Source organism: Actinoallomurus soli (genome assembly GCF_024055715.1).
Taxonomy (GTDB): domain Bacteria; phylum Actinomycetota; class Actinomycetes; order Streptosporangiales; family Streptosporangiaceae; genus Actinoallomurus; species Actinoallomurus soli.
In genome coordinates this window covers 1-56181 of record NZ_JAMXMV010000028.1, presented here as the reverse complement: position 1 = coordinate 56181, position 56181 = coordinate 1, and the positions used below count along the sequence as shown (strand labels likewise).

Genomic DNA, 56181 nt, shown 5'->3' with positions numbered 1-56181 from the left:
TCAGGCGTTGTAGGCGGCGCCCCGTCAGGCGGTCCTCGTCAGGCGTTGTAGGCGGCGGCCGACCGCTGGCGCTGCCGCTGCCGGGTGCCGAGGACGTGCTCGACCAGGGTGATGAGCACCTGCTTGACCGACTCCCGCTCCCGGGCGTCACAGGTGATCACCGGCACGTGCGGGTCGAGGTCGAGCGCGCCCCGGACCGCGTCGATGTCGGGCTGGGCAGCGCCCTCGAAGCGGTTGAGCCCGACGATGAACGGCATGCCGCGGCGCTCGAAGAAGTCGATCGAGGAGAAGCAGTCCGCCAGGCGCCGGGTGTCGGCGAGGACGACCGCGCCGATCGCGCCGACGGCCAGTTCGTCCCACATGAACCAGAACCGCTTCTGCCCCGGCGTACCGAAGACGTAGAGGACGAGCCCGTCGCCGAGCGTGATACGGCCGAAGTCCATCGCCACGGTCGTGGTGGTCTTCTGCTCGACGCCGGAGGTGTCGTCGACGCCGACGCTCTGGGAGGTGAGCATCTCCTCGGTGCGCAGCGTCTGGATCTCGCTGACCGTGTTGACCAGGGTGGTCTTGCCCGCCCCGAATCCACCGGCGACCAGCACCTTGACCGCGAGCTGGGTTCCCATCTGCATTTTCTCAGTACCCGCTTTCACTGGAACGGGCGCCGTGGTGGAGGCGCGAGGAGACGGCGTCCGCGTCCGGGGCCATGGCTGCGGCGAGCCAGGGCAGCCAGTCGGAAGTGCCGGTCGGTACGGCCCGCTGCGGCGTCACTAGCAAATCTCCTCTTCCTGCCTTTGTGCTGATATGTCGCCCGACGTACGCGGGCGGATAACCCGGCCCGTACAGGAGCGCCACCCGGCTCGTCACCCTGACCGCCGTCGCGGCCGGCCGGGCCACATGATCGCTGCGGCGGCACGGAAACCGGACGATCGCCGTGTCAGCCGACATGATCTCACTGAGAGCGAACCAAGATCCACCGATTGGAATACGGATTTGTAACTGCACCGGTCGGTTCGCCGCGGGCCGCCCGGCTCACCGGGTATGCCGCCCCGGCGCGCGAATCCGTGCCGCGGGCAGCGGCGATGTCCCCATCGCATGGCAAAGTGAACGGGTGGAGACGGCACGGGAAGTACTCACGACACTCGCCGGGCGCTACGCCTTCGGAGACCTCGCCGCGTTGTGCGAGGCCGGGGCCGCGGGGCTACGACCGGACATCGCCGCCGAGGTCCGGCTGCTGTGCTCGTTCGGCCAGCGGCTGATCGACCTGGACGCCGAGGACTTCGGCGTGCCGGAGGTGACCGGCGACCCGGTCGTCGACGCCCACAAGGTGCCCGACCACCTGCTCTCCCGCGCCCGGGCCAGCAGGATGCCCCAGTCGGCCAAGGAGCGCACGCGCGGCGCCCTGCGGACGCTGCGCCCGGCGTACGGCCTGCTGCTCGAGGTGATCGAGGCGCGGTGGCGGCGGCGCGAGATGGCCGCCCTGGTCGCCGCCCTGCACATCGCCTCGGAGTACCTCCCGCTGCTGGCCTGGGAACCGGTCCTCGGCCACGCCGGCGACCCGGCGCTGCTGCCGGCGGCGGTCGGCGGCGACGGCAGCAGGTTCGGCATCATGCCGCAGCCGGGCCGGCCCCGCGAGTGCGACCTGACGCGCCCCGAACAGTCCGCCGCCGAGCGCGCGCTGCGGGTGGCCGGTGAGCCCGGCCCCGGATGGCGGGCCTACCTCGACCGCCAGCACAGCACGCTCGCGTCCGCCCTCGGCCGCTGCGCGGGGTCCTGCCGCACCCCCTGCGACGTGATCGGGCGCCTGTCCCCCGACGTGCTGGAGGCCCTGACCGCCCGGTGCCGGCTGGCCCAGGAGTTCGCCGACGGCGCCCTCGTACGGCTGCGCCACGCGGCGCCCGTCGGGCACGGCTTCGGGGTGCCCAGCCCCGAGGAGGTCGAGGAGGCGTGGGCGCGCACCCGCAGGTCGGTCGGCAACCAGCCGCTCGGCCGCGCGGTCACCGAGCCCAGCACCGTCTACTGCCTGCCCGGCCTGCCCGAGCTGTTCTCCGCGGCGGCCGGGCGGCCGATCCTGCCGGACACCCTGCTGCACGACGTCGCGGCGCGCATCGTCGCGATCCTGGAGCGTTGACCGAGGGCCGGGCCGGGTGCGTCAGCCGAGGACCGGGCCGAGGGCGGCCGGCAGGCGCGGGTGGCGGGGGAGGTCGTCGAGCAGCACCGGGTGGCCGGCGGCGTCGGCGAGGGGGATCCGCCAGTTCGGATACTCGTCCGTCGTCCCCGGCTGGTTCTGCGTGCGGCGCTCGCCGACCGCGTCCGCCAGCGAGACGCCGACCAGCCGCGCCGGCGTACGCGCGAGGAACGCGTGCAGCGCCGCCGTCATGTCCGCGGTGTCGAGGCCGAGCGAGGTCAGCAGCTCCTTCCACTCGCCCAGGAAGCGGGCGAGCTCGCCGTACTCGTCGGCCGCCGGGCGGGTGAGCAGGCCGAGGCGCTCGCGCAGGGCGATGTGGTCGCCGTTCAGGAACCCGTCGATGGGCGGCATGTCGTGGGTGCCCACGGTGGCCAGGCACAGCTCACGCCACCGCTCCGGCGGCAGCGGGGCGCCCTTCTCGTCGCGTTCGAACCATGCCATCGACGTGCCGAACACCCCGCGCTCGGCGAACACGTCCCTCATGTACGCCGCGACGGTGCCGAGGTCCTCGCCGACGACGACCGCCCCGGACTCGTGCGCCTCGTACAGCAGCACGCCCAGCAGGTCGCCGTAGGGGTACGAGACGTACGTCCCCTCGGCCGGGGAGGCGCCCCGCGGGACCCACCACAGCCGGAAGACCTGCATCGCGTGGTCGAGCCGGAGCCCGCCCGCGTGCCGCAGGACGTGGCGCAGCATCTCGCGGTACGGCGCGTAGCCCGTCGCCGCGAGCCGCTGCGGGTGCCAGGGCGGCTGCCCCCAGTCCTGGCCGCGCTGGTTGAACTCGTCCGGCGGCGCCCCCACGCTCATCCCCGAGGCGAACAGGTCCTGGTACGCCCACGCGTCCGCCCCGCCGGGGTCGACCCCGACGGCCAGGTCGTGCACGATCCCCAGGGCCATGCCGGCCGTGCGCGCGGCGTCCTGGACGGCGGTGAGCTGCTCGTCGAGCCACCACTGCAGCCTGCGGTGGAACTCCACGCGGCCGGCGCGCCGTTCGCGCTCGGCCGCGACCGCCGCGGACCGGGGGTCGTGCAGCTCCGCCGGCCAGGACGGCCAGTACGACCCGTGCTCCTCCGCCAGCGCGGACCAGGTCGCGAACGCGGTCAGCGCCTCGCCCTCGCGTTCGCGGAACGCGGCGTACGCCGCCGCGCGGTCCGGCGTGAGCGGCACGGCGGCCAGGAGCTCCAGCGCCGCCCGCTTGGCCGTCCAGGCCGCGTCCCGGTCGATCTCGTCGGTGCCCTCCGACCGGGCCCGCTGCGGCCCGGCGAGCTCGTCGATCCGGCGCCGCGTCTCCGGGTCGGCCGCGGCGTACTCGGGGACCTCCTCCGGCCGCAGGTAGAGCGGGCTGGTGTAGCGGCGGCTCATCGGCAGGTACGGCGACGGCCGGACCGGGGGCGCCGGCTCCCCCGCGTGCAGCGGGTTGACGAGGACGAAGCCCGCGCCCAGCTCGCCGCCGCTCCAGGCCGCCAGCTCCCGCAGGTCGGCCAGGTCGCCCACGCCCCAGGACCGGCTCGACCGGACGGAGTAGAGCTGGGCCATCAGGCCCCACTCACGCCCGCCCGGGTCCGGAGCCCGCGACGGCGCGACGAGCAGCGGCGCGACCTCCTCCCGCTCGCCGCGCCGGGCCCGTACGCGATGCCAGCCGAGCGGCGTTCCGGCCGGCAGCCGGTACGCCGTGCGGAATCCCGCGGCCTCCGCCGCCGAGGCGGGCGGCCGCCCCGCCACGGCGGCGGGGACCGGTTCGCCCGGGGCGGGGGCCGGCTCGCCGGGAGCGGAGGCCGGTTCCCCAGGGCCGAGGGGGAGCTCCTCCCCGGTGGCGAGCTCGATCCGGATCTCGGCGTCCTCCGCCGCGAGGAGGGGCTCCCCGGCGAAGACGACGGCGGTGGGCGGGAGCAGCCGGGCACGGCGCTCCCGGTCGATTCGCTTACGCTCCCGGCGTACGGCCTCCGGCGAGGACACGTCCGCGCCCAGCGCGGTGAGCACCGCCCTGATCGTCGTTTCGGGCACGTCGGACGGCCGGCCCCGCCAGTCCGTGTAGGAGGTCTCGACGCCGTACGCGGCGGCCAGCGCGTTCAGGTCCTCGGTGCCCTCTGCCACGGTGTCCTCTCCCACGGTGCCCCCGTCCTCGCCGGTTCTCACGATGCCTACGATGCCCCGTCGTTCAGTCCCAAATCGGGGGATGGCGATGCGCCCACGGCCGGGCCTCCTCCAGCTGCGCCGACAGGGCGATCAGCGTGGCCTCGTCGCCCATCCGGCCGGCGAGCATGACGCCGATCGGCAGGCCGCCGTCGGTCCAGTGCAGGGGGACGTTGACCGCGGGCTGGCCGGTGACGTTGTAGACCGAGGTGAACGGCGTGAAGAGCGTCTGCCGAACGAAGTTCTCCTCGGGTCCGACCTCGTCGAAGTGGCCGACGGGGACGGGCGGCAGGGCGAGGGTCGGCTGCAGGATGACGTCGTAGCGCTCGAGGACCGGCAGCCCGGCCCGTACGGCCAGCTGCAGCGCCGCCTGGGCGCGGAGCAGCTGCGGCGCGCCGATCGCGTTGCCGCGCTCGCGGAGCCACCGGGTGAGCGGGCGCAGCAGCTCCTCCTTCTCGGGCGGAACCGGGGTCATCGTTGCCATGGACGCCCAGAGCACCTCGAAGTGGGGCATCAGCTCCTCCTTCCACGGCGGGTCGATGTCCTCCACCTCATGGCCCAGCTCCGCGAGCAGCTCGCTCGCCTCCTCGTACGCGGCCAGGCAGTCGGGGTGCACCCGGGCGTCGGGGACCGGCGGGACGGCGCTGCGCCCGACGCGCAGGCGGCCCGGCGACCGGTCGGCGGCCTCGAGGAAGGTGCCCTCCGGGGGGGCGGCGTGGTACATGTCGCCTAGAGCGTTCCCGGCCATGACGTCCAGGAGCAGGGCGGCGTCCCGTACGTTCCGGGCGATCGGGCCGCTGCTCGCCAGGCCGACGAGGTCGGGAACGATCGGGCCCGGGCTGATGCGGCCGCGCGTCGGCTTGATCCCGAAGAGGCCGCACACGCTGGCCGGGATCCGGATGGACCCCCCGCCGTCGCTGCCGTGCGCGGCGGGCGCGAGGCCGGCGGCGACCGCCGCGGCGGCGCCCCCGCTGGACCCTCCGGCGGAGCGCTCGAGGTCCCAGGGCGTACGCGCGGGAGGCGCGACGGCGTTTTCGGTGTAACAGGGCAGTCCGAATTCTGGCGTATTGGTCTTCCCCAGGAGAATCGTCCCTGCTCGGCGCAGAAAAGCGACGACGTTGTCGTCGGTGAATGCGGTGAAGTCCGTAAAGGCCGCCGAGCCGAGCGTCGTGCGTACGTCCTTGACCATGTTGAGGTCCTTGACGGGGATCGGCACGCCGAGCAGCGGAGCCTCCTCGCCGGCCATGACCGCCCGCTCCGCCGTCTTGGCCTGGTCACGCGCGAGGTCGTCGGTCACGGTGACGTAGGCGCCGACGCGGTCGGAGAGACGGTCGATGCGGTCGAGGTAGTGCTCGGCGATGTCGACGGGCGAGAGCTCCCCGCCGCGGATCGCGGCGGCCTGCTCCCGAACGCTGAGGTGATGAATATGCGTCACAAGTGAAAACGGTACGCCCACCGAAAGTTGCAGCAGAGCAGTGGGGGATGGGATTTATCTACCCGGGTAACATGCCACTGAACCGCGCGTGCGCGGAGACAAAAGTATCAACCGGACACGACTATGCACTCGGCTCACGCTCTGGTTACGCTTCGCAGCAGGGAAGATCATGTGTGCTGCAGTCCATCGAGCACGGAGTGTCGACATGGCCAGTGTGGAGCGAGGCGAGTCCACTCAGACGTCCACACGCGAGCACCCCGACGAAGAACGTCCGATCGAGCTGCCCGGCGAGGAGGGCTCGGCCGAACGTCCTGACGAGGGACGCCCGCCCAGGCGGCGGAGGGAGCAGGCGGCGATCGGAGGCCGGATCAGCGATCCACAGATCCAACGCTGGATGATCCGGGCGGGCGCGGCCGCCGTGCTGGGCCTGCTGTTCGCGATCATCTTCGAGATCCGGATCGGCCTGGCCGTGGCGGTGCTCACCGTGATCGTCGACGTGGTCCGGCGGTCGCGTCAGCATTCCAGCGTCGAGGCGTGGCGCAAGCCGTCGGTCGCGGAGCGCCGGACCGAACGGCAGTTGCGGGGCATGGAGAAGGCCGGCTACCGCGCCCTGCACGCCCGCGCGGTCCCCCGCGACGAGGAGGGCGTCAGCGACGGGCAGATCGACCATCTCGTCATCGGGCCGACCGGCGTGTACGCCGTCGACTCGGAGAAGTGGGACAAGCGGCTGCCCGTGCGCGCGCTGTCGCACCGCAAGCTGTTCCTCGGGCCGTTCAACAAGAAGGAGCGCCTCGACGAGGCCCGCTGGGAGGCCGACCAGGCGAGCAAGCTGATCAGCGCGGAGCTCGGCTACGAGGTGCCGGTGCAGCCGTCGCTGGCCATCTACGGCCCGGCGATCTCCTGGAAGGTCCTGATGGTGCGCAACGTCGACGTCTACTCCGGTGGGCGGGCCCGTAACTACCTGCGCCGCAGGCCCAAGATCCTCACCGCGGTGGACATCGAGCGGATCTACAACGCCGCCGAGCGCGTCCTGCCCCCGAAGTACCCCGACGCCGACCCGGACTGACCTCCCGTCCCCCGTGCTCAGGGCCCCGATCGGGCGACCCGGATGTCTCGGAAACTGAGACCACCGTCTCATCCGGGCCGCCGACCCCATACGATCGAACCCTGAGCACAAACGATGGGAGAGGCAGATGCCCCCGCTGAGGTCACGAACGGTCACGCATGGCAGGAACATGGCGGGCGCCCGGGCCCTCCTCCGGGCCACCGGCGTAGCGCGCGAGGACTTCGGCAAGCCCATCATCGCGGTCGCCAACAGCTTCACCGAGTTCGTCCCCGGCCACGTCCATCTGCGCGAGGTCGGCCAGGTCGTCGCCGCCGCGGTGAAGGAGGCGGGCGGCGTCCCGCGCGAGTTCAACACGATCGCGGTCGACGACGGCATCGCGATGGGCCACGGCGGCATGCTCTACTCGCTGCCGTCCCGCGAGCTGATCGCCGACGCGGTCGAGTACATGGTCAACGCGCACTGCGCCGACGCGCTGATCTGCGTCTCGAACTGCGACAAGATCACGCCGGGGATGCTGATCGCCGCCATGCGGCTCAACATCCCGACCGTGTTCGTCTCCGGCGGGCCGATGGAGGCGGGCAAGCCCGTCGACGGCACGACCAAGCTCGACCTGATCGATCCGATGATCGCCTCCGCGGACGAGTCGGTCTCCGACGAGACGCTCGCCCAGATGGAGGAGAACGCCTGCCCGACCTGCGGGTCGTGCTCGGGCATGTTCACCGCCAACTCGATGAACTGCCTGACCGAGGCGATCGGCCTGTCCCTCCCCGGCAACGGCACGGTCCTGGCGACGCACGCGGACCGCAAGAAGCTCTTCCAGGATGCCGGGCGCCGCGTCGTGGAGGTCGCGAACCGCTACTACGCCGAGGACGACGAGTCCGTCCTCCCGCTGAACATCGCGACCCGCGACGCCTTCGAGAACGCCATGGCCCTCGACGTGGCGATGGGCGGCTCGACCAACACGATCCTGCACCTGCTCGCCGCGGCCCGCGAGGCCGGCGTCGACTTCGGCCTGAAGGAGATCGACGAGCTCTCCCGCCGGGTGCCCTGCATCTGCAAGGTCGCCCCGGCCACCGCGAAGTACCACATCGAGGACGTCCACCGGGCGGGCGGCATCCCCGCGATCCTCGGCGAGCTCGACCGGGCCGGGCTGCTCAACCGCACGGTCCACACGATCCACAGCGGGTCGCTGGGCGAGTTCCTCGAGGCGCACGACGTCCGCTCCCCCAAGGTCCGGCCCGAGGCCGTGGAGCTGTTCCACGCCGCGCCGGGCGGGGTCCGCACCACGAAGCCGTACAGCCAGGACAACCGCTGGCAGGAGCTCGACCTCGACCGCGAGCAGGGCTGCATCCGCGACGTCGAGCACGCCTACACCAAGGACGGCGGCCTGGCCGTGCTCTACGGCAACCTCGCCGTCGAGGGCGCGGTCGTCAAGACCGCCGGCGTCGAGGAGGCCCTGTGGACCTTCGAGGGTCCGGCGGTCGTCTTCGAGAGCCAGGAGGACGCGGTCGAGGGCATCCTCGGCAACCGGGTCAAGCCCGGTGACGTCGTCGTCATCCGCTACGAGGGCCCCAAGGGCGGCCCGGGCATGCAGGAGATGCTGTACCCCACGTCGTTCCTCAAGGGCCGCGGGCTCGGCAAGGCCTGCGCGCTGATCACCGACGGGCGCTTCTCCGGCGGCACCAGCGGCCTGTCCATCGGCCACGCCTCCCCGGAGGCCGCGGCCGGTGGTGACATCGCCCTGGTGGAGGACGGCGACCGCATCGTCATCGACATCCCGCGCCGCGAGCTTCGCCTCGACGTGCCCGCCGACGAGCTGAAGGCACGCCGCGAACGCCTGCTGAAGGAGCTGGGCTCCTTCCGGCCCCGCGACCGGCACCGCCCGGTCAGCGCCGCGCTGCAGGCGTACGCCGCGATGGCCACGTCCGCCTCCACCGGTGCCGCCCGCGACATCTCCCAGCTCGGCGGCTGACCTCCACGAACGAGACCGCCCCGCCCGGATCATCCGGGCGGGGCGTCGTCGTTCTCGGGGACCGGGCTCAGCCGCGAGTGGCGCCGACGAACTGCATCAGGCCGTACGACCGCTGGCGCAGGCCGGCGAAGCCGCGGCCCCGCAGGGCGTAGCAGAGGTCGTCGGCGCCGAACATCCGGATCCCGGCCAGCCGCCCGAGCACGGAACTGCCCATGCCGATCACGGGCACGTCCGGCCTCCGTGTCGTGAGGAACACGGCCCGCCCGCCGGGCTTGAGCACGCGGGTGATGCCGTCGACCGCCGCCCACGGGTCGTCGAAGAGGTAGAGGCCGCCGAAGCAGCACACCGCGTCGAACGTTCCGTCCCCGAACGGGAGGTCCGCCGCGTCGCCGCGGACGTACGCGACGTCGGCGGCGCCGTTCTCACCGCGGGGGCTGGGCCGCGCCGTGTCGGCCACGGCGCGGTCGAGCATGGTCGCGGCGGCGTCGATGCCCACGACGAGCCCGTGGCCCGTCATCCCGGCCGCCAGCGCGCGGGTGATGTTGCCCGGGCCGCAGGCGACGTCCAGCACGGTGCCGTCCGGGATCGCGGCCAGGTCGAGCCAGTCGCGCGCGAGGGCGTACTCCTCCTCGATGTCCGGGCCGAGCGGGCCCTTGAACACCCCGAACATCACCGGCCGCCACAGATCCTCGTAGATCTTCGGCAGGAAACCGGAGCGCATCAGGCGCTGCGCGAACGTGTCGTGCGGCCGTGCCCCCTCGCCGAGAAGGTCGAGGTAGCCGCGCGACACGTCCGGCTCCGCCGGGGGCCGGTCCAGCAGCGGCAGGACGCGGTCGACGGCGTTCGACCGGACTCCCCCGCTCGCCTCGCTCATGGCCGCGGAGCCTCCTCCCGGATCGTGAGCCCGGTGTGGGCGGCCATGAAGGACAGCGTGTCCACGCTGAGCTCGATCGAACGGCTGACGGCACGGGCGCCGTGCCCGACCTCGGCCTCGTTGCGCAGGAGGATGGGCCCGCCGTCCTCCGCGCAGGCGTGCTGGAGCGCCGCGCACATCTTGCGGGCGTGCAGGGGGTCGACGCGGGTGTCGCTCTCGAACACGGTGAACAGGGTCGCCGGGTAGGCGACGCCCTCCCGCACGTGGTGGTACGGGGAGTAGGCGTACAGCCAGCCGAACTGCTCGGGGTCCTCGGCGGAGCCGTACTCGACGTTCCAGGTCTGGCCGAGACCGAACCGCTCGTACCGCACCATGTCGAGCAGCGGCGCCGAGCAGACGGCCGCGGCGTACAGGTCGGGCCGCTGAGTGATCGCGGCGCCGACGAGCAGCCCGCCGTTGGAGCCGCCGGAGATCGCCAGCCGGTCCGCCGTGGTCCACCCGTCGGCGATCAGCTTCTCGGCGGCGGCGTGGAAGTCGTCGAAGACGTTCTGCTTCTCGCCCAGCATCCCGGCGCGGTGCCACTCCTCGCCCTCTTCGGAGCCGCCGCGCAGGTTGGCGACGACGTACACGCCGCCGGCCTCGACCCAGGCGAGCGTCCCGGCGGAGTAGGCGGGGGTCAGCGGGACGTTGAAGCCGCCGTAGCCGTACAGGATCGTCGGCCGGGGCTCACCCGGCGCCGCGTCGGCGCGGGCGACGATCAGCATGCGGACCTCGGTGCCGTCCTTGGAGGTGTACGTCACCTGGCGCGCCTCGACGTCGGGCACGTCGACGGTGCCGGGCGGGGCCGCCCAGAGCGTCGTCTCACCCGTGACGGCGTCGAAGTGGTACACCGACGACGGCGCCGTGTGGTCGACGTAGGTGAACCACGCCTCGTGGCCGCCCTCGGGGCGTTCGACGATCCCGCCGATCGAGCCGAGACCGGGCACCGGAACCTCGCCGATCCGCTCCCCGGTCGCCAGGTCGTGGATGGTGATCTCGCTGATCGCGTGGCGCGTCCATCCCGCGAGGAGGACCGGCCGGTCGAGTTCGTCGAGGATCGCGAAGTCGACGAGGACCGCCTCGGCGTCCTCGGGGATCAGGTCGCGCCAGGTGCCGGGCGACACGTCGGCCGGGTCGGCGACGCAGAGCCGTCCGCGCGGGGCGTCCAGGTCGGTGAAGGTGTACGCGCGGCCGTCGCGCCCGATGTGCACGCCGGTCTCGGCGTCGATCCCCTCCTGGACCACCCGCAGCTCCGGGGCCTCCGCCTCGGAGGCGCCCAGGTCGGCGATCCACAGGTCGTTGCGGGGGGCGGTCCCCTGGGAGGAGGACAGCGTCAGCCAGCGGCCGTCGCGGCTGACGCTGACGCCGTAGTAATTGGTCTTCTCCCGCCCCTCGCCGAAGATCATCACATCGTCGGTCTCGGGGTCGGCCCCGACCCGGTGCAGGTACACGCGGCGGTGGTACTGGTCCTCCCCCGCCGGGACCTGGTCGGCGGGGAGCCTGCGGACGTAGTAGTACGCCTCGCCGCCCGGCAGCCAGGCGACCGGCGTGTAGCGGCACCGCTCGATCGGCCCCTCGACCGTCTCGCCGGTGGCGACGTCCATCACGTACAGCTTCGACTCCTCGTCGCCGCCGTGGGACAGCTGGTAGGCCAGCAGGCGGCCCTCCTTGTCCGGCTGCCAGGAGTCCAGCGTCGTCGTGTGCGTCGAGTCGAGCGCCATCGGGTCGATCAGTGCCCGCTCCTCGCCGCCGGGGTCGACGGTGTACAGGACGGCGTGCTCCTGCTCCGCGGTGCGGCGCATGAAGAACCGGCGCTCGCCCCGCCACACCGGCGCGCCGACACTGCCGGCGCCGAGCAGCTCACGCACCCGGGTCCGCAGCCGGGTGCGGCCGGGCAGGTCGTCGACCTCGCGGTGGAACAACTCGTCCTGGGCCGTCAGCCACTTCTTGGTGTCGTCGGCGTTCGGATCCTCCAGCCACCGGTAGGGATCGGCGACGCGATGACCGTGGATCTCCTCCACGAGGTCCTGACGATGCGCGGACGGGTACGGCGGTCGGCTCATGAGTCGCACTTTACGAGGTCGCCGGAGCGGCCCGTGCGTGGCGTGGCGCTTTCCCCCCGGTCGCCGTACCGAGAAAGATGTGGGGCGCGTCTTTCCACGTCGATCGGGGGGAACAATGGAAGACACGCACGGCCCGTACAGACCGGCCGCACGAAGAGGCGGGCGCCGCCGTACGGCGCTGGTCGCGGTCCCGGGGCTGGCCGCGGCCGGCCTCGCCGCCACGGTCCTGGCCGGTGGGCCCGCGCACGCGCGCACACCGCAGCCGCCGCGCCCGGCTCCGCAGCAGCACGGGGGCCCGGCGCACCCGGGACACACGGCGCAGCCGTCACCGTCGCCGTCCCAGTCGCCGTCGCGTTCGGCGCAGCCGCCGCGCTCGCCGTCCCAGACGGCCCGGCCGTCGCAGGAGGGATCACGGCACTCTCGGGAGGCGGGGAACGAGCACTGGGCGAAGGGGGCGGAGCTGCACCTCGTGTTCGACCGGCCCGAGGCCGCCGGGGACTCCGGCGTCCTCTGGCGCTGGACGCTCGTGAACGAGGGGGCCGGCACCGCCGACGACGTCGTCGCGACCCAGAAGGTCACCTCCGGCCACAAGATCCTCGGGCTCTCGAAGCCCTGCGCGTCGGACCGCGAGACGGTCGTGTGCCGGTACGACACGATCGGCGCCGGTGACAGGCGCGCCGGCTGGATCAAGACCTCGGGCAGCCTCAAGGGCGGCCCGCTGCGCGTCGACGCGAAGATGACGTGGCGCGACCGGCCGACCGCCGCGGACACCGGCGCCGAGGGGAACCACCACCCGGGCCACTGAGCCGACCGCTCTACCACATGAGCCGCCTTCCGGGCGCGCTTCCAGCGATTACCCCGATTCATGGGGTAGCGAAATCGGCATCTCAACAGCCACACTGATTGCAACTCGGGTATCGTCCGTGAGGAGGTCCTCGTGGCGGGTGCGCTGGTGAGAACGATCGACGAGCCTCATGCGGAGGCGCGCTGGAGCGCGGCCCGGGAGGCGGCCGGCACCTGCGACACAGGGGCCGTCTGATGAGACAGGTCCTCCTGCTCAACGCGACATACGAGCCCCTGACCACCCTCCCGATGCGGCGTGCCGTCTGCCTGGTCCTGCGGGAGAAGGCGGAGATCGTCCACCACGACGCGTCCGGGGCCCGGCTGCATTCCGCCTCCGTCGTGGTCGAGATGCCATCGGTGATCCGGCTGCTGCGCTACGTCCGGATCCCGTACCGACAACGGGTGCCGCTCACCCGGGCGGCGCTCATGCGGCGCGACAACTTCCGGTGCGCCTACTGCGGCCTTCGCGCGGAGACGATCGACCACGTCATCCCGCGCAGTCGCGGCGGCATGCACATCTGGGAGAACTGCGTCGCCTCCTGCATGCCTTGCAACCATCGCAAGGCCGACAAGCTCCTTGAAGAAATCGGCTGGAAGCTGCGTTTCGTCCCGTCCGTTCCGCGCGGGGCGCACTGGCGGCTGATCGGCCTGATCAACGACGGCGACCCTCAGTGGGCGCCCTACGTCTCCGAACCCGCGGCCTGATCGCTCCGAGCGGCGGACGGGGCATGACGGACGCAGCGGTCACGTCGTACGCTGTGGCCGTGCCACGTTACGACTACCGCTGCCGCGTCTGTGGCGCGACGTTCGAGGTGTCCCGCCCGATGGCCGAGGCGTCCGCCCCGGCCGCGTGCCCCGACGGCCACGACGACACGGTGAAGCTGCTGTCCACGGTGGCGGTCACCGGCGGCGCCGCGGCCCCGCCCAGCGGCGGTGGCTGCTGCGGAGGCGGCTGCTGCGGCTGAGCCCGAGCGCGGCGGGTCCTGCGGATCCTCCTCGGCGCCGAGCCGACCGCCCGGGCCGGTCGCCATACGGCCCTCGTCACTCTCGTGCGGCGGCGAGTGCCATCGGTGAGGTGCGAGTCGCCGACAGCGTGCTCCAGGCGCTCGCCGCGCCGGTCACGATGAACGCGCCGGGCACCAGCAGGCCCAGCAGTTCCCACGGCACCGCGACGAGCGGACGGCCGGCGGCCCGTGCGGACGCGGTGCCGAGCCCGGCCAGCGCGCCCGCGGCCACGAGCAGGCCGAGGAACACGCCGATCGCGGTCACCGCCGACGCCTCGATCAGTGCCATCCGCACGACCTGCGGCCGGCTCATGCCGGTGAGCCGCACGACGGCGAACTCCTCCGCGCGCTCAGCACCGGCGATCACCACCGCGTTGACGACCGGGTCCTCGCCTACCTGCGGAGCGGCGCCGGCGGATGAGGCAGGGCGCACCGGTCTTGACGTGAGCGGCGGCGGGGTGGCACCGCCGCCTCTCACGGCCCCCTTCTCCGAGCCGGATGTCCGCCGCGCGGACACGGGCTCGAAGTCGTCAACGCCGCACGGCCCCGGCACGGCCGGCGGCCCCGGATCGCCTGAGCGACCCGTGGCGCGGCCGACGACCCTCGATCACCTGGACGGTCCCGGATCATTCCGGCGTCCCCGGATCACTTGGGCGGCCTCGTGCCGTGGCCGGCGGACACCGCGTACGGGCGGCTTCCCCCCGCCAGGGCACCGCCCGTACGCGGCGCTCACCCCTCCGGGCCCGCGCGTCCGCGCAGGGTGTCGCCGTCCAGGTGTTTCTCGAGGTAGACGGTGACGGTGCCGCCGGTGACCTTGCGGTCGACCTCCCGCCAGGCGAACGCGCGGTACAGCGCGAGCGCAGCGCGCTGGCGTACCGTCGTGTCGGCCCGGAGCACGCGGTAGCCGAGCTCGGCCGCGCGCTGCTGCAGCACGGTGACGAGCACCCTGCCGTAGCCCCGGCCCTGCAGGTCCGGCCGGACCCGCAGGCGCACCATCTCGGCGGTGACGTCGTCGACGCGCCGCAGCCCGCCGAGCGCCGCCACCTCGCCCCGCACCTCTCCGACGAGGAACTCCCCTCGGTCCCGGAGGTAGATCTCGTCGATGCGCGCGAAGTCGTCGTCGTAGTACACGCCGTCGCCCGGGCGCACCCCCACCCGGAACAGGCACTCCTGGTGGAGGGCGAACACCGCCTGGTGGTCACGGGCGGTGTAGCGCCGCAGCCGGAGGCCGGCGAACTCCCACTCGGGGGGCTCGTACGACAGCCGCTGCACGCTCGCCGAGATGCCTCCCGGCAGGCGGGCCACCCGTCAGGCCTGCTTTCGGGTGATGCCCGCCGTGGCCGGAGGACCGGCGAGCGCGTCGCGGAACTCCTGGGCCGCCCGGATGTCTCCGTACTGGGAGACGACCGCGCTGGCGAGCTGACGGGCCCGGTGGATGACGATGTCGGTCCGGTGCGCGGCGGACACCGCGAGGATGGTCTCCTTGGCGGTGCGCAGCGCCTCTTCGGGCTCTCCTTCCTGGAGCCGGCACGACGCCCGGTCGAGCCAGATCAGCGTGCGGTCGAGCTCCTCGGTCGCGGGGTAGAGGGTCAGCGCCTTGCGGAGCGTCTCGTCGGCGTTCCCGTGGTCGCCGAGGTTGGTGTAGGTGTCGCCCATGTGGAAGGCCAGTTGGCGCTCGGTGTAGCCGAAGGCGGTGTCCTTCACCTGGTCCTTCCCGAGCTGGGAGAAGACCGTCTGGCCGCGGGCGAGCGCGCGCTTGGCGCTGGGGACCGCCTCGTTACGGCCCCGCTTGACGAGCATGCCGAGGGCACGGGCCTCGACGATCGGCGCCATGGCGCCGGCGACGCTGGGCACGCGGCCGGCCAGGTCCTGCGCCCGGCGTGCCAGGTGCAGGGCCTCGCGAGGGTCGCCGTAGTACATCGGCACCAGCGACTCGCGCACGCTCACCCAGGCCCGGAGCGCCCGGTCGCCGGTCTCGTCGGCGGCGGTCCGCGCCGTGCGGAAGAACGAGCGGGAGAGCCGGTGGTCGCCGAGATCGATCATGATGACGCCGGACAGGCCGGACAGCTGGGCCGCGATGCGGCACAGGCGCTCCTGCAGTTCGATCGGCTGCCGCTGCTCGCACATGCGGCGGACCTCGCTGAAGTCCAGCAGGACGTCGCAGAGCAGCCGCAGCGGCGGGGTGGACATGTACTGCTGTCCGTACCCCTGGACGGTCTCCTCCCACTGGTCGAGCATGGTCGGCGACACCGAGGCGTTGACCAGGGTGTCGTCCATGCGGCGGCGGATGCCGTCCACCGCCCCCAGGATCTGGCCGTCGAGCACCACGCCTGCTCCGGCCAGGAGTTGCAGGAGAGTTCGCCGAAGCACTATGTCCTCCTCGTCTCCGTCCGTGCCGTCCGCCGGGTCTTCGGCGCGGTAGTGGACCCGGGAGAGGTGCGGACCGGAGGTTCGGTCGAATTTGGTCGCCCATTCGCTGCCGCCCGTGACGACGGCTCGCGGCCCGATCACGCTGTCGGGCTCGCGAGCGCCGGTCTCCTGGGTGCCGGCGGGTGGGCGCTCGTGTCGATGTCCGCAGACGCACGGCCCTTGGAAGCCGAGGTCCGGGGGTTCTACGCGGTAGACGCTGCAGAGGTAGTGCAGGTATTCGGGGCCCGGGCGCTTGTAACCGCTCTCGTACGCCGACAGCAGCGTCTCACCGAGCTTGGGGAGTGGTTTTCCCTCCACCTCGTACAGCGCCCTGACTTGGGCGACGACATCGGACAACGCGATGCCGTGCGCGAGTCGCTGGGCTTTGATCGGACTGGTTCCGAAGATCGGTCCGCATTGATCGTGAATTTCCCGCGCGATGTCCGGTGGCGCGAGGCCCTGGGCCAGCCCTCGGGCGCGGATACGACGTGCCGTATCAGCCTCTTTGCGCGGTGGATCCTTTTTACGGGGATCTGTTACTTCTGTTCCGGGGGGATCTGTCATTCCCGGCCTCCTCGGGGGGAAGAGCCGACCGGATAACTCATGGCCACGGAGATGAAATCTCGCGTACGCAGCGTAACTCTGGCATCGCGATACGCCAACCAGATCAGTCAGAAAGGCGCCTGATACGGCCGCACTCCCCATACCGGAGCGGAAAAAGCTTCATCGCCAGTTGAAGAACCTCTACCCGAGTCGACAGATCTTTGTCCCCGGCCGCCGCGAACGTCCCTTGACCGCTCCCCCAGGGCTTGCGATTCTCGCACCGCGTAACGAGGTGAGTTCATCGTGTGAGCGAGGGAGGCGCGCTCGGTGTTCGACGAACGTCGACTTGGATATCTCGAAGGACTGGTGCGGGAGTTAGGCGAACGCGGCCTGGTGGCCCGCGTGGTCCGCAGCCGTTCCGGCCCGGCGTTCTGCCGGGTCGTCAACCCGGACGCCGCGAGCATGTCGGAGAACGTCACGTGCGCGCCGGCGCCGGACACCCCCGACCAGCGCTCCTGGTACTTCTGGTGGTCCTGGGGCGAGCCGATGCATGCGGTCGACGACCCCTGCGGCGCCGCCGTCAAGGTGGCCCGCGTCCTGGAGGCGCACGGCGCCTAGGGCCCCTCTCGACTCTTCACCGCTACGGACGGTGACCCGAGACGAGGCCCTGTAGATCACCCCGCGGAGCCTGTTGCCAGTGGCGCGGACCGACCGGCTCCGCGGGGCCCAACTCCCGGCGCGCGCCCGCCGGATGGCACCGGGAACGTCCCGGCGTCGCCTACGATCCATCCCGTAGGTTCGCCGGTCCAACGCGGTCGCCCAGCACGGGGACCACCCGGGAGGAAGTCTCGTGTTCGCGCGTCTTGCGATGTCGGTCCTGCCGTCCGTGAGCGGGAAGACGTCGCTCAAAGACGCCTGCAAGACCGACCCGAACTCGATCTCCGAGCACATCACCAAGGGTTGCCAGCTCACCTGGAACCTCACGCACAACGGCGATCTGACCTACTGGTACCACGTCTGGCTCGACGGCAGCAGCCCGATCACCTGGACCGTGAAGCTGATCCTCACGATCGTGATCGCGTACGTCCTGCGCCGCCTCACGCACAAGCTGATCACCAAGATCACGATGCGGATGGCCGAGGGCACGATGCCCGAGCGGCTCCGCGAGAAGACCCGCACGATCTTCGACGGCAGCCCCGTGCTGGTCAGCGAGCGGCGCCGCCAGCGGGCCGAGACGATGGGGTCGGTGCTGCGCAGCATCGCCTCGGTGATCATCCTGGGCGCGGCGACGCTCACCGTGCTGGGGTACCTCGGGCTCAACCTCACGCCGTTCCTGGCCAGCGCCAGCATCATCGGCGTCGCCGTGGCCTTCGGCGCGCAGAACCTCGTCAAGGACTTCCTCACCGGCATGTTCATGCTGCTGGAGGATCAGTACGGCGTCGGCGACGTGATCGACGTCGGCACCGCCAAGGGCACGGTCGAGGCGGTCACCCTGCGCACGACCCGCCTGCGCGACGCCGACGGCGTCGTCTGGTACGTCCCGAACGGGGAGATCAAGCGGGTCGGCAACGAGTCCCAGAACTGGTCCCGCGTCGTCCTCGACGTCCCGGTCGAGTACGACGCCGACCTGGACAAGGTCCGTACGCTCCTGAGCGAGACCGCCTCGGCCCTGGCGGCCGAGCCGCCGTGGGACGAGATCATCCTGGAGGACCCGACCGTCTGGGGCGTTCAGGCGCTGTCCGGCGAGGCGGTCATCGTCCGCGTCGTCTGCAAGACGGCTCCGGGCCAGCAGGGCGACACCGCACGGGAACTGCGCGAACGCGTCAAGAAGACATTCGACTCGGCCGGCGTCCCGATCGCACCGTTCAAGGAGGACACTCCGGCCGCGTAGGCTGGGGCGGTCATGACACAAGAGGTCACTTTCTACGAAGCGGTCGGCGGCGAGGAGACCTTCCGCCGCCTGGTGCACCGGTTCTACCAAGGGGTGGCCGCGGACCCCCTTCTGCGCCCGCTGTATCCCGAGGAGGATCTCGGGCCGGCCGAGGAGCGACTCCGGCTCTTCCTGATGCAGTACTGGGGCGGCCCGCGGACGTACGGCGAGCGGCGCGGCCATCCCCGGCTGCGCATGCGGCACGTGCCGTTCCGGATCGGCCAGGCCGAGCGCGACGCCTGGCTCGGCCACATGCGCGACGCCATCGACGAGCTGGAGCTCCCCGAGCCGCTGGAGACGATGCTCTGGGACTACCTCGTGATGGCCGCGAACAGCCTGATCAACGCGCCCGGCTGACTCACGACCGCGCGCCGGTCGCCGTCGAGGCGGCCGTACGTGCCTGTGCCCGCTCGGCCCGTACGGGGAGCAGCAGGCCCGCGACGACGGGGAACGCCACCGCGATCGCGAAGGCCGTTCCGTAGTCCGACCCGCTGATGAGGGAGCCGAGCACGGGCGGGGTCGCCGCGGCGAGGAGGTTCTGGCCGGTGTTCTGGAAGCCGAGCGCCCGCCCGGCCCAGGCCCGTCCCGCGTACTCCGCGACCGCCGTGAAGGCCAGGCCGTTCGGAGTCACGGTGATCACCGACGCGACGACGAGGATCACGGTGGCGGCACTCCAGCCCGCCAGCGCACCGACGGCCAGGGCCAGCATCACGACGCCGATGCCCAGCGCCAGGAGGCGCATCGGGCGCAGCCTGCTGCCGGCCCGATCGGACCAGTGGCCGACGATCAGGCGGGCCGTGGCTCCGCCGATCTGCGCGGCCGCCAGCAGCCGGCCGGCGGTCCCGGCGTTCCAGCCCTGCGCGTCGACGAGGTAGACGAGCGCGAACGCGGACACCGTGAACTGCGGGACGACGAGCAGCGCGCTCGCCGCATGGATCCGCCACAGGACGGACGTGCGGTACGGCGAGCGGCCGCCGTGGGGCTCGTCGCCCTCCGTACGGGCCGGGTCGCGGACGAGCACGGCCACCAGCAGCGCGGCGGCGAAGCAGCAGCAGGCCAGGAAGACCAGGCCGCCCGCGAGGCCCGCGCCGGCCGCGAGGGGCGGCAGGACGACGGCCGCCAGCCCGACGCCGAGCGGCTGCCCGGTCTGGCGTACGCCCATGGCCAGGCCGCGCTCGTGGGCGGCGAACCAGCCGAGGATGAGCCGCCCGCTGGCCGCGTGGATGGACGCCCCGCCCGCTCCGGCGAGGAGGAAACAGACGCCGAGCGCCACCGGGTCGCGCACGGTGGCGGCGGCCAGCAGCGCGGCGCCGGCGATCGTGAGGCCGGTGGCGAGGATGATCCGCTCACCCCAGCGGTCGGCGGCCACGCCCCACAGCGCGAGCGAGACGAGGAGGCCGGCGACCGGGCAGGAGATCAGCGTCGCGGCCTGGCCGAGGGAGAGACCGGCGTCGGCGCGCAGGGCGGGGATGAGATACGGGAGGCCGTACTGGTACGCGCACCCGGCGATCATGGCGAACAACCCGATCCCGAGGATCGACCACCGTCTGTTCATATGTTGATATTAGCGTACCAAAATATGAGACGCCCTTTGCCGGAGAGGCCGCGGAACGCGACGCGCCACCGGCCTCTCGCGGAGGGCCGGTGGCGCGTCAGGGGAACCCGCGTACGGGGCCGGTGGCTCCTTACAGTGGCGGGCGCTGGGCGAGGATCGGGTCCTCGGCGACCTGCGCCGGGACCGAGAGGGTCCGTGCCTGCTGCGCCGGGGAGACACCGGCCCAGCGGAGCAGGTCCGCGGTCGCCCGCGCGCGCTGCGCGTCGGGCAGCTTGGCGAGCAGGCGGCCGCTGTGGTTCTGGCCCGGCGCGACGTACACGGCGGAGTCGCGGCTGCCCTGGCCGACGCGGAACGGCTCGGCGCCCCACGGGTCGTTCTGGCCGTAGACGAACATCATGTGGGTCGCGTGGGTGCGGACCCAGTGGTCGATGTCCTTCATCGCCGACGGGTCGAACCGCATGGGGATGTCACTCGGCACGTACGTCCGCGGCTGGTAGGTGCTCTCGTAGCGGAGCAGCGGGCGCAGGTGCTTGAACTGCGGCGACGGCCAGCCGAGCTGGGTGCCCGCCTGGTAGTAGTACGGGATGAACGGCTCCAGGCTCTGGTCCGTGTAGGTGAGCGCGCCGGAGATCGTGTCGAAGAAGGAGTAGATCTCGTCGGTCGATGCGGTCGTCGCCGGGACGTCCTTGCACTCCGACTGCAGGTGGTACTGCCAGAACCCCCACTCGAAGTCCATCACCGAGTTCTCGAAGGCCCGGTCGACGGTCTTGATGATGTGCCAGGTGTCGCCGGCCTTCTCGGCGTCGGCGCTCATCCGCGCGAGGATCTCCGGACGCCGCTTGAGCAGTTCGCGCTGGAGGTTCTCCAGGTTCGCGCGGCACGCCGGGTCCGTGCCGACGTTCTTGAAGAACCGGTCGTACGCGCTATCGTCCTTGTTGTTCACGTCGTTGGGGGCGACGTACGCGACCGTGCCGTCCACGTCCGACGGGTAGAAACGCTTGTGGTAGGTGGCGGTCATGCCGCCCTTGCTGGCGCCGGTCGAGATCCACTTGCCGTGGTAGATCGTCTTGAGGGCCTTGATCAGCCGGTGCTCGTCGGTGGCGGCCTGCCAGATCGTGTCCTTGGTCCACACCGCCGGCTCGGGCCGCGACGGGGTGAAGTAGCGGTACTCCACCGAGATCTGGTTGCCGTCCACCAGCGCCGTCGGCTCCGACAGGAACATCGTCTCCGGCGTGTTGTAGCCGCTGGTGTACAGGACCATCGGCCGGTCGTCGGACTTGTGCTCCAGCAGCACACGCTGCTCGAACCAGCCGCGCTCCGGGTGGTGATGGTCGACCGGCTGCCGGTAGTTCAGCCAGAACCAGCGGTAACCCGACAGCGTGGAGGTCTTCTCCTGTACCGTCATGCCGGGTATCGCCTTGAGCCTGGCCAGGACGTCGTCGTCCGCGGCCCGGCCCGGCGCCGCGTGCGCGGTGCCACCGAGACCGCCCAGCCCGGCGGCCAGCAGCAGCGCCAGCACTCCTCGAGAGAGGTTGCGCATTCTTACCCCTTTTGTGTCGGATCGCGAGAACGCAACCGCGACATTACGGGGCAAAGAACAGGCAAACTCGGTCCTACTCTGCCTTCGTTACAGAACTGTCGTCACGCGCCGCACCGACCCGGGATTCACGGCGTCATGAGCCCGGCCTCGTACGCGGCGATCACGAGTTGCGCCCGGTCCCGCGCGTCCAGCTTCATGAGCAGCCTGCTGACATGCGACTTCGCGGTCGCGATCGACAGATGCAGGTGCTCGGCGACCTCCGCGTTGGAGAGCCCGCGGCCGACGAGCCGCAGGACCTCGCGTTCCCGCTCGGTCACGCCCTCCAGGTTCCGATGCGCGGTGACGACGGGTCTCCGGGTGAACTCCTCGATCAGCCGCCGCGTCACGCTCGGCGCCAGCAGCGCCTCTCCGGCGGCGATCACCCGGATCGCGTGCAGCAGATCCGCCGGCGGAGTGTCCTTCAGGAGGAATCCGCTGGCCCCCGCCCGCAGGGCCCCGTAGACGTACCGGTCCAGGTCGAAGGTCGTGAGCATCAGAATCCTGACCGGGACGGGATCGGGACCCGCGAGAACGCGCCGGGTCGCCTCGATCCCGTCCAGCTCCGGCATCTGGATGTCCATGAGCGCCACGTCCGGGCGTACCCGGCGGATGACCTCCACCGCCTCCGTTCCGGTCCCGGCCTCCCCCACCACCGACAGGTCCGCGGCGGTCTCCACCAGCACCCGGAAGCCCGCACGTACCAGCGCCTGATCGTCGGCGACGACCACCCTGGTCATCGGGCGTCCGTCGGGATGCGCACGGCGACGCGGAAACCCCGCAGGGGCAACGGGCCCGCGCTGAAGTCACCGCCGTAGAGGGCGACCCGCTCGCGCACGCCTACCAGGCCGTGGCCGCCGGCGAAGCCGATCGGATCGTCGGCGCCGCCGTATCCATCGGCTCCGAGGCCGTCGTCCGTCACCTCGATCTCCAGGTCTCCTTCGCCGTACGTGACGAGCACGCGACCGTGGTCGGTCTCCGCATGCCTGACCACGTTCGTCAGGGCCTCCTGGACGATGCGGTACGCGGCCAGGTCGACGCCGGGCGGCAGCGCGCGGGCGACCCCGCGGACCTGAAGGCTCACCCGCACCCCCGCGTTCGTCGTCTGCTCGGCGAGCGCGGGCAGGTCGGCGACGCCTCGTACGGGCGGCAGGACCTCCCGGCCGTCTCCGGGCGTCTCATCGCGGAGCACGCCGAGCAGCCCGCGCATCTCCTGGAGCACGGCACGACTCGTCGTCTCGATCGCGGCGAGCGCCTTGGCGGCCTCCTCCGGCCGGGTGGCGATCACGTAGTGCCCGACTCCGGCCTGCACCGCGATGACGCTCATGCTGTGCGCCACGGCGTCGTGGAGTTCGCGCGCGATGCGCAGTCGCTCCTCGCTGATCGCACGCCGGGCCTGCTCGACCTTGACCTGAGCCTGACGCTCGGCCTGTTCGCGCAGTCCCTGGGAGTAGGCGCGGGCCTGGCGCGTCGCGACGCCCACCGTCCACGCCGCGAGCTGGACGACTCCGGTTCCCACGACCTCGCCTGTCATGTCCCACGGGTGATCCGACGACAGAACGGCCGGAGACGCGAAGCAGGCGCCCAGGACGATCGCGACCTCCACGACCGCCAGCGCGACGATCGCCACTCGTGGTGGCCTGGCCACCGCGACCATGTACATCACCAGCGCGAGAGCGACCATCGGGTCCTTGGTGAAGCCGAAGAACGCCGACACCAGACTCGCGGCCAGCGCGACGACCAGGGCGAACAGGGGCCGCCACCGCCGGATCACCACCGTCGCGGCGATGCCCAGGGCCAGGCCCCCGCCGGCCGCGGCCGGCATCCCCAGGTGCGGCCGGGGCACCTGGGCGCTCGAGAACAGCGCAGCCGCGAGCAGAAGCGCGACGAGCGCGTCGATGGCGACCCAGTGCGCGAAGGTGAGCCGGCGGTGGAGCGGAGGCCGTAGGTCCACGTGCCGACGGTAACGCCTCGACGGCCTCCCGGTCGTCCGTCTCCAGGCGGAGCCGTGGGCACCCGTCCCGAGGCGGAGCCGCTCCCGCTGCCGCCGCCCCCGGGCGAGGAAGCGAAAGGGCTCCACCGCCTGACGCGGCCGGACGACCGCCTGCCGCACCGTGGAGGCCACCACGAACTCAGGGGAAGGCATGATCAGAATCTCGAACCTCACCAAGCGGTACGGCGGGACGACCGCCGTCGACGGGCTCACCGTCGAGGTGCTGCCGGGCCGGGTCACCGGATTCCTCGGGCCGAACGGCGCCGGCAAGTCGACGACGCTCCGGCTGATCCTCGGCCTCGACACGCCGACGAGCGGCTCGGCCACCATCGACGGGCGGCCCTTCCGCGGGCTCCGCCGCCCGCTGCTCCGGGTCGGGGCCCTCCTGGACGCCGGCGCGGTCCCGGCCGGGCGCAGCGCGGACCGGCACCTCACCGCGCTCGCCCGCAGCAACGGCATCCCGGTGCGCCGGGTGGCCGACGTCCTCGACGAGGTCGGGTTGACCGCCGTGGCACGAAAACGCGTGGGCGGGTTCTCACTCGGGATGAGACAACGGCTCGGCATCGCGGCCGCGCTCCTCGGCGACCCGGACGTCCTCATCTTCGACGAGCCGGTGAACGGACTCGACCCGGAGGGCATCCACTGGGTCCGTTCGTTCTTCAGGCGGCTCGCCGGCGAGGGCCGTACGGTGCTCGTCTCCAGTCACCTCATGAGCGAGATGGAGCACACCGCCGACCAGCTCATCGTCATCGGCCGGGGACGGCTGATCGCCGACATGAGTGTCACGGAGTTCGTCGAGCGCGGGGCCCGCCGGCACGTCGCGGTACGGACCCCCGACGGCGGCGCGTTCGCCCGTCTCCTCACCGGAGAAGGGGCCTCCGTGGCCGATGGCGGCGACGGGGTGCTGGAGGTCGCCGGGCTCACCGCCGCGCGGATCGGCGACCTGGCACTCGCGCACCGCATCGCGGTGCACGAACTCACCCCGCGGAACGCCACGCTCGAGGAGGCGTTCATGGAGATCACCGCCGACAGCGTCGACCATCACGCCGAGCCGGAGGAGACCACACGATGACGACCATCGACCTTCCGGCCGGCGAGGGCACCCGCGCGGGCCGCGCCCGCGACCTCATCGGCTCCGAATGGACCAAGTTGTGGTCCGTGCGGTCCACCTACTGGGTGCTGCTGTGCGCCGCCGTCACCGCGATCGGCATCGGTGCCGTCGTCGCCGACGCCGACGTCGGCGATTGGCCGAGGATGTCACCGGCGCAGCGCGCGGCATTCGACCCGCTGTCCGATCCGTATATCGGGTTCATGATCGCTCAATTGATCTTCGGTACCCTCGGCGTCCTCTCGATAACCGGCGAGTACTCCAGCGGCCTGATCCGTACGACGTTCGCCGCCGTACCCGCCCGGCGCGCGGTGCTGGCGGCGAAGGCCGCCGTGGTCACGGCGGTGACCGTTCCGGTCGGGGCGGCCATCGCGGCGGCGACGTTCGCCACCGGCCAGGCCGTGCTGTCCCGGCGGCACGTCGGCCTGTCGATCGGTGACCCGGGAGCGCTGCGCTCGATCGGCGCGGCGACGTTCTATCTCCTGGCGGTCGCTCTGGTGGGACTCGGCCTCGGAGTCCTTCTCCGGCACGCCGCGGCCGCGATCGGGGCCCTGGTCACCCTGCTCTTCCTCGCACCGCAACTGATCCACGGAACCGCCCGATGGGTGGTCGACATCGCCGACGCGCTGCCGGGCGACGCGATCCGGCGTCTGGTGTCACTGCACGCGCAGCACGGTGCGCTCTCGGTCCCCCAGGAGTTCGTCGTCATCTCCGTCTACCCGGTCGTGCTGATCGGCGCGGCGATGCTCGTCATCCATCGCCGCGACGCCTGAGATCCGTCATGGCCGCCCGGCGCGCCGCGCCCCACGCCCATGGTCCCGGCGCGCCCCACGCCCATGGCCGCCGGGCGCGCCGCAACGCCGCCCACCTCCGTGGTCGCCTGACGCCGACGACGGCCGGCCGTGCGTCAGGCGGTCACGCCGCGTACTGCCGCAGGAAGGCGGACTCCTCTTCGTCGAACCGGCGGGTCCGGCCCTGCTTCAGGTCGTAGCCGACCATCACCGAGGTCGCCCGCGCGTAGACGTGCTCGTCGTCGCACACCTCGTACGCCAGGCGAAAGGACGCCGCGCGGATCTCCGTCACCCGCGTCTCCACCCGCACCGGCTCGGGCCGCAGCAGCAGGGGCCGCTTGTAGTCGATCTCATGGCGGGCCACCACCAGGCCGTGCAGGGGCCGCCGACGCCCCTCGCGGTCCGGGTCGGTGTAGAACATCGCCACCCGGGCGTCCTCCAGGTACGTCAGGTACCGGCAGTTGTTCACGTGACCCAGCGAGTCGATGTCGCCGAACCGCACGTGGAACTCGTGCACGTGCTTGCGCGGCACGCGGACGTCGCCGGGGTCGAGGGCAGGCTGAGTCATCACTGGTCCATCTCGTGTCATCGGTCGCGCGGTCGGCGTCCAGTCTCCCGGTTCCCATCCCGCCGGACCGCACCCGGGTGCACTCATCGGCTTCGGACGACCGAGGACCGGCGCGGCACGTCGCCCGGTCTTTGGCCGAGAGTGGCACGTCGCCCGATCTTTGAGCCGAGAGTGACACGTCGCCGCGCCCTGAGCCGGGAAAGAAACGGGCCGCGGGACCCGGAGGTCTCGCGGCCCGTCCTCGCCGATGTCTCAGCGGGTCAGCTTGCGGTGGGTGACGCGGTGCGGGCGGGCGGCCTCGGCGCCGAGCCGCTCGATCTTGTTCTTCTCGTAGTCGGCGAAGTTGCCCTCGAACCAGAACCAGTTCGAGCCCTCTTCCCACGCCAGGATGTGCGTGGCGATGCGGTCGAGGAACCACCGGTCGTGCGACGTGATCACGGCGCAGCCGGGGAACTCCAGCAGGGCGTTCTCCAGCGAGCCGAGCGTCTCGACGTCCAGGTCGTTGGTGGGCTCGTCCAGCAGCAGGACGTTGCCGCCCTGCTTGAGGGTGAGCGCGAGGTTGAGGCGGTTGCGCTCACCACCGGAGAGCACGCCGGACGGCTTCTGCTGATCCGGGCCCTTGAAGCCGAACGCCGCGACGTACGCCCGGCTGGGCATCTCGACCTGGCCGACCTTGATGTGGTCGAGCCCGTCGGAGACGACCTGCCAGACGTTCTTCTGCGGGTCGATGCCGCCCCGGCTCTGGTCGACGTAGGAGATCTTGACGGTGTCGCCGACCTTCAGGCTGCCCTCGTCCGGCTTCTCGTCCGCGGTCACGCCGTCGGGCGCGCCCGCGCCGGCCGCATTCACGATCATGCGGAACAGCGTGGTCTTACCGACGCCGTTCGGGCCGATGACGCCGACGATGCCGTTCGGCGGCAGGTTGAAGGACAGGTCCTCCATCAGGAGACGGTCGCCGAACCCCTTCGTCAGGTGCTCCGCGACGATCACCGTGGTGCCCAGGCGCGGGCCCGGCGGGATCTGGATCTCCTCGAAGTCGAGCCTGCGGGTCTTGGCCGCCTCGGCCGCCATCTCCTCGTACCGCTGGAGACGGGCCTTGCTCTTGGTCTGGCGGGCCTTCGGGTTCGAGCGGACCCACTCCAGCTCCTGCTCCAGGCGCTTCTTGCGCTTGGCGTCCTTCTGACCCTCGACCTTGAGGCGCTCGGCCTTCTTCTCCAGGTAGGTGGAGTAGTTGCCCTCGTAGCCGACCAGCCGGCCGCGGTCGACCTCGCAGATCCAGCCGGCGACCCTGTCGAGGAAGTAGCGGTCGTGGGTGACCGCCAGCACGGTGCCGGCGTACTTCTCGAGGTACTGCTCCAGCCACTGCACGCTCTCGGCGTCGAGGTGGTTGGTGGGCTCGTCGAGCAGCAGGAGGTCCGGCGCCTCCAGCAGCAGCTTGCACAGGGCCACGCGGCGCCGCTCACCACCGGACAGCTTGGTGACGTCCGCGTCGGCCGGCGGGCACCGCAGCGCGTCCATCGCCTGCTCGAGCTGGCTGTCGAGATCCCAGGCATTGCGGTGGTCCAGCTGCTCCTGGAGCTTGCCCATCTCCTCGAGCAGCTCGTCGGAGTAGTCGGTCGCCATCTGCTCGGCGATCTCGTTGAACCGGTCGAGCATCGCCTTGGTCTCGGCGACGCCCTCCTCGACGTTGCCGAGGACGGTCTTCTCCTCGTTCAGCGGCGGCTCCTGCTGCAGGATGCCGACGGTGAACCCGGGCATCAGCCGGGCCTCGCCGTTGGAGGGCTGCTCGAGGCCGGCCATCATCCGCAGCAGCGTGGACTTACCGGCGCCGTTGGGGCCGACGACACCGATCTTGGCTCCGGGGAGGAAGCTCAGGGTGACGTCGTCCAGGACCACCTTGTCGCCGTGCGCCTTGCGCACGCGCTGCATCGTGTAGATGTACTCCGGCATGGTGTCAAGACTAGAGCCTCCGAGGGGATGGCCTTGCCGTGATTCGGCGCGGCTCGCCCGGCTTCTTCGTCGCCGGGAGGCAGATCCGGTTGCGGCCGGACTCCTTGGCGCGATATAGCGCCAGATCCGCGGAGGCGAGCAGCTCGATCAGGTCGTGTCCGTGGGTGCGGAACAGGGCCACGCCGATCGAGATCGTCACCGTGATCGTGGCGTCGTCGGCGGGGACGCACATCCGGCCGACCCGGCTGCGGAGCCGCTCGGCCACCCGGCAGGCCTCCAGCATGTCGGCGTTCGGCAGCAGCACCGCGAACTCCTCACCGCCGAACCGGCCCACCACGTCGTACTCCCGCAGCTGCTGAACCAGGGTGCCGGCCACTCCGGCCAGCACCTGATCACCGGTCAGGTGCCCGTACGCGTCGTTGACCCGCTTGAAATGGTCGATGTCGATCAGGAGCAGGGCGAGAGACTCGTCGGTGCGCACCGCGCGGGTGATCTCGGTGTCGGCCTCCAGCTGCCAGGTGGCGGCGTTGAGCAGGCCGGTCTTGGAATCGAGCCGGGCGGCCGCCCGCAACTGGGTGTGCATCAGGCTGCGCTGCAGCAGCATCACGGGAGGCAACGCGATCACGAGCAGCAGCGGGGTCAGCGCACAGGAGATGGTGATCAGAATCCCCACGCAGACCTCGACGAGATCGAGGAGGAGGACCTCGCGGTTGGCCAGCAGCTTCCGCCAGGAGCACTCGCCCTTCGCCATCCGCGCGGCCACCATGACGATCGCCGTGTTGACCACGGTGAAGAGCACGGCGCAAAGGACCACCATCGGGATCATGGCGTCCAGGTTCGACAGCCAGGAGGCGGCGTCCCGGAGCGGGTGCGGAACGACCGCGTGGAACGTCGCCGAGGCGGCGACCCCGGCCAGGCCGTTCGCCGAGGTGACGATCAACCGCCGGTGCAGCAGCGTGCGGCGCACCCGCAACTGCAACAGGACCTGCAGGGGCACGGGCATCAGCAGCGCGTAGATCGGCGGCAGCAGCAGGGCCGCGGGCAGCCACCACGCCGACAGCAGGTCGCGCGCGACACCGGCCGGCATGCCCAGCCGCCGTGACGCCTCGATGCTGATCGCGCCGCAGGCCAGCAGCGCGACGAACACGAGCATCGCCTGCGGCCGCCAGGTCGTGTGCGTGACCGCGAGCCCGATCAGGACGGCGTGCAGCGTGACGACCACGAAGACGTACGGGGCGAGCAGAGGCGGCTGCTCCAGCAACGGCCATCGCCGCGGGGCGGCGGCGACGTCACCGGATCCGTCGCCGGAGGTGTGCAGTGCCGTCATTCATCCCCCTACGGGTCAGACCGTGACCGCCCGTCCGGGCGGCCGCCGCGACGCAGGACGGCGGCTCATGCTCGCTCTTGATCGAATCACGTTCAGTAATAGGATAGTTGCAATGTGTGCGGAGTGGGCAAGAAATTCGGTACCTTCTTAGGACGGCCCGCTGGCCGGCCGCGGCCGCCCGGGCGGGCGCCGCGTCGGCGCCCATCTGACGTGCTCGCGAGCGCCGGCTCCCACGCCGGTGGACGCGCCATCCCGGAAGGAAGGCACAGTGCGCGGCATCTCCTGGATCTGACGACGATCCACCATCCCTTCCCCCACCCACGCGGCCACGCCACGAGGGTGTGTCCGCTTGCGGCCACCTCGCCACCGACCGGCAAGGGCGTCCGGGCCGCTCCTCCATGTGGCCACCCGCCTCAGCCGAGAGCGGTGACGTGCGACGAAAGCGGTGACCGGTGACCCGCGGCAGAGACCGGTGCGAAGAGACCGGAGGCGGGGCGCCGGGGGCCCCGCCTCCGGTGGGTCTTCAGGGGCTACCGTCTCGGGGCCGGCCGGGCGCTCGCGCGCACCCAGGAGACGCCGGAGGGGCGCATCAGGCGACCGCCCGGATCTCGGTCGGCTCGGCGGCCTCGTCGGCGTCGCCGGACCCCTCGGCGACCTGGGTGGTGAACTCCTCGGCACCGTCCGCGCCGGCCGCGAGCCAGCGGTCGGCGAGGTCGTCGGCCTGCCGGCGGTCCTCCGAGAGGTTGATCGAGGAGCGCTGCGAACGCTGCAGGCGGGCGACGCCACGGCTGAGGTCGTGGCCGACCGTGGTCGCCTCGATCTGGGCGGAGAAGCGCATCTGCCCGTCCTTGGCGTACTCCCGGATGCGGAGGCGGCCCGTGACGATGACCGGGTCGCCCCGCTTGAGGTCGCTCTCCTGGAGGTTGGTGGCGAGGGAGCGCCAGCAGGTCACGGTCAGGAACATCGGATCCTCGTCGCGCCACTGGCCGAGGTCGCGGTCGAAACGGCGCGGGGTGCTGCCGATGCGGAGGGACATCAGGGAGGTGCCGCTGGACAGGACCTCGAAGTGGGGCTCGGCGGCCACGAAACCGATGACGGTGATCAGCGCGTCGTTCACGAAGGCTCCTCGGGTGCGTGCGCGGCGGCCCTGCGCCGCCGCCGTCACCCCCACCGTCGAGCATGCGGAACCCCGCCCACCAGCCCCTTCCGTGATCTGTGGATAACTCACCGTGCTCAGAGCCGGCACGGAAGAGACCGCGGAGCCGATCCGGCGTCCGTCCCGCGTGTTCCACCCCGGCTCTTACGGCGGCTCTCAGGGCGCGACGTCGCGGATGGCGTGCCCGGCCTCGTCGCGGAACCGCGCGTACACGGCCAGTTCCTGCTCGACGGGCGCGATGACGAGCTCGCGCGCCGCCGCCGCGACGCCCTCGCGCATCTGCTGCTCCATCCGGTCGCTGTGCTTCACCGACGTCAGCGCGATCATGTTGCGCGCGGTCAGGGCGGTGAGCAGGCCGAGTCCGAGGACGCAGACCAGCACCAGCGCGACGTACGGCGCGAGCCCGCCCTCGCCGAGCAGTCGGACCGGCGCGTGGCCGAGCTTGAGCCCGGCGAAGGCGGCGATGGCGACGAGCCAGACGACGCTGAGAGCGGCGACGACCAGCAGGAGGTACTGCCAGATCCGCACCGCCCACCACGAACCGGGGACCTGGTTGAAGGACGGCACGACGGTGCGCAGGGAGGCGCCGAGCGTCTCGGGAAGCGCGTCGGCGTTGGAGCGACCGGCCTCACGGACCGAGCGCCGCCAGGTGGGCGGCAGGTCACGGACGACGTCCTCGGTGACGTCCTGCAGGGCGTTGTCGACGTGGGCCTGCTGGGCGTTGACGGGCGTCGTGAACGCGGCGCGCAGTTCGTCGCGGAGCTCGACGAGGCGCATCCGGCGCAGCGGGTCGCTGCGGAGCCGGGCGGCGAGACGGGTGAGCGGCCAGCCGACGTAGTCGAGCGCGCGTAGCTGGTACGCGCTCTCCATCGCCTCGGCCACGGCGGGGATCCCGGCGGCGTCCACCAGGGCCTCGACGAGCGCCGCCGCCCGTTTGTCGTCGATGGTGGAGGGCGGCTCGACCGCGCCGAAGGCGCCCTCGAACCGCTGGATGAGCCGGTCCATGTCGGCGATGAGCCGCTGGGTGCGGGCCCGGCGGGCGGCCACGGTGTCCGCGATGACGTCGCGGAAGTCCTCGACGCCGGCCCCCGACTTGGCCGACGTGGTCAGGATGCGCGGGTTGCGCAGCCCTTCGGCCTCCAGCAGCCGCCGCAGGTCCTTGACGCACTCGTCGATCTCCTCGGGCGCGAGGCGGTCGATCTGGTTGAGCACGATCAGGCTGACGCCGTCATGGCCGGCCAGCGGCTCCAGGTAGCGCCGGTGCACGGCGAAGTCGGCGTACTTCTGCGGGTCGAGCACCCAGATGAGCAGGTCGGCGACGCCGACGTACCGGTCGACCTCCGCGACCTGCTCGGACCGGATCGAGTCGTGGTCGGGCAGGTCGAGCAGGATCAGGCCCTGCAGCGATCCGGCGCGCTCCTCGCCGTTCGTCTGGTCGAGCGCGCTGGCCCGGGCGTACCGGTGACGCTTGTCGATCTCCAGCCAGTCCAGCAGCGGGCCGGCGCCGTCGAGGCCCCAGACGCAGGCGTGCGCCGACGAGGTCATCGGGCGGCGCAGTCCCGTCGGGGACAGTTCGAGGCCGCAGACGGCGTTGAACAGCGACGACTTGCCGCTTCCGGTGCCGCCGGCCAGCGCGACGATCGTGTGGTCGCCGGACAGGCGCAGCCGGTCGCCGGCCCGGCCGAGGAGCGCGGCGGCGTCATCCATGAGCTCCTGGTCGACGCGGCCCTCGCCGAGCTCGACGAGCCGGTCGAGAGTGGCGAGGCGGCGGGTCAGCCCTGACACGTCGGACGGCGCCGCCGCCGGGTCCGGCACCGGGCCCTGCCCCGGCGCGGCCGTCCGCTGCGGCGGGGTCTCCTCGGACGTGCCGGAGACGCCGGGGGTGGTCGTCGTCATCGGTCGCGATCCTCCTCGGTCACCGGGCGACCTCGAGGTTGTAAGTGGCCTGGTAGAGCTGGACGGGGGTGGTCTCGTCGGGCACCCCGGCGCCGTCGAGCACCTGCCCGAACCGGATGGCCTCCTCGTCGAACAGCATGCCGATACGGCCGCGCAGGTCCGCCCGCGCCTTGGCGCTCATGCTGCGCAGCGACTCGGCGCCGAACAGCGCCTTGAGCAGCCGCTGCGGCACGGCGCTGGTGCCGCCCTCGACCGCGATGTCGCTGGTGCCGAAGCCGAACAGGCCGACCATCAGCACCAGTGCCAGCGCCTCGTCATCATAGGAGACGAACTTGGCCACCGAACGTTTCGTGACCCCTTCGGTACGGATCAGGTCGGCGATGTGGTCCTGCCAGGCGCTGACGGCGCGGGTGACCCGCCGGGGCAGCTCCACGGAGGCGCGGTTGAGGGTCTCGTCGCGCCCTTCCAGCAGCATGGCGCCGGCCGGGCGGCCCCGCCAGCGGCTCACGACCTCCTCGGCGGAGCGCTCCGCGCCGGCCACGATGAGGGACTCCAGGGCGCTGCGCAGCGCGGCCTTGAGGGCGCGGACCCGCGCGGGGGCGCGCTTGCGGCGGCTGCTGCGGTGGCCCGTCTGGCCGCGGCCCGCATGCAGGGCGCGCTCGAGGTCGCCGGTGCCGGCGAAGTCCTGCCAGCGGGCGAGGACCTCGCCGCGCAGCAGGGAGCCGTTGCGGGTGGCCTCGTCGAGCTCGGCGAGGCCGGTGGCGTAGGCGCCCTCGACGTCCTCGCGGAGCAGCGTGCGCAGCGCGACCTGCTCCTCGACCTTCGCGGCCAGCTCGGGGACGCGGGTGCGGAAGGTGTCGAGCACGCCACCCAGAGTAGACCTGATGACCTCGGCGCGGCCATCCTCGTCCTCACTGATGCCGCTCAGCCACACCTGCACCTCGTCGGCCGCCTCGGACGGCAGCATCCCGCCCGAGACCGTGGTCTCGTGGATCACGAACTGCGCGGCCTGCTCCAGGCCGTTGTCCTTGAGCATCTCGGTGAAGTGGCCGACGACCTCCTCGCCGCCCTCGGGCACGCGGGACAGGACGACGCCGAGGGTGGCGCCGTGGTCGCGGGCGCGGTGCAGCAGGCGCCAGACGAGGGCGTCGGCGTAGCGGGCGGCGGTGGTCACGCAGATCCACACGTCGGCCGCGGCCAGGAACTGCGCCGCGAACTCGTGGTGGTCCTCGAACACCGAGTCGACGTCCGGGCTGTCGAGCAGGGCCAGGCCCTTGGGCAGCACGTCGCTCTTCATGATGACCAGCTGGTCGCCGACCACGGCGTCCGGCGCGGGGCCGGGGACCCGCCCGAAGCCGGGCAGGACGTAGCGCTCGTCGAGCCACCAGTCGGCGTCGTCGGGGTGGCAGACCAGGATCGGGCTGCTCGTCGTGGGCCGCAGGACGCCGGTCGCGCTGACCCGCTCGCCGACGAGCGTGTTGACCAGCGTGGACTTGCCCGCGCCGGTCGACCCGCTGAGCACCACCAGCAGCGGGGCGTCCTTGCGGCGCACCCGGGGCAGGAGGTAGTCGTCGAGCTGGTTCAGCAGGTCCTGCTGGATGGCGCGCGCCTCGTCGACGCCCGGGGCGTCGAGCACGAACCGGAAGGAGGCGATCTGGTCCCGTAGATCGGCCAGGGCCTCGTCGAGGGGAAGGGGTGTCGCCGCGCGTTTGATCGCGCTCTGGTCAGCCGGGGGTGTCACGGAGTCCGCCCCATATCCGCGTTCAGCATGTCGATCTGTCGCGCCACCTGCACGACGTCGCCCACGACGACGATCGCCGGAGGCCGCACGCCGGTGGCCGTCATGTCGTCCACAACCGTCGCGAGCGTCGCCGTGAGGGCGCGCTGGGACTGCAGCGTACCGTTCTGGACGACGGCGACGGGAGTGTCAGGCGATCGACCATAGCGCATCAGCGTGTCGGCGATGACGCTCATGCGCTCCACCGCCATCAGCAGGATGAGCGTGCCCTGAGCGCGGCCGAGCCCCTCCCAGTCGACGGTCGAGGCGGGGTCTCCGGGGGCGACGTGCGCGGACACGACGTGGAACTCCTGCGACACGCCCCGGTGTGTGACGGGCACGCCGACCGCGCCGGGCACGGCGATCGCGCTGGTGATGCCGGGAACGACGGTGACCGGGATCCCCTCCTGCAGGCAGTGCAGGACCTCCTCGCCTCCCCGGCCGAAGACGAACGGGTCGCCGCCCTTCAGGCGCACGACGAAGCGTCCCGCCTTGGCGTGCTCGACGAGCAGCGCGTTGATGCGTTCCTGTGTGACCGAGCGGCCGTACGGGATCTTGGACGCGTCGATGATCTCGACGTCGGCCGGCAGCTCGTCGAGGAGCTCGCGAGGGGCCAGCCGGTCCGTGACGACGACGTCCGCCTGGGCCAGCAGCTGCCGGCCGCGTACGGTGATGAGCCCCGGATCGCCGGGGCCGCCGCCGACGAGCGCCACGCCCACGGGCCGCCGCCGCGAGTGCCGCGCCTCGATCGTGCCGTCGCGCAGCCCGGCGACGATGACGTCGCGCAGCCCGGCCGCGTGGCGCGGGTCGCCGCCGGCGAGCACGCCGACGGTCGTCTCGCCCACCCGGCCGCTCGCCGGGGTCCAGGCCGGGGACAGCTCCGCGTCGTCGGCGCGCACGCACCAGGTGCCCTGGCCCTCCGCCTCCGCGGCGACCGCGGCGTTGACCTCGCCGTCGTCGGTTGCGGCCTGCACCAGCCAGGCGCCGGCGCAGTCGCCCGGCCGGTACGGCCGGCGTTCCCAGGTGATCTCGCCGCGCGCGGCCAGATCGTCCAGCATCGGCGTGGCCTCGGGCGCGATCAGCAGCACGTCGGCACCGGCGGCCAGCAGGGTCGGAACGCGGCGCTGGGCGACGCGCCCGCCACCGATCACGACGACGCGGCGGCCGTCGAAGCGCAGACCGAGAAGGTAGGGCGGCAAGGAAGATCTCCTGGTGAGAACGTGGACGGTCTGGTCCGGCACCAAAGGTACCCGCGCCCGTCAGGCGCGCCCCTGCGCGGCGGCGCCCTCATCGGCCCCGCCGGCCGGGTCCGCGGCGGCGACGCCCGCGGCGTCCTTGTCCGCGACGCCCGCCGAGTCGAACGTGGCGACCTCGTGCAGCACCCGCACGGCGCCGGCCACGAGGGGCAGAGCGAGGAGGGCGCCGGTCCCCTCCCCCAGGCGGAGCTCCAGGTCGACGAGCGGGCGCAGCTCCAGGGACGCGAGGGCGGCGGCGTGACCCGGTTCGGCGGAACGGTGCCCGGCGACGCAGAAGTCGCGGGCGGCCGGGGCGAGCGCGACGGCCACGAGCGCGGCGGCGCCGGCGATCACGCCGTCGAGCACGACGGGGACGCGGTGGGCCGCGGCGCCGAGGACGAACCCGGCGATCGCCGCGTGCTCCAGCCCGCCGACCTGCGCGAGGACCGCCAGCGGACCGGCCGGACCCGCTGCGCCGTCCGGTGCGGACGATTCGGTACGGGCGCGGGCGAGGGCGGCCCGGACGACCTCGACCTTCCGCGCGTGCGTGGCGTCGTCGATGCCCGTGCCGTATCCGGTGACGTCCTCGGCCGCGCGGCCGGTGAAGGCGGCGATGAGGGCTGCCGAGGCGGTCGTGTTGGCGATGCCCATGTCCCCGGTCAGCAGGCAGCGGTGGCCCTGCTCGACGAGGCCGCGGGCGACCTCGATGCCGACCTCGACGGCGCGCCGGGCCTCGTCGGCGGTCATCGCGGGCCCCTGGGTCATGTCGGCGGTGCCGTTCGCGACCTTCCGGGCGAGCAGGCCGGGCGCCTCGGGCAGCTCTCCCTTGACGCCCACGTCGACGACGGTGACCTCGGCCCCGACCTGCCGGGCGAAGGCGTTGACGACGGCGCCGCCCGCGAGGAAGTTGTGCACCATCTGGCCGGTCACCTCCTGCGGCCAGGGGGTGACGCCCTGGGCGTGCACGCCGTGGTCCGCGGCGAACACCGCGACGGCGGCGGGCGCGGGCAGCGGGGGCGGGCACACGCCGGCGACCCCGGCGAGGCGGATCCCCAGCTCCTCCAGCGTGCCGAGCGAGCCGCGCGGCTTGGTCAACCGGTCGTGCCGCTCGCGGGCCGCCCGCATGGCCGCCTCGTCCAGCGGCCGGATCGCGGCGATCGTCTCGGCGATGAGCTCCATCTGCTTCTCCCAGGGGGTCAGGTCAGCACCGTCTTGAGCGCGCCGGTGAAGGCGTCGTTGGTGGACGCGTCGCGGACCGCGACGCGCAGCCAGTCGGGTCCCAGGCCGGGGAACGTGTCGCCGCGCCGTACCGCGTAGCCGCGGTCGCGCAGCGCCGCGCGTACGGCCAGGCCGCCCGGCGGCCCGGGGACCCGCACGCAGAGGAACGAGGCCCGCGCGCCCGGGACGACGTGCGGGCCCAGGGCGCGGATCGCCTCCGCCAGCCGGTCGCGCTCGACCGCCAGGTCACGGGCCCACGCGTCGGCCTCGGCGAGGGCGCGGGGGCTCGTGCAGGCCTCGGCCGCGACGAGGGCGGGCGTGGACACCGACCACAGCGGCTGCGCCTCGGCCAGGCGGGCGATCAGAGACGGCTCGGCGAGGACGTAGCCGACGCGCAGCCCCGCCAGGCCCCAGGTCTTGGTGAGGCTGCGGATGACGACCAGCCCCGGGACGTCCGTACGGGAGGCGAGGCTCTCGGTCTCGCCGGGGACGCAGTCCATGAACGCCTCGTCCACCACGAGCGTCCGGCCCGGCCGGGCCAGCGCGGCGATGACCGCCGCCGGGTGCAACACGGACGTCGGGTTGGTCGGGTTGCCGAGCATCACCAGGTCGGCGTCGTCGGGCACCGGACCCTGCTCCCGCGCCGTGGTGCCACCGGAGACCGCGCGCAGGCGGAAGTCACCGGTCAGGATCGCCCGGTCGGGGACGTGGCCCGCGGCACGCAGCGCGGCCTCCGGCTCGGTGAACTGCGGATGCACGACGACCGGGCGCCGGGGCGTGAGGACGCGGGCGAGCAGGACGAACGCCTCCGCCGCGCCCGCGGTCAGCAGCACCTCCTCCGGAGAGCGGCCGTGCCGACGGGCCACCACCGCGCGGGCGCGGGCGGCGTCGGGGTAGGCCGCGAGCCCGGCCACGCTGTCGCGCAGCAGCGCGGCGAGCCAGGCGGGCGGCGTTCCCGGGCGCACGTTGACGGCGAGGTCCACCAGGCCGGGCCCGACCTCCGTGTCGCCGTGGTGGCGCAGGTCGATGTCAGCGGGCACGGGCGTCGCCCGGATGGACGTGGACGTGCCCGTGCCCGTGCCCGTGGCCGTGTCCGTGCGCGGGGTCGTCGGGATGGTGGTGCGGGAGCTGCGGCGCGCCGACGCGGTCCTCGAAGCCCGGCATCGCGATGCGGTACACGCAGGTGTCGCAGTTCATCCGGATGTCGCCGGCCAGGGCCTCCTCGTAGCGTTCGAGGACCAGGTCGGCGAGCCCGTCGCAGTCGCCGATCACGTCGGCGCACCGGACCTCGACGTCCTCGTACGCGCGGGCCTGGGCCGCCACGCGGTCCGGCAGCACGCCCGGGAACAGGAAGTACGGCAGCACGACGACGCGGCGCGCGCCGAGTCGGCGGCAGCGTTCGAGTCCCTCGGGCACACTGGGCCGGGCCAGCGACACGAACGCCGGCTCGACCATGCCCAGGCCCCGGCCCTCCCACAGCAGCCGGGCGACCTTGTGGACCTCGGCGTTGGCGTCCGGGTCGGTCGAGCCCCGGCCGACGAGCAGCACGGCGGTGTCGGCCCGCTCGTCCGGCTCCAGGACCGCGGACAGGCGCTCGTCGAGCAGGTCCAGCAGCCGGGGATGCGGGCCGAGGGGACGGCCGTAGACGTAGGAGAGCCCGGGGCGGCGGGCGCGTTCGCGGGCGAGCGCGCCGGGGATGTCGCCCTTGCCGTGCCCGGCGGCGACCAGCACCATCGGCACGGCGGCGAAGTGCCGGTGCCCCGCGTCGTACAGCTCGGCGACGGCGTCGGTCAGCGGCGGGGGCGACAGCTCGATGAACCCGCCGGACACGTCGACCGGCAGCCGGCCCCGCAACCGCTCGACGAACCGGCCGAACTCCTCGGCTCCGCTCGTGTCGCGTGTTCCGTGCCCGACCAGCAGCAGCGGCGTCATTCGTTTCCTTCTTCTTCCGGGCCCTCGTAGTACAGGAGGGCGTTGAGGGCGGCGGCGGCCACGGCGGAGCCGCCCTTCTCGGAGACGTTGCTGACGGCGGGCAGCCCGCTCTCGCGCAGCGCCTCCTTGGACTCGGCGGCGCCGACGAAGCCGACCGGCAGCCCGATCACGAGCGCCGGGTCGACGTCGCGGGCGATGATCTCCTCCAGGGCGGTCGGCGCGCAGCCGACGACCCAGATCGCGCCCCGGCCGACCTCGGCGTACGACAGGCGGATCGCCGCGGCCGAGCGGGTGATGCCCGCGGCCCGCGCCATGCGGGCGGCCGCCGGGTCGCCGACCGAGCAGATCGTCTCCCGCCCGGTGATGCCGGCGGCGACCATGGCGACGTCGGTGACGATGGGCGCGCCGGCCCGCAGGGCGCGCAGCCCGCGCCGCAGGTGGGCCTCGTCGGTGACGAGGTCGACGGCGTACTCCAGGTCGGCGCTGGCGTGGATGACGCGCTCGGCGACGGCCCGCCACAGGGGCGGCATCGGGCTGAGGTCGACGCGCGACCGCAGGATCTCGTACGACCGTTCCTCGATGGGGTGGATGGTCCTGGTCTTCATTCGGTGCTCCCGTACCGCTGCTCGAATCGGCCCGCTCTCCAGAGGACGGCCGCGGCGAGCCAGGAGATGACGAACACGGCGACGATTCCGTAGCCGAGGTACTCGAAGTGGTCGGCGAGGGCGGCGTAGGAGCCGAGGACGGCCGCGCCGGCGTACTTGGCGAGCAGGTCGGCGAGGTAGACGCTGCCGATGAAGCCGGCGATCAGCACCGTCATCGCGGTGGTCGCCATGTTGTAGTAGAGCTTGCGCGCGGGGCTGCGGAACGCCCAGGAGTACGCGCGGGTCATCAGCAGGCTGTCGCAGGTGTCCAGCGCGCTCATCCCGGCGGCGAACAGCAGCGGCAGGGTCAGCGTCGCCAGCAGCGGCAGCGCGCCCTGGCCGGCGCTCTGCGCGGCCAGTCCGAGGAGGGTGACCTCCGAGGCGGTCTCCAGGCCCAGGCCGAACAGCAGGCCGACCGGGTACATGTGCCACGACGACCTGATCAGCGCGCGGGCCCGGCCGCCGAGCATGCGGTTCATCAGGCCGCGGTTGAGGAGCTGGATCTCCAGCTCGCGCTCGTCGAGTTCGCCGCGGGTCATCCGCCGCCACAGCCCGGCGACGCCGCGCAGCACCATGGCGTTCAGGGCCGCGACGAGCAGCAGGAAGGCCATCGCGACGACGACCGAGACGGCGCCGCCGACCTCGCGGAAGGAGTCGATCTGCGCGGTGGTCGCCGCGCCCGCCGCGAGCGCGATCACCGTGGAGAGCACGAGCACGACCGTCGAGTGGCCCATCGCGAAGAAGAAGCCGACGCCGACGGACCGCCGGCCGCGCTGCAGCATCAGCCGGGTCGTGTCGTCGATCGCGGCGATGTGGTCGGCGTCGAACGCGTGCCGCATGCCGAGGACGTACGCGGTCACGCCCGCGGCGGTGAAGGATCCGGCCGCGGCGAGGTTGCGGGAGTAGTAGAAGTACAGCGACCAGCCGGTGATGTGCAGCAGCGCGATGATGCCCAGGATCCCGGACAGGCGCGCGCGTTCGGCGCGCGTCCAGGTTCCTGCCGTCAGGGGTACGGGGGGTGTCGTCACGGGGCCTCCTTCGACGGGCCGCCGACCCGGCCGGGGCGCCGGGTCACGGGAACGTCCTCGATGGCGTCGACCGGGCAGATCTCGGCGCATTCGCCGCATCCGGTGCACCGGTCGGGCAGGACCCGCAGCGGGTCGCCGCCGCGGCCGGCCCACCCGGCGTGCGGGCGGATGGCGTGTTCGGGACAGGTGAGCAGGCAGGCTCCGCAGCCCTGGCAGCGCGCGGTGACGCGCACCGTCAGGGCCGCGCCGCGCCCCGGCGGCTCGCTCACGCCCATCGGTACCCGCGGGGGGTGACGAACCGGCCGGCGACGGCGCGGCTGCGGCTGGAGCCGACGAGGACGACGGTGAACATGTCGATCCGCGCCGGATCGAAGTCGGCGAGGGTCGTCAGCGTCACCGTCTGGTCGGGACGGGTGGCGTTGCGGACGTACCCGACCGGGGTCTCCGGCGGGCGGTGCTCGGCGAGGATCGCCAGGGCCTTCGGCAGCTGCCGGTCACGGGCCCGGCTGCGCGGGTTGTAGAGGCAGACGGTGAAGTCGCCCTCGGCGGCGGCGGTGACGCGGCGTTCGATGACCTCCCAGGGGGTGTGCAGGTCGGACAGGGAGATGTAGGCGTGGTCGTGGCCGAGCGGCGCGCCGAGCAGGTTCGAGGCGGCCACGGCGGCGGTGATGCCGGGGACGCCCTCGACGTCGATGTCCTCATCGGCGAACTCCAGCGCCGGGCTGGCCATGGCGTAGACCCCGGCGTCGCCGGAGCCGACGAGCGCGACGGCGCGCCCGGCCGACGCCTCGGCGACGGCGGTACGGGCGCGCTCCTCCTCCTTGCCGAGGCCCGAGGCGAGGACGCGCGTGCCGGGGCGGATCAGGTCGCGGACCTGGTCGAGGTACTGGTCGAGGCCGACGACGACGGACGCCCGCTGCAGCGCGGCGACCGCCCGCGGCGTGAGCAGGTCGCGCGCACCGGGCCCGAGGCCGATGATCGAGAGCCGTCCGCGCGGCGCGAGCCGGGCGACGGCGGCCGTGGCGTTCGCGGACTTGCGCTTCTCGGCGACGAGTTCGGCGGCCCGGCCGTGCGCCCGCGCGCCGTGCAGCGCGGCCGCCTCGGCGACGCTGGGCGTGCCGACCTCGGCGCGGACCACCTCGGAGGGGTTGGGGACGGCGACGGCGGCCAGGGTCTCGGCCGGGTAGGTGACGACCTCCCAGCCGCGTGCGGCGGCCGCCTGGAGGATGCCCTCCTCGTCGGCCTTGAGGTCGACGGTCGCCAGGCACCGTACGGAGGAGGGATCGACCCCGGCGGCGGCCAGCGTCTCGTCGACGAGCGCGCCGACCTCCTCGGCGGACACGCCGCGCGCCGAGCCGACCCCGACGACCAGGGACTTGGGCCGGTAGACGAGCGCGCCGCCGAACCATCCCTCGTGGCACATGCAGTCCAGCTCGGCGTGGTCGGTGACGAGGATGCGGTGCGCGGCGTCCTCGGCGCCGGGCGAGACGTTCGGCGGCAGCGGGGGCAGCGGCCACCCGTCGGCGCCCTCGACGCGCACCGGCTCGCCGGACAGCACGGCCGCGCCGACGTGGGCGAGCAGGTCCGGGTTGTGGACGGTGAAGCCGAGGTCGGCGCCGTAGGAGTCGAGCGGCGTGACGTTGCCGCGGTCGCTGGCGGTCGTCACGACCGGCGTGCAGCCGAGCACGCCCGTCAGCCGGTGGGCGAGCAGGTTCCCGCCATGGTGACCGCCGAGGACGGCGACCGCGAAGGCCATCGACTCGTCCACGCAGACGACGGCGGGGTCGGTGGTCTTGTGGCCGAGCAGCGGCGCCAGCACCCGTACGGTCGCGCCGACGGCGAGGAAGCTGACGATGGCGTCGCAGGTCCGCCACGCCTCGCGGAGCGCGTCGGCGGCCTTGTCCGCCGTGAGCACGCGGACCTCGTCCGGCCACCCCGCGCGCAGCGTCTCGGCCGCCGTACGGCCGCTCGCGGTCGCCGCGACGACGCCGATCCGCACGCCGGTCCCCGTGCCCATCGCTCCCGTCGCCTCCGTCCCCACGCCCGTACGCCCTGTCGTCTCCGTCTCCGCGCCCGTACGTCCCGGCGCCTCCGATCCCGCGGCGGTCCGTCCCGTCGTCTCCGTCACCGTGACCTCCCCGTCAGCACGAACACCGGATTCTGCGCCTCCAGCCGGAACGACCCGCCGGGCAGGTCGGCGAACCGCGACGCCGCCACCTGCACGCCCTCGACCGAGTAGCCCGCGTCGGCCAGCAGCCGCCGCGCGCCCGCGGCCCGGTCGACCGCCGCGAACGTCGCGACCACCGTCTCCGGGCGGCGCGCGAGGGCCCCGCCGAGCGCGTCGAGGCCGCCGCCGCCGACGAACACCGCGTCGGGGTCGGGCAGCGCGTCGTACGCCTCGGGCGCGGCGCCCTCGACCACGCGCACGCCGTGGGAGCGGGCGTTGCGGCGGATCAGCGCGCAGGCCGCCGGGTCGCGCTCGACGGCGATGACGGCCGCGTGGTGCTCGGCGCACTCGATCCCGACCGAGCCGCTGCCCGCGCCGACGTCCCAGATCAGCCGGCCGAGCGTCGGCCGCAGGCGGGACAGCGCGACCGCGCGCACCTCCCACTTGGTGATCATTCCGGCGCGGTGGTCGTACGCGTCGTCCGCGCGCGCCCAGCCGTCCGGCGGCGCGGCGGGCTGGTCGTGCACGCGGGCCCCGCCGGCGAGCCGGTCCTCGTCGAGGGCGACCACGACGTTCGGGTCCGCCCAGTCGCGGGCGGCGGCCTCGGCCCGCGTGCACCGGACGACCCGCTCATCGGGGCCGCCGAGGCGCTCGGCCACCCAGAGCGTGCGGTCCCAGCCGGCGAGCCCGGCGGCGATGACGTCCGGGCCGCAGGACGGCGCGGTGAGGACGGCGACCTTCGGCAGCGCCCGGCAGGCGTTCACGGCCGTGCGCGGGTCACGGCCGTGCGCGCTCACGACGACCGCGTCGTCCCAGGGCAGGCCGATCCGCGCGAACGCGGTCGCCACCGAGGACACGGCGGGCAGGACCTCCGGGGCGTGGCCGCGCCCGCGCAGCGCCCGCAGGATGCCGAAGAAGGCCGGGTCGCCGCTGGCCAGCACGACGACGTCGCCGTCCGCCGCGTCGACCTGGTCGAGCGCCGCCGTCACGTCGCCGAGCACGATCCGGCGCGCGTGCTCCGGCGGGCGCGCGGCCTCCAGGTGCCGGCGGGCGCCGACGAGCAGGGAGGCGGCCCGGATCCGGTCCACCGCCTTGGGGGACGGCGGAGAGCCGTCGCAGCCCACCACCGTGATCATCGGGCCAGCCGCCCGTACATCGCGATCATCCGCTTGCCGGTGAAGTCGACGAGGACGACCTGCGCCGCGACGCCGCTCGCCCCGGGCACCTGGGCCGCCTGGTCCTCGGCGAAGCGCTCCAGCACCCCGGCGACGCGGCGGCACAGCTCGCGACCGGCGCGGCCGAGCAGGCCGGCCTCCTCCCACAGCTCGTACGCGTGGCGGGCGGTGTTCGCCTCCGCGACCCGCGCGGCCAGGTCCGCCGGGCCGCCGGCGTCGGTGGTGATCTCGCCGAGCAGCGCGGTGTCGACCTTGGAGCGCGTGTAGTGCGTCATCAGGACGCCGGACGCGAGCTTGGTCAGCTTGCCGGCCATTCCGACGAACACGACCTGCGTGACGCCGTGCTCCACCGCCCGGCGCAGCGCGGCGCCGGTGAAGTCGCCGACCTCGACGAAGCACACGTCCGGCAGCTTGGGCAGCATCGCCATCGCGCCCTGCTCGGTACGGCCGCCGGTGCACAGGACCAGCGTCCGCTGGCCCTGTGCGGCGAGCACCGAGACGGCCTGCTCGACGCTGGCGCGCCACGACGCGGTCGAGAACGGCCGCACGATCCCCGTCGTGCCCAGGATCGAGATGCCGCCCAGGATGCCGAGCCGCCGGTTCGTGGTCTTGCGCGCCATCTTCTCGCCCTCGGGCACCGAGATGACGACGCGGACGCCGCGGGCGGTCAGGTCCACCGACTCCCCCACCGCCTGCTCGATCATCCGCCGGGGCACCGGGTTGATCGCCGGCCCGCCGACCTCCAGGCCGAGACCGGGCTTGGTGACCACGCCGACGCCGACGCCGCCGTCCAGCTCGATGCCCGGCTCGTCCCGCCAGGAGACGGTGGCGGTCAGGTGGGCGCCGTGCGTGACGTCCGGGTCGTCCCCGGCGTCCTTGACGACGACGGCCTCGGCCCTGCCCTCGCCGGGCACGCAGGAGTCGACCGCGAACGTCACCCGACGGCCCGACGGCAGCGCCACCTCGACGACCTCCGGCGCGGCGCCCGTGACCAGCGCCTCCGTCGCGGCCTTGGCCGCCGCGGAGGCGCAGGTGCCGGTCGTCCAGCCGGTGCGCAGCGCCGTGCCGCGGGCCTTCATGGTCCGCGGCATGTCGGGTTCGTAGGGTGTCGTCATCGCCGGCTCAGCCGCCCCGCAGGGCCCTGCGGGCCGCCCGGTCCGCGCGCCGGTGGCCGTGGAAGTGGCCCGGGTGGTACAGGTGCGAGCGGGTGCCGCCGGCCTCCAGCGCGGCGCCGACCAGCACGAGCGTGTGCTTCCACAGCTTGTGCTCCTTGACGGTCTCCTCCAGCGCGTCGAGGCGGCAGCGCACGATCAGCTCGTCGGGCCAGGTGCACTGGTAGGCGACCACGCAGGGCGTGTCCGGCGGATACCCGCCCTCCAGGAGCTCCTCCTGCAGCTGCCTGGACCGCGCCGCCGACAGGAACAGCGCCATCGTCGTGCCGTGCCGGGCGAACTCCCGGACCTCCTCCCCCGGCGGCATCGGCGTCTTGCCCCCGCCGAGGCGCGTGAGGATCACCGACTGGGCGACCTCGGGGATGGTCAGCTCCCGCTCCACGGCGGCGGCGACGGCCGAGAAGCTGGACACGCCCGGGACGACCTCGGTCTCCAGGCCCAGCGCGCGGCAGCGGTCGAGCTGCTCCTGCAGCGCGCCCCACAGCGCCGGGTCGCCGGAGTGGATCCGCGCCACGGTCAGGCCCTCGGCGGCGGCGCGCTCGTAGTACGGCAGGACGCCCTCCATGGGCAGCCGCGCCGAGTCGACGATCTCCGCCTCCGGGCGGGCGTGCTGGAGCACGTCCTCGTGGACCAGGCTGGCCGCCCAGATCACCACGTCCGCCTCGGCGATCGCCTTCGCCGCCCGGAACGTCAGCAGGTCCGCCGCGCCCGGCCCCGCTCCGACGAACACCACGCGTCCGGTCATGGGACTCCCTTCGTCGGCCTCATGACCGAAAGTGCCGTGCTCGCCGATTTCCTCGCCCCGCTCGGTCATGGACGTCCCCCGTTCAGCTTGCCGCCGGTGACGGTCCGGCGGCCGGGCACGATCAGCGTCGACAGGTACGGGACCGGCCCCTCCAGTTCCTTCGCCGCGCGTACGTCCTCGTCGGGCAGGCCGAGCCGCGCGCCGTACACCGCGTCGTCGAGCCGGCCCGCGTCCCGTACGGCCGCCAGGGTCTCCTCGGCGACCCGGCCGAACTTGTACGCGACGACCGTGTCCCGCGTCTCCAGGGCCGTCCGGAGGCGCGTGGCGCCGCCCGTCAGCGGCAGCAGGCACAGCGACTCGTCGCCCTCGGTCAGCACGGTCCCCGACCGCGCGGCGAGGTCCTGCATCGCGGTGACGCCCGGCACGGTCTCGACCTCCACGCCCGGCTCCCGTTCGCGTACGGTCCGGGCGAGGTAGGTGAAGGTGGAGTAGACGTTCGGGTCACCGATCGTGGCGAACGCCACCGTCCGCGCTCCGCCGGCGAACGCCTCGACCACCCGGCGCGCGGCCGCGTCCCAGGCGCCGACCCGCCGCTCGCTGCGCCCGCCCCGGTCGTTGAGGGCGAAGACGACGCGTTCGGCCCGGTCGGTGTACGCGCGGACGACGGACTCGGCGCGGCCGGGCTCGTCCAGGGCCATCACGGGGACGAGGACGACGTCGGCCTCGCGCAGGATCCGGACCGCCCGGACCGTGACGAGCTCGGGGTCGCCCGGCCCGACGCCCACGCCGATCAGGCGTGGTCTGTCCGATTTCATGTCAGTTCACTCTCCAGCAGGCTGAACAGCACGGCGTCGACCCGTCCGGCCGGGATCACCATGGCCTGGCGCAGCACGCCCTCCCGGGTGAAGCCGGCCTTCGCCGCGACGCCCTGCGACGCCAGGTTGCCGACGGCGGCCAGCAGCTCGACCCGGTGCAGGCCCTTCTCGAAGGCGTACGCGGCGGCGGCGCGCGTCGCCTCGACGGCGTAGCCCTTGCGCCGCGCCCACGGCGCGATCCAGTAGCCGACCTCGACGCGGCCGTCGGCCCAGTCCGTGCGGCCCAGGCCGACGGTGCCGGCGAACCGGTCCCCGGCGACGATGGCGAAGTTGACCCCCAGCGTCGGATCGACGTGCGCATGCGACACGCACCAGGCCAGCGCGGTCTCGGCGGTCTGGGCGGGCGCCCAGGGCATCCAGCGGAGGATCTCCGGGTCGCGGCTCGCCGCCAGGACGTCCGCCGTGTCGCCCTCCTCGAACGGGCGCAGCAGCAGCCGCTGGGTCTCCAGCAGCACTCCCATGTCGAAGGTCATCGGCACGCTCCTGCGAAACGGCTCGCCATCTCCGGACTACCAGCCCAGTGGAGATGAAGGTAGGAGGCGAGGCGGAGAGGGGCGGCGAATCCCTCCGGCCCGGCCCCGGGCCAGCGCCAGGCGGCCGCGGCGTCCGGCCCGCGCCGCACCGCCGTGCGGTGGAACTCGTGGCCGCGGAAGCGTTCGCCGGTCCGCGCGACCGGCGAGTCGGTCACCGCGACCGCCTCGCGGTAACCGAGGGTGAGGCGGGACGTCATGGACGCCTCGGCGTCGACGACCCCGCACATCGGCGCGCCATCGAGCGTACGGGCGAGGTAGAGCAGGCCGGCGCACTCGGCGTAGATCGGGCCGCCGAACGCGGCGACCTGCCGGCGCAGCGGCTCGTTGGCGGCCAGCTCCGCCGCGTACATCTCGGGGAAGCCACCGCCGATCACGACGCCGCGCGTGCCCTCGGGCAGCGTCTCGTCGCGCAGCGGGTCGAAGGGCACGACGTCCGCCCCGGCCGCCGCGAGCAGCTCGTCGTTCTCGGCGTACCCGAACGTGAACGCCGGACCGCCCGCCACCGCCACCACGGGACGCGCGGCGCCCTCGGCGGGGCCCGCCGGCCGTACGGCGTCCTCTCCCGGAGCCGCCGGACGGCCCGCCGCCGCGGCGGTGAGGTCCGCCGTGGCCGGGTCCCAGGGGCGGGCGCCGATCGGCGGGGCGGCGTGCGCGAGGGCGAGCAGGCCCTGCAGGTCGCAGGACTCCGCGACCAGCGCGCCGAGCCGCTCCACCGTCCGTACGGCGTCGGCGCGGCGCTCGGCCGCGGGGATGAGGCCGAGGTGGCGCGACGGGGTGTCGGCGTCCGCGTTCCGCCGCAGTGCCCCGAGCACCGGCAGGCCCGTCTCCTCGATCGCCGCCCGGCAGATCCGCTCGTGCCGGTCCGAGCCGACCCGGTTGAGGATCACGCCGCCGATCCGCACGGTGGAGTCGTAGGTGACGAACCCGTGGACGAGCGCGGCGATCGAGCGGCCCGCCGAGGAGGCGTCCACGACCAGCACGACCGGCGCGTCCAGCAGCCGAGCGACGTGCGCCGTCGAGGCGAACCCGCCCCCGGCGGCCTCCGCGCCGTCGAACAGCCCCATGACGCCCTCGACCACGGCGACGTCCGCGCCCCGCGCGCCGTGCAGGAACAGCGGCGCGACGAGATCCTCCGACGTCAGCCAGGGGTCGAGATTGCGGCCCGGCCGCCCGGCGGCGAGCGCGTGGTAGCCCGGGTCGATGTAGTCCGGCCCGACCTTGTGCGGGGAGACGTCGAGCCCGCGCGCGGTCAGCGCGGCCATCAGGCCGGTGGCCACCGTCGTCTTGCCGCTCCCGGAGGCGGGGGCGGCGACGACGATCCGCGGCATCCTCACCGGACCGCCCGCCTCGGCAGGGAACGCGTCACCACTCGATGCCCTTCTGGCCCTTCTGGCCCGCGTCCATGGGGTGCTTGACCTTGCCCATCTCGGTGACGAGGTCGGCGAGCTCCACCAGCCGCGGATCGGCGTCGCGGCCGGTGATGACGACGTGCTGGTACCCCGGGCGGTCCCGCAGCGTCGCGATCACGTCCTCGACGTCCACCCAGCCCCACTTCATCGGATAGGTGAACTCGTCCAGCACGTACAGCGTGTAGGTCTCGGCGGCGAGGTCGCGTTTGATCTGCTCCCAGCCCTCGCGGGCGTCCGCCGCGTGGTCCTCCTCCGTGCCGGGCCGCTGGATCCATGACCAGCCCTCGCCCATCTTGTGCCAGGCGACCGGGCCGCCCTCGCCGGACTCGCCGAGCACCCGCAGCGCCCGCTCCTCGCCGATGCGCCACTTGGCGGACTTGACGAACTGGAACACGCCGATCGGCCAGCCCTGGTTCCAGCCGCGCAGGGCCAGGCCGAAGGCGGCGGTCGACTTGCCCTTGCCCGGACCCGTGTGGACGACCACGAGAGGGCGGTTGCGGCGCTGCCGGGTGGTCAGCCCGTCGTCGGGCACCTGGGACGGCTTTCCCTGCGGCATGTCAGTCCTTCCGGCGGCGGTGGTGGCGGGGCGGGGTCGAAACGGCGACGGAGCCGGTCGCGGGGACGGCGGCGGCGCCGGTCCGGGGGATGGTGGCGGCGCGGCGGGTCACGCCGCGGCCCGGCGGTCGTGGACGACGCCGGTGAGGGCGTCGGCGGCCAGTTCCTCCAGGCGCACGGCCTCGGCTCCGAGGCGGGCGGCGATCCCGCCCGCGAGCCCGAGGCGCACCGGGCCGCTCTCGCAGTCGACGACGACGGAGGTGACGCCGCGCAGCAGGCCGGCGGCGCGCAGCGCATCGGCCGGGGAGCCGTGGGTGGCCCGCCCGTCGGTCACCAGGACGAGCAGGGCGCGGCGGGCGGGGTCGCGCAGGCGTTCGGTGCGCAGCACGTCGGCGGCGCGGAGCAGGCCGGCGGCGAGGGGGGTACGGCCGCCGGTCGGCAGCGTCTCGAGGCGCCGCGCGCCGGCCTCGACGGAGGAGGTCGGCGGCAGCGCCAGCTCGGCGGACGTCCCCCGGAAGGTGATCAGTCCGACCTTGTCGCGGCGCTGGTAGGCGTCCATGAGGAGGCTGAGCACGGCCCCCTTGACGGCGCGCATCCGCTGCCGCGCGGCCATGGAGCCGCTGGCGTCGACGACGAACAGCACCAGGTTGCCCTCGCGGCCCTCCCGGACCCGCTCGCGCAGGTCGCCGGAGCGGATGACGAGGCCGGGGCCGGAGCGGCCGCGGGCGCGCTGGTGCGGGGCCGCGGCGAGCAGCGTCGCGGTCAGGTGCACCGACCGCGTGCCCGGCCGCGCGCCGGTCGTCCGGCCGTACGGGGTGCGGGCCCGCGAACGGCGGCCCGGCGCGCCCTCGCCGAGGCCGGGCACGGTGAAGCCCCGCGGCCGGTACAGCGCGTCGGCGGGCGCCGGCTCCGGGGACGCCTCCCGCTCGCGCCCGCCGCGGCCCTCGCCGGACAGGGCCTGCTCGATGTCGACGAGCGCCCCCTCCTGCGGCCCGGGGGGCTCGTCGCCGGGAGCGTCGGGTCCACCGCCGCCGGGGCCGTCGTCCGGACCGGGGTCGTCGGGGTCGGGGTCCTCCGGGTCCGTGCCCTCGTCCGTGTCCGGGGACGGGTCCCGCTCCGGCCGCGGGTCCGGGCCGGTGCCCTGCTCGGGAACGAGATCGGTCACCGTGTCCTCGCCGTACCCGGGATCCGGCGCGGGCTGCTGGTCGGCCTCGTACCCGCCGGTGTCCTCCAGGACCTCTTCGAGCCTGTCCTCGTCGAGGCCCGGCGCGTCGAAGGGGTCGCGGCGGCGCCGGTGCGGGAGGGCGAGACGGGCGGCGACGCGCACGTCGGCCGCGGTGACGACCGTACGGTCGTGCCAGGCGGCGAGGGCCATCGCGGCGCGTGCCATGACGATGTCGGCGCGCAGCCCGTCCACCTCGAACGCCGCGCACACCGCCGTGATCTGCCGCAGCGCGCCGTCGGGCAGGGCGACCTCGGGCAGCCGGGCGCGGGCCTGCTCGATCCGCCAGGCCAGCTCGGTCTCGGCGCGCGCCCACCCGGTCGCGAACGCCGCCGGGTCTGCCTCGTACGCCAGCCTGCGGCGCACGACCTCCGCCCGCTCCTCCGGGTCGCGGGTGGCGGCCACCTCGACCGTCAGGCCGAAGCGGTCCAGGAGCTGCGGCCGGAGCTCGCCTTCTTCGGGGTTCATCGTGCCGACGAGCAGGAACCGCGAGGCGTGCCGGACGGAGACGCCCTCGCGCTCGACGTAGGAGTGGCCCATCGCGGCCGCGTCGAGGAGCAGGTCGACGAGGTGGTCGTGCAGCAGGTTGACCTCGTCGACGTACAGCACGCCGCGGTGGGCGGCGGCCAGGAGACCGGGCTGGTAGGCCTGGACGCCCTCGGTCAGCGCGCGTTCGAGGTCGAGCGAGCCGGTCAGGCGGTCCTCGGCCGCGCCGATCGGCAGCTCCACGAGCCGGGCGGGGCGCACCCGCCGGGCGTCGTCCGCACCGTGCGGCCCGTCGGGGCACCGCGGGTCGGGCGCCTCCGGGTCGCAGGAGAACCGGCAGTCCGTCACCACCGCGACCTCCGGCAGCAGTCCGGCCAGCGCCCGCACGATGGTGGATTTCGCGGTGCCCTTCTCGCCGCGGACCAGCACCCCGCCGACGGACGGGGAGACCGCGTTGATCAGGAGGGCGAGCTTGAGGTCCTCCATCCCGGTGATGGCGGAGAACGGATAGGTGTTCACCCGGTGGTCGTCCTTTCCTCGGGTTAACGCGCCCGTAGGTGGCCTGGCATTCGGCGGCCGGAGTCTCCTGGCTCCCGGATCACCGCCCGCCCCCGGCCTTCCGGCTCACGCCGTGGCCTGCTTCTGGGGAAGGACTTCCCGGTCACAGTTGCGCGACAGCCCCGGATTCGCACCGGGTTCCTCCGCGTACCGCCGGAGGACAGCATGACATATCCGGCCTGACGCGCGACACCGCAGGTACGGCCCCCGTCCGTGCTCCGGCGCGCGGGCGGCGGGGTCTCCCGCCGGGTGCACGGCGGGTGCCCGCCGTCGCGGAGCGGCCGGGAACACGGCGGGAGCACGTTATCGCGGAGCGGCCGGCCGCTGCCCGGAGAGAAGCGATCTGCTTGAATAGAACTTGTTCTACTTTGGGAGGCGCGCGGATGAGGCTCGGCATCAACGTCGGCTACTGGCAGCGGGATCCGGAGGACGCGACCGAGACGGTGCTGGCCGCCGAACGGCTCGGCTATGAGTACGTCTACACCGCCGAGGCGTACGGCTCGGACGCCTTCACCACGCTCACCTGGTACGCCGCGCGGACCTCGCGCATCAGGCTGGGCACGGCGGTGGCCCAGATGTCCGCCCGCACGCCCGCCGCGACCGCCATGCACGCCCTGACCCTCGACGCGCTGTCCGGCGGCCGGCTCACCCTCGGCATCGGCGCGTCCGGCCCCCAGGTCATGGAGGGCTGGTACGGCGTGCCGTTCGCCCGCCCACTGGAGCGCACGCGCGAGTACGTCCGGATCCTGCGGGACGTGTGGCGGCGGGCGGAGCCGGTGACCTCCCCCGGCCCGCACTACCCGCTGCCGCTGCCGGCCTCCGCGTACGGGCCGGGCCGCGTGACCGGCCTCGGCAAGCCGCTCAAGTCGATCGTCCATCCGGTGCGCCCGGACATCCCGGTGTACCTCGGCGCGGAGGGGCCGAAGAACATCGCCCTGGCCGCCGAGATCGCCGACGGCTGGCTGCCCCTCTTCGTCGACCCGACGCGGATCGAGACGGTCTTCGGCGCCTCACTGGCCGGCCGCGCCGAGGGGTTCGACATCGCCGCGACCGTGACGACGATCGTCACCGACGACCTGGCGACCGCGCTGGAGTTCGCCAAGGTCCCGCTCGCCTTCTACATCGGCGGTATGGGGGCACGGGACCGCAACTTCCACCTGGACCTGATCGGACGGCTCGGATACGCCGAGGAGGCCGCGCGGGTGCAGGAGCTGTTCCTGGCGGGCCGGCGCGACGAGGCGATCAGGGCGGTGCCGGACGACCTGGCCGACTCGATCTCCCTGCTCGGCCCGATCGGCCGCGTCAGGGAACGGCTCCAGCTGTGGCGGGACTCCCCCGTGACCACGCTCCTCATCGCCGGGGTCAAGGACGAGCCGACCCTGAAGGCGATCCGCGACCTCGTACCCGCCTGACCGGGCCCCTCAGGCCCGGGCGCGGGACGGCATCCACAGGCCCGTCAGTCCCGGGCGCGGGACGGCATTCACGGGCCAAGTCAGTTCCAGGCGCGGGACAGCATCCACGTGCCGGTCGCCCGGTCGTGGCGCAGCTCGTACACGCCGGCCGTCCGGTCCGGGGTCGCCTCGACGCGCCAGAACTCCCGCTCGCCGCCCTCCGGGGCCTCCGGGTGGCGTTCGTGCCACCAGTCGCGGGTGGTGACCCAGCGGTCCAGCACCCGCAGCACCGTGTAGAGCTGGCCGCGCCAGACGAACCGGGACGGCCTGCCGTCGGCGAGCCAGACTTCGACGGGGTCGCCGTACACCCGGCTCATCGCCCACGACCCGGCGCGCCGGCGCGCCTCGCACGTCCATCGCTCGCTCCGCCCACGCGGGCCGCCCGCCTCTCGGATCGGTGACAGGGAGTGAGCCTGGGGGAAGGCAGGCGACAGATTCGAACATACGTTCGACCAAGGTGTTCGTCAAGCCCTTGACGCGCCCCCGCCCGAGAGCGACGGATCCAGGACCGGCGGGCTCCGACCGCGAACGCGGGCTCAGCGGGCGAGCGCCCGAGGTCCAGACCCAGCGGCGAGCGCCCCCGAGGCCCGACTCAGCGGGTGAGCGTTCGCGCGATCAGCTCGGCGGCGCGGGCGGGGTCGTCGGCGTCGGCCTGCCCGCCACCGGCCCACAGGTAGGACCATCGGATCCGGGACATCGGCATGGCGACCACCAGGACGCCGTGCCCGCTGGGCGGATCCACCACGCGCAGCATCAGGTCCTCGGTCAGGGACGCCTGAAGACCGCGCGCCTCGACTTCGCGGGCGAGCGCCTCCAGGTGGCGTCGCCGCGGCCCGAGCGCGTATCCCGAAGTGGCGGCCATGAGATGCCACCCCTCTCACGCTTTGGACGTTACGGCAGGAAGGGGTACGCCCTAGGGCGTTCAACAGGTAAGGTGCCTATCCGATGGTGGCAAAAGGTGCCCAGATGGCAACGGTGAGTGACCTCCCCTGTCAGGATGTCCCGCCTCACTTTTACGTGCAAGTATTTTCGGACCAATAGATCAGACGGATTCGGCATCACCCGTGCACAGTTCAACGGCCCCGACGCGGCCCGGCCGCAGGTTTCGGCGGCGCCGACCGCCCACCATCGGTCCCCATTCTCCTCGCATTACGCGCAGGACGCTCGCCATGGAGGTGCCTCATGTCCGATGGCCGTAGTCCCACCGTCCGCCGGCGCCGGCTGGGAATGGAACTGCGCAGGCTCCGGGAGGCCGCCGGCCTCATGATCGAGGACGTCGCGAAGCACCTCGAGTGCTCCATGTCCCGCGTCAGCCGCATCGAGACCGGCAAGTCCGTGGCGCGCATCCGCGACGTCCGCGACATGCTCGACCTGTACGGCCTGCCCGAGGGCTCGCAGCGCGACCAGCTCCTCGGCCTCGCCAAGGACGCCCAGCAGCGCGGCTGGTGGACGGAGTACGAGGCGGTGCTGTCCGCATCGGCGGGCCTGGACACCTACATCGGCCTGGAGGCGTCGGCCGCGTCGATCCGGACGTTCCAGACCCACCTCGTGCCCGGCCTGCTGCAGACGGAGGAGTACGCCCGTGCGCTGATCAAAGCGGGGCGGCCCGGCGAGACGCCGGAGAACGTCGACCGGCGCATCGCCCTGCGCACCCGCCGCCAGGCCATGCTCCACGAGTCCGGCTCGCTCGAACTGTGGGCCGTGCTCGACGAGGCGGTGCTGCGCCGGCCGATCGGCGGGGTGACCGTGATGCGGTCCCAGCTCATGCGGCTGCTCGAGGTCGGCGAACTGCCGGGCGTCACGATCCAGGTGCTGCCGTTCGCCCGCGGCGCCCACCCCGGCGTGGACGGCGCCTTCACGATCATCGGTTTCCCGGACCCCACGGACCTGGACGTCGTCTACATCGACTGCCCCGCCGGGAACATCTTCCTCGAGAAGGAGAAGGACGTCCGGCGCCACACGACCTGGTTCGACCATCTGCGGGCCGCCGCGCTGCCACCCGACGAGTCGGCCGAGTTCATCACGGCGGCGGCGGACGAGTTCAAGGACGCCTCCCCGTACCCGCGGAGATGATCCACGTGAGTGGCCATCCCGATCTCGTGGACGTCGGCTGGCGGAAGAGCAGCCGTAGCTCCAACAACGCCGACTGCGTCGAGGTCGCCGCCGTCGGCGGCACGTCCGGCGGCTGAGCCGGCGGCACCTCCGGCGACCGAGCCGGCGGCACCTCCGGCGACCGAGCCGGCGCCGCCCCGGGAACGGCCGCGGAGTCCCGCTTCCACGGCCTCACGGCCGGCGGCGGCCGGAGCGCCGTGGGGACGGGTTAGGGTCGGCGGCATCAGCAGTCGCGCAGAAGGAGACCGCATGCTGCCCTGGTCGGCCGACCTTGCCGGACGTATCGACGAACACGAGTTCACCAGCGAACTGCTGCGCGACAACCCCCTCGGCGATCCGCACCGCCGGCCGCTGTGGGTGTACGTCCCGCCGGGGTACGACGACGAGCCGGACCGCCGCTACCCCACCGTGTACGTCATCCAGGGGTACACCGGGCACCTCCCGATGTGGCGCAACCGCAGCCCCTGGCGGCAGCCCTTCCCCGAACTGGCCGACGGGGTCTTCGGCCGCGGCGAGGCCCCGCCCGTGATCGTCGTGTACGTCGACGCCTGGACGGCCCTCGGCGGCAGCCAGTACCTCGACTCCCCCGCCACCGGGCGCTACCACTCCTACCTGTGCGACGAGATCGTGCCGTGGGTGGACGCGCACTACCGGACGCTGCCCGACCGGGACCACCGCGGCATCAGCGGCAAGTCCAGCGGCGGCTACGGCGCGATGATCACTCCGCTGCTGCGGCCCGACCTGTTCGGCGCGCTCGCCACCCACGCCGGCGATGCCCTCTTCGAGGTCTGCTACCGCCCCGGATTCCCGAGGCTCGCCCGCATGCTGCGCGACTCCTTCGACGGCTCGATCGACAAGTTCCTCGCCGATTTCCGCGATCACCTCGCCGGCACCCGGGAGACCGACTTCCCGCTCATCGAGATCTACGGCTACTCCGCGGCGTACTCCGCCGACGAGGACGGCACCGTGCACCTGCCCTTCGACGACACCGGCGCGGTCGTCCCCGAGGTCTGGGAGCGCTGGCTGCGGTGGGACCCGGTGCTGATGCCGCAACGCCCGGAGTACGCCGAGGCGCTGCGCTCGATGCGAGCGGTCTGGATCGACGCGGGCAATCGGGACGAGTACCACCTCGACCTGGGCGCCCAGGCCTTCCGCCGCGCGGTCGAGGCCGCCGGCGTCAAGGACGACGCCGTGCACTTCGAGCTGTTCGGGGCCGGCCACGGCGCGATCGAGTACCGCTACCCGCTTTCGCTGGCCTGGCTCGCCGAGCGCCTCAGCCCCTGAGGCCGGCCCGCCCGCTCCGGCGAGAATGGCGCGGACCCCGACCGGGTGAACGAGCGACGAGCCGAAGTCGGCCTGGCCCGCTCCCGGGCGGTGGCGAGGGCCGGAGCCGCTGAGACCAGCAGCTCCCTGGTGACCGCTGCTGATAGGGCGCAGCGATCACCAGGGATCATCGGGCCGGAGTTCGCGG

At 73.1% G+C, this 56181-nt stretch carries 52 protein-coding genes and 1 riboswitch; of the genes, 15 read left to right on the top strand and 37 right to left on the bottom strand.

The features are described from left to right. Positions 1-38: 38 nt before the first annotated feature. Both NDW01_RS37950 and NDW01_RS43340 read right to left on the bottom strand, forming a co-directional pair. Positions 39-623, bottom strand: coding sequence for a GTP-binding protein (locus NDW01_RS37950; protein WP_252786648.1), 585 nt, complete (start codon positions 621-623; stop codon positions 39-41). Between the two features lie 10 nt (positions 624-633). Next, entirely contained in the window at positions 634-768 is a 135-nt protein-coding gene (locus NDW01_RS43340; protein WP_256514124.1) for a hypothetical protein, read from the bottom strand. Between the two features lie 340 nt (positions 769-1108). Between NDW01_RS43340 and NDW01_RS37945 the strand changes: the two genes are divergently transcribed. Then, on the top strand, positions 1109-2128 hold the full coding sequence (locus NDW01_RS37945; RefSeq protein WP_252829238.1) for a hypothetical protein: 1020 nt from the start codon (positions 1109-1111) through the stop codon (positions 2126-2128). A gap of 21 nt (positions 2129-2149) precedes the next feature. Here the strand turns inward: NDW01_RS37945 and malQ are convergent, their stop codons facing one another. After that, entirely contained in the window at positions 2150-4321 is a 2172-nt protein-coding gene (malQ, locus tag NDW01_RS37940) for a 4-alpha-glucanotransferase (protein ID WP_252829237.1), read from the bottom strand. Positions 4322-4343: 22 nt separating this feature from the next. Next, on the bottom strand, positions 4344-5753 hold the full coding sequence (locus NDW01_RS37935; RefSeq protein ID WP_252829236.1) for an amidase: 1410 nt from the start codon (positions 5751-5753) through the stop codon (positions 4344-4346). Positions 5754-5958: 205 nt separating this feature from the next. Here NDW01_RS37935 and NDW01_RS37930 point away from each other — a divergent pair, with 205 nt between their 5' ends. Beyond that, entirely contained in the window at positions 5959-6819 is an 861-nt protein-coding gene (locus NDW01_RS37930) for a nuclease-related domain-containing protein (RefSeq protein WP_252829235.1), read from the top strand. 127 nt (positions 6820-6946) lie between these two features. Next, positions 6947-8791 carry a dihydroxy-acid dehydratase gene (gene ilvD / locus NDW01_RS37925; RefSeq protein WP_252829234.1) on the top strand — a complete coding sequence of 615 codons (1845 nt, stop codon included), beginning with the start codon at positions 6947-6949 and terminating at the stop codon, positions 8789-8791. 67 nt (positions 8792-8858) lie between these two features. On the opposite strand, the gene NDW01_RS37920 is transcribed toward ilvD, so the two are convergent. After that, positions 8859-9665, bottom strand: coding sequence for a class I SAM-dependent methyltransferase (locus NDW01_RS37920; protein ID WP_252829233.1), 807 nt, complete (start codon positions 9663-9665; stop codon positions 8859-8861). Further along, positions 9662-11767 (bottom strand): prolyl oligopeptidase family serine peptidase, encoded by a 2106-nt coding sequence (locus tag NDW01_RS37915; protein WP_252829232.1) that lies wholly within the window; start codon positions 11765-11767, stop codon positions 9662-9664. Before NDW01_RS37915 ends, NDW01_RS37920 begins: the two co-directional genes overlap by 4 nt. 115 nt (positions 11768-11882) lie before the next feature. On the opposite strand from NDW01_RS37915, the gene NDW01_RS37910 reads away from it, so the two are divergent. The 3 genes from NDW01_RS37910 to NDW01_RS37900 all read left to right on the top strand — a co-directional run bounded on the left by NDW01_RS37910 (position 11883) and on the right by NDW01_RS37900 (position 13575). Next, on the top strand, positions 11883-12572 hold the full coding sequence (locus NDW01_RS37910; RefSeq protein ID WP_252829231.1) for a hypothetical protein: 690 nt from the start codon (positions 11883-11885) through the stop codon (positions 12570-12572). A 233-nt stretch (positions 12573-12805) separates the two neighbouring features. Beyond that, positions 12806-13315: an HNH endonuclease gene (locus tag NDW01_RS37905; protein ID WP_252829230.1), complete on the top strand. Its 510-nt coding sequence runs from the start codon at positions 12806-12808 to the stop codon at positions 13313-13315. 59 nt (positions 13316-13374) lie between these two features. Then, entirely contained in the window at positions 13375-13575 is a 201-nt protein-coding gene (locus NDW01_RS37900) for an FmdB family zinc ribbon protein (protein WP_252829229.1), read from the top strand. 76 nt (positions 13576-13651) lie between these two features. Here NDW01_RS37900 and NDW01_RS37895 read toward each other — a convergent pair whose 3' ends face one another. The 3 genes from NDW01_RS37895 to NDW01_RS37885 all read right to left on the bottom strand — a co-directional run bounded on the left by NDW01_RS37895 (position 13652) and on the right by NDW01_RS37885 (position 16380). Next, positions 13652-14047, bottom strand: a complete 396-nt coding sequence (locus tag NDW01_RS37895) for an FtsX-like permease family protein (RefSeq protein WP_252829228.1) — start codon at positions 14045-14047, stop codon at positions 13652-13654. 296 nt (positions 14048-14343) lie between these two features. Then, positions 14344-14919, bottom strand: coding sequence for a GNAT family N-acetyltransferase (locus tag NDW01_RS37890; RefSeq protein ID WP_252829227.1), 576 nt, complete (start codon positions 14917-14919; stop codon positions 14344-14346). A 3-nt stretch (positions 14920-14922) separates the two neighbouring features. Continuing rightward, positions 14923-16380 carry a tetratricopeptide repeat protein gene (locus NDW01_RS37885; RefSeq protein ID WP_252829226.1) on the bottom strand — a complete coding sequence of 486 codons (1458 nt, stop codon included), beginning with the start codon at positions 16378-16380 and terminating at the stop codon, positions 14923-14925. Positions 16381-16932: 552 nt separating this feature from the next. Here NDW01_RS37885 and NDW01_RS37880 point away from each other — a divergent pair. The 3 genes from NDW01_RS37880 (at position 16933) to NDW01_RS37870 (ending at position 18853) form a co-directional block, all read left to right on the top strand. After that, positions 16933-17184 carry a hypothetical protein gene (locus tag NDW01_RS37880; protein WP_252829225.1) on the top strand — a complete coding sequence of 84 codons (252 nt, stop codon included), beginning with the start codon at positions 16933-16935 and terminating at the stop codon, positions 17182-17184. Between the two features lie 232 nt (positions 17185-17416). After that, positions 17417-18457 (top strand): mechanosensitive ion channel family protein, encoded by a 1041-nt coding sequence (locus tag NDW01_RS37875; protein ID WP_252829224.1) that lies wholly within the window; start codon positions 17417-17419, stop codon positions 18455-18457. A 12-nt stretch (positions 18458-18469) separates the two neighbouring features. After that, positions 18470-18853 (top strand): globin, encoded by a 384-nt coding sequence (locus tag NDW01_RS37870; RefSeq protein ID WP_252829223.1) that lies wholly within the window; start codon positions 18470-18472, stop codon positions 18851-18853. A 1-nt stretch (position 18854) separates the two neighbouring features. Here NDW01_RS37870 and NDW01_RS37865 read toward each other — a convergent pair whose 3' ends face one another. The 4 genes from NDW01_RS37865 to NDW01_RS37850 form a co-directional block, all read right to left on the bottom strand. Further along, positions 18855-20051 (bottom strand): MFS transporter, encoded by a 1197-nt coding sequence (locus tag NDW01_RS37865; RefSeq protein ID WP_252829222.1) that lies wholly within the window; start codon positions 20049-20051, stop codon positions 18855-18857. Between the two features lie 130 nt (positions 20052-20181). Next, positions 20182-21591, bottom strand: coding sequence for a S28 family serine protease (locus tag NDW01_RS37860; RefSeq protein ID WP_252829221.1), 1410 nt, complete (start codon positions 21589-21591; stop codon positions 20182-20184). A 125-nt stretch (positions 21592-21716) separates the two neighbouring features. Beyond that, positions 21717-22367: a response regulator gene (locus tag NDW01_RS37855; protein WP_252829220.1), complete on the bottom strand. Its 651-nt coding sequence runs from the start codon at positions 22365-22367 to the stop codon at positions 21717-21719. Continuing rightward, a complete protein-coding gene (locus NDW01_RS37850) occupies positions 22364-23581 on the bottom strand; it encodes a sensor histidine kinase (RefSeq protein WP_252829219.1) in 1218 nt (405 codons plus the stop codon). The genes NDW01_RS37855 and NDW01_RS37850 overlap by 4 nt, the downstream gene beginning before the upstream one ends. Before the next feature lie 190 nt (positions 23582-23771). Between NDW01_RS37850 and NDW01_RS37845 the strand changes: the two genes are divergently transcribed. Both NDW01_RS37845 and NDW01_RS37840 read left to right on the top strand, forming a co-directional pair. Beyond that, positions 23772-24692 carry an ABC transporter ATP-binding protein gene (locus tag NDW01_RS37845; protein ID WP_252829218.1) on the top strand — a complete coding sequence of 307 codons (921 nt, stop codon included), beginning with the start codon at positions 23772-23774 and terminating at the stop codon, positions 24690-24692. Continuing rightward, positions 24689-25501 carry a hypothetical protein gene (locus tag NDW01_RS37840; RefSeq protein ID WP_252829217.1) on the top strand — a complete coding sequence of 271 codons (813 nt, stop codon included), beginning with the start codon at positions 24689-24691 and terminating at the stop codon, positions 25499-25501. The genes NDW01_RS37845 and NDW01_RS37840 overlap by 4 nt, the downstream gene beginning before the upstream one ends. Before the next feature lie 142 nt (positions 25502-25643). Here the strand turns inward: NDW01_RS37840 and NDW01_RS37835 are convergent, their stop codons facing one another. The 22 genes from NDW01_RS37835 to NDW01_RS37730 all read right to left on the bottom strand — a co-directional run bounded on the left by NDW01_RS37835 (position 25644) and on the right by NDW01_RS37730 (position 51075). Continuing rightward, positions 25644-26087 (bottom strand): acyl-CoA thioesterase, encoded by a 444-nt coding sequence (locus NDW01_RS37835; protein ID WP_252829216.1) that lies wholly within the window; start codon positions 26085-26087, stop codon positions 25644-25646. A 252-nt stretch (positions 26088-26339) separates the two neighbouring features. After that, positions 26340-28037, bottom strand: a complete 1698-nt coding sequence (ettA, locus tag NDW01_RS37830) for an energy-dependent translational throttle protein EttA (RefSeq protein ID WP_252829215.1) — start codon at positions 28035-28037, stop codon at positions 26340-26342. A 10-nt stretch (positions 28038-28047) separates the two neighbouring features. Beyond that, positions 28048-29364: a sensor domain-containing diguanylate cyclase gene (locus tag NDW01_RS37825; RefSeq protein ID WP_252829214.1), complete on the bottom strand. Its 1317-nt coding sequence runs from the start codon at positions 29362-29364 to the stop codon at positions 28048-28050. Between the two features lie 589 nt (positions 29365-29953). Further along, positions 29954-30481 (bottom strand): single-stranded DNA-binding protein, encoded by a 528-nt coding sequence (locus NDW01_RS37820; protein ID WP_252829213.1) that lies wholly within the window; start codon positions 30479-30481, stop codon positions 29954-29956. 195 nt (positions 30482-30676) lie between these two features. Continuing rightward, positions 30677-32416, bottom strand: a complete 1740-nt coding sequence (locus NDW01_RS37815; RefSeq protein WP_252829212.1) for a P-loop NTPase family protein — start codon at positions 32414-32416, stop codon at positions 30677-30679. A 19-nt stretch (positions 32417-32435) separates the two neighbouring features. Continuing rightward, positions 32436-34157: a P-loop NTPase family protein gene (locus tag NDW01_RS37810; RefSeq protein ID WP_252829211.1), complete on the bottom strand. Its 1722-nt coding sequence runs from the start codon at positions 34155-34157 to the stop codon at positions 32436-32438. Then, complete coding sequence (cobA, locus tag NDW01_RS37805) at positions 34154-35392, bottom strand: uroporphyrinogen-III C-methyltransferase (protein WP_252829210.1); 1239 nt, start codon at positions 35390-35392, stop codon at positions 34154-34156. The genes NDW01_RS37810 and cobA overlap by 4 nt, the downstream gene beginning before the upstream one ends. Before the next feature lie 60 nt (positions 35393-35452). Next, on the bottom strand, positions 35453-36607 hold the full coding sequence (cobT, locus tag NDW01_RS37800; RefSeq protein WP_252829209.1) for a nicotinate-nucleotide--dimethylbenzimidazole phosphoribosyltransferase: 1155 nt from the start codon (positions 36605-36607) through the stop codon (positions 35453-35455). Positions 36608-36624: 17 nt separating this feature from the next. After that, positions 36625-37686 carry an Rv2231c family pyridoxal phosphate-dependent protein CobC gene (cobC, locus tag NDW01_RS37795; RefSeq protein WP_252829208.1) on the bottom strand — a complete coding sequence of 354 codons (1062 nt, stop codon included), beginning with the start codon at positions 37684-37686 and terminating at the stop codon, positions 36625-36627. Next, the gene (locus NDW01_RS37790) at positions 37676-38578 is read right to left on the bottom strand and encodes a sirohydrochlorin chelatase (protein ID WP_252829207.1); all 903 of its coding nucleotides are present in this window, start codon (positions 38576-38578) and stop codon (positions 37676-37678) included. Before NDW01_RS37790 ends, cobC begins: the two co-directional genes overlap by 11 nt. Continuing rightward, positions 38575-39183, bottom strand: coding sequence for a precorrin-8X methylmutase (locus NDW01_RS37785; RefSeq protein ID WP_252829206.1), 609 nt, complete (start codon positions 39181-39183; stop codon positions 38575-38577). Before NDW01_RS37785 ends, NDW01_RS37790 begins: the two co-directional genes overlap by 4 nt. Continuing rightward, positions 39180-40250 (bottom strand): HoxN/HupN/NixA family nickel/cobalt transporter, encoded by a 1071-nt coding sequence (locus tag NDW01_RS37780; RefSeq protein ID WP_252829205.1) that lies wholly within the window; start codon positions 40248-40250, stop codon positions 39180-39182. Before NDW01_RS37780 ends, NDW01_RS37785 begins: the two co-directional genes overlap by 4 nt. Beyond that, positions 40247-40519 carry an indolepyruvate ferredoxin oxidoreductase subunit alpha gene (locus NDW01_RS37775; RefSeq protein WP_252829204.1) on the bottom strand — a complete coding sequence of 91 codons (273 nt, stop codon included), beginning with the start codon at positions 40517-40519 and terminating at the stop codon, positions 40247-40249. The genes NDW01_RS37780 and NDW01_RS37775 overlap by 4 nt, the downstream gene beginning before the upstream one ends. After that, entirely contained in the window at positions 40516-42378 is a 1863-nt protein-coding gene (gene cobJ, locus NDW01_RS37770; protein WP_252829203.1) for a precorrin-3B C(17)-methyltransferase, read from the bottom strand. Before cobJ ends, NDW01_RS37775 begins: the two co-directional genes overlap by 4 nt. After that, complete coding sequence (gene cbiE / locus NDW01_RS37765) at positions 42375-43553, bottom strand: precorrin-6y C5,15-methyltransferase (decarboxylating) subunit CbiE (protein WP_252829202.1); 1179 nt, start codon at positions 43551-43553, stop codon at positions 42375-42377. The genes cobJ and cbiE overlap by 4 nt, the downstream gene beginning before the upstream one ends. Next, positions 43550-44707 carry a cobalt-precorrin-5B (C(1))-methyltransferase gene (locus NDW01_RS37760; RefSeq protein WP_252829201.1) on the bottom strand — a complete coding sequence of 386 codons (1158 nt, stop codon included), beginning with the start codon at positions 44705-44707 and terminating at the stop codon, positions 43550-43552. The genes cbiE and NDW01_RS37760 overlap by 4 nt, the downstream gene beginning before the upstream one ends. Positions 44708-44714: 7 nt before the next feature. After that, complete coding sequence (gene cobM / locus NDW01_RS37755; protein ID WP_252829200.1) at positions 44715-45509, bottom strand: precorrin-4 C(11)-methyltransferase; 795 nt, start codon at positions 45507-45509, stop codon at positions 44715-44717. A gap of 65 nt (positions 45510-45574) precedes the next feature. Then, positions 45575-46324 (bottom strand): precorrin-2 C(20)-methyltransferase, encoded by a 750-nt coding sequence (cobI, locus tag NDW01_RS37750; protein WP_252829199.1) that lies wholly within the window; start codon positions 46322-46324, stop codon positions 45575-45577. Further along, positions 46321-46857 carry a GNAT family N-acetyltransferase gene (locus NDW01_RS37745; RefSeq protein ID WP_252829198.1) on the bottom strand — a complete coding sequence of 179 codons (537 nt, stop codon included), beginning with the start codon at positions 46855-46857 and terminating at the stop codon, positions 46321-46323. The genes cobI and NDW01_RS37745 overlap by 4 nt, the downstream gene beginning before the upstream one ends. Continuing rightward, positions 46854-48245, bottom strand: coding sequence for a cobyrinate a,c-diamide synthase (locus NDW01_RS37740; protein ID WP_252829258.1), 1392 nt, complete (start codon positions 48243-48245; stop codon positions 46854-46856). The genes NDW01_RS37745 and NDW01_RS37740 overlap by 4 nt, the downstream gene beginning before the upstream one ends. Before the next feature lie 34 nt (positions 48246-48279). Further along, entirely contained in the window at positions 48280-48882 is a 603-nt protein-coding gene (gene cobO / locus NDW01_RS37735) for a cob(I)yrinic acid a,c-diamide adenosyltransferase (protein WP_252829197.1), read from the bottom strand. Between the two features lie 108 nt (positions 48883-48990). Continuing rightward, positions 48991-51075 (bottom strand): magnesium chelatase subunit D family protein, encoded by a 2085-nt coding sequence (locus tag NDW01_RS37730; protein ID WP_252829257.1) that lies wholly within the window; start codon positions 51073-51075, stop codon positions 48991-48993. 71 nt (positions 51076-51146) lie between these two features. Further along, a riboswitch (cobalamin riboswitch) is annotated at positions 51147-51317 on the bottom strand. A 213-nt stretch (positions 51318-51530) separates the two neighbouring features. Here NDW01_RS37730 and NDW01_RS37725 point away from each other — a divergent pair. Continuing rightward, positions 51531-52559: an LLM class F420-dependent oxidoreductase gene (locus NDW01_RS37725; protein WP_252829196.1), complete on the top strand. Its 1029-nt coding sequence runs from the start codon at positions 51531-51533 to the stop codon at positions 52557-52559. 80 nt (positions 52560-52639) lie between these two features. Here NDW01_RS37725 and NDW01_RS37720 read toward each other — a convergent pair whose 3' ends face one another. After that, complete coding sequence (locus NDW01_RS37720) at positions 52640-52915, bottom strand: DUF6504 family protein (protein WP_252829195.1); 276 nt, start codon at positions 52913-52915, stop codon at positions 52640-52642. Between the two features lie 275 nt (positions 52916-53190). Continuing rightward, positions 53191-53460: a hypothetical protein gene (locus NDW01_RS37715; protein ID WP_252829194.1), complete on the bottom strand. Its 270-nt coding sequence runs from the start codon at positions 53458-53460 to the stop codon at positions 53191-53193. 320 nt (positions 53461-53780) lie between these two features. Here NDW01_RS37715 and NDW01_RS37710 point away from each other — a divergent pair, with 320 nt between their 5' ends. From NDW01_RS37710 to NDW01_RS37700, 3 genes are all read left to right on the top strand, one after another. Continuing rightward, positions 53781-54671: a helix-turn-helix domain-containing protein gene (locus NDW01_RS37710; RefSeq protein WP_252786693.1), complete on the top strand. Its 891-nt coding sequence runs from the start codon at positions 53781-53783 to the stop codon at positions 54669-54671. A gap of 5 nt (positions 54672-54676) precedes the next feature. Continuing rightward, positions 54677-54787 carry a DUF397 domain-containing protein gene (locus tag NDW01_RS37705; RefSeq protein ID WP_252829193.1) on the top strand — a complete coding sequence of 37 codons (111 nt, stop codon included), beginning with the start codon at positions 54677-54679 and terminating at the stop codon, positions 54785-54787. A gap of 172 nt (positions 54788-54959) precedes the next feature. Continuing rightward, positions 54960-55994, top strand: coding sequence for an alpha/beta hydrolase (locus tag NDW01_RS37700; protein WP_252829192.1), 1035 nt, complete (start codon positions 54960-54962; stop codon positions 55992-55994). The last annotated feature ends 187 nt before the right edge of the window (positions 55995-56181 follow it).

What these genes read in the sequence shown, in the direction of transcription:
- NDW01_RS37950 (WP_252786648.1), bottom strand. Translation starts at nt 623, where the DNA reads ATGGGAACCCAGCTCGCGGTCAAGGTGCTGGTCGCCGGTGGATTCGGG.
- NDW01_RS37930 (WP_252829235.1), top strand. Translation starts at nt 5,959, where the DNA reads ATGGCCAGTGTGGAGCGAGGCGAGTCCACTCAGACGTCCACACGCGAG.
- ilvD (WP_252829234.1), top strand. Translation starts at nt 6,947, where the DNA reads ATGCCCCCGCTGAGGTCACGAACGGTCACGCATGGCAGGAACATGGCG.
- NDW01_RS37920 (WP_252829233.1), bottom strand. Translation starts at nt 9,665, where the DNA reads ATGAGCGAGGCGAGCGGGGGAGTCCGGTCGAACGCCGTCGACCGCGTC.
- NDW01_RS37915 (WP_252829232.1), bottom strand. Translation starts at nt 11,767, where the DNA reads ATGAGCCGACCGCCGTACCCGTCCGCGCATCGTCAGGACCTCGTGGAG.
- NDW01_RS37910 (WP_252829231.1), top strand. Translation starts at nt 11,883, where the DNA reads ATGGAAGACACGCACGGCCCGTACAGACCGGCCGCACGAAGAGGCGGG.
- NDW01_RS37905 (WP_252829230.1), top strand. Translation starts at nt 12,806, where the DNA reads ATGAGACAGGTCCTCCTGCTCAACGCGACATACGAGCCCCTGACCACC.
- NDW01_RS37870 (WP_252829223.1), top strand. Translation starts at nt 18,470, where the DNA reads ATGACACAAGAGGTCACTTTCTACGAAGCGGTCGGCGGCGAGGAGACC.
- NDW01_RS37865 (WP_252829222.1), bottom strand. Translation starts at nt 20,051, where the DNA reads ATGAACAGACGGTGGTCGATCCTCGGGATCGGGTTGTTCGCCATGATC.
- NDW01_RS37860 (WP_252829221.1), bottom strand. Translation starts at nt 21,591, where the DNA reads ATGCGCAACCTCTCTCGAGGAGTGCTGGCGCTGCTGCTGGCCGCCGGG.
- NDW01_RS37855 (WP_252829220.1), bottom strand. Translation starts at nt 22,367, where the DNA reads ATGACCAGGGTGGTCGTCGCCGACGATCAGGCGCTGGTACGTGCGGGC.
- NDW01_RS37845 (WP_252829218.1), top strand. Translation starts at nt 23,772, where the DNA reads ATGATCAGAATCTCGAACCTCACCAAGCGGTACGGCGGGACGACCGCC.
- NDW01_RS37840 (WP_252829217.1), top strand. Translation starts at nt 24,689, where the DNA reads ATGACGACCATCGACCTTCCGGCCGGCGAGGGCACCCGCGCGGGCCGC.
- NDW01_RS37835 (WP_252829216.1), bottom strand. Translation starts at nt 26,087, where the DNA reads ATGACTCAGCCTGCCCTCGACCCCGGCGACGTCCGCGTGCCGCGCAAG.
- ettA (WP_252829215.1), bottom strand. Translation starts at nt 28,037, where the DNA reads ATGCCGGAGTACATCTACACGATGCAGCGCGTGCGCAAGGCGCACGGC.
- NDW01_RS37825 (WP_252829214.1), bottom strand. Translation starts at nt 29,364, where the DNA reads ATGACGGCACTGCACACCTCCGGCGACGGATCCGGTGACGTCGCCGCC.
- NDW01_RS37815 (WP_252829212.1), bottom strand. Translation starts at nt 32,416, where the DNA reads ATGACGACGACCACCCCCGGCGTCTCCGGCACGTCCGAGGAGACCCCG.
- cobT (WP_252829209.1), bottom strand. Translation starts at nt 36,607, where the DNA reads ATGGAGCTCATCGCCGAGACGATCGCCGCGATCCGGCCGCTGGACGAG.
- NDW01_RS37790 (WP_252829207.1), bottom strand. Translation starts at nt 38,578, where the DNA reads ATGACGCCGCTGCTGCTGGTCGGGCACGGAACACGCGACACGAGCGGA.
- NDW01_RS37785 (WP_252829206.1), bottom strand. Translation starts at nt 39,183, where the DNA reads ATGAAGACCAGGACCATCCACCCCATCGAGGAACGGTCGTACGAGATC.
- cbiE (WP_252829202.1), bottom strand. Translation starts at nt 43,553, where the DNA reads ATGATCACGGTGGTGGGCTGCGACGGCTCTCCGCCGTCCCCCAAGGCG.
- NDW01_RS37760 (WP_252829201.1), bottom strand. Translation starts at nt 44,707, where the DNA reads ATGACGACACCCTACGAACCCGACATGCCGCGGACCATGAAGGCCCGC.
- cobM (WP_252829200.1), bottom strand. Translation starts at nt 45,509, where the DNA reads ATGACCGGACGCGTGGTGTTCGTCGGAGCGGGGCCGGGCGCGGCGGAC.
- cobI (WP_252829199.1), bottom strand. Translation starts at nt 46,324, where the DNA reads ATGAAATCGGACAGACCACGCCTGATCGGCGTGGGCGTCGGGCCGGGC.
- NDW01_RS37745 (WP_252829198.1), bottom strand. Translation starts at nt 46,857, where the DNA reads ATGACCTTCGACATGGGAGTGCTGCTGGAGACCCAGCGGCTGCTGCTG.
- NDW01_RS37740 (WP_252829258.1), bottom strand. Translation starts at nt 48,245, where the DNA reads ATGCCGCGGATCGTCGTCGCCGCCCCCGCCTCCGGGAGCGGCAAGACG.
- cobO (WP_252829197.1), bottom strand. Translation starts at nt 48,882, where the DNA reads ATGCCGCAGGGAAAGCCGTCCCAGGTGCCCGACGACGGGCTGACCACC.
- NDW01_RS37730 (WP_252829257.1), bottom strand. Translation starts at nt 51,075, where the DNA reads ATGGAGGACCTCAAGCTCGCCCTCCTGATCAACGCGGTCTCCCCGTCC.
- NDW01_RS37725 (WP_252829196.1), top strand. Translation starts at nt 51,531, where the DNA reads ATGAGGCTCGGCATCAACGTCGGCTACTGGCAGCGGGATCCGGAGGAC.
- NDW01_RS37720 (WP_252829195.1), bottom strand. Translation starts at nt 52,915, where the DNA reads ATGAGCCGGGTGTACGGCGACCCCGTCGAAGTCTGGCTCGCCGACGGC.
- NDW01_RS37715 (WP_252829194.1), bottom strand. Translation starts at nt 53,460, where the DNA reads ATGGCCGCCACTTCGGGATACGCGCTCGGGCCGCGGCGACGCCACCTG.
- NDW01_RS37710 (WP_252786693.1), top strand. Translation starts at nt 53,781, where the DNA reads ATGTCCGATGGCCGTAGTCCCACCGTCCGCCGGCGCCGGCTGGGAATG.
- NDW01_RS37700 (WP_252829192.1), top strand. Translation starts at nt 54,960, where the DNA reads ATGCTGCCCTGGTCGGCCGACCTTGCCGGACGTATCGACGAACACGAG.